At 57.8% G+C, this 57671-nt stretch carries 55 protein-coding genes (2 of these 55 only partly in view); 42 read left to right on the top strand and 13 right to left on the bottom strand.

The window, feature by feature from the left end; genetic code table 11:
• From LC334_RS01915 to LC334_RS01890, 6 genes are all read left to right on the top strand, one after another.
• Nucleotides 1–530, top strand: partial view of a ribokinase gene (locus LC334_RS01915; RefSeq protein ID WP_085798528.1) — the 3' portion only. It extends 337 nt beyond the left edge of the window; only the last 530 of its 867 coding nucleotides appear in the window; the start codon falls outside the window, past its left edge; its stop codon occupies nt 528–530.
• Nucleotides 531–665: 135 nt separating this feature from the next.
• Nucleotides 666–1508 (top strand): 2OG-Fe(II) oxygenase family protein, encoded by an 843-nt coding sequence (locus LC334_RS01910; RefSeq protein ID WP_085798527.1) that lies wholly within the window; start codon nt 666–668, stop codon nt 1506–1508.
• Nucleotides 1509–1561: 53 nt separating this feature from the next.
• Nucleotides 1562–2566 (top strand): BMP family lipoprotein, encoded by a 1005-nt coding sequence (locus LC334_RS01905; protein ID WP_085798526.1) that lies wholly within the window; start codon nt 1562–1564, stop codon nt 2564–2566.
• Nucleotides 2567–2574: 8 nt separating this feature from the next.
• Nucleotides 2575–4146, top strand: coding sequence for an ABC transporter ATP-binding protein (locus LC334_RS01900; RefSeq protein ID WP_085798783.1), 1572 nt, complete (start codon nt 2575–2577; stop codon nt 4144–4146).
• The gene (locus LC334_RS01895; RefSeq protein WP_085798525.1) at nt 4143–5264 is read left to right on the top strand and encodes an ABC transporter permease; all 1122 of its coding nucleotides are present in this window, start codon (nt 4143–4145) and stop codon (nt 5262–5264) included. Before LC334_RS01900 ends, LC334_RS01895 begins: the two co-directional genes overlap by 4 nt.
• Nucleotides 5257–6225, top strand: coding sequence for an ABC transporter permease (locus LC334_RS01890; protein WP_085798524.1), 969 nt, complete (start codon nt 5257–5259; stop codon nt 6223–6225). Before LC334_RS01895 ends, LC334_RS01890 begins: the two co-directional genes overlap by 8 nt.
• Nucleotides 6226–6241: 16 nt before the next feature.
• On the opposite strand, the gene LC334_RS01885 is transcribed toward LC334_RS01890, so the two are convergent.
• The gene (locus LC334_RS01885; RefSeq protein WP_085798523.1) at nt 6242–7162 is read right to left on the bottom strand and encodes a LysR substrate-binding domain-containing protein; all 921 of its coding nucleotides are present in this window, start codon (nt 7160–7162) and stop codon (nt 6242–6244) included.
• Between the two features lie 190 nt (nt 7163–7352).
• On the opposite strand from LC334_RS01885, the gene LC334_RS01880 reads away from it, so the two are divergent.
• From LC334_RS01880 to LC334_RS01860, 5 genes are all read left to right on the top strand, one after another.
• Nucleotides 7353–9803: a GcvT family protein gene (locus LC334_RS01880; RefSeq protein ID WP_085798522.1), complete on the top strand. Its 2451-nt coding sequence runs from the start codon at nt 7353–7355 to the stop codon at nt 9801–9803.
• Between the two features lie 109 nt (nt 9804–9912).
• Entirely contained in the window at nt 9913–10899 is a 987-nt protein-coding gene (gene dusA / locus LC334_RS01875; RefSeq protein WP_085798521.1) for a tRNA dihydrouridine(20/20a) synthase DusA, read from the top strand.
• A gap of 106 nt (nt 10900–11005) precedes the next feature.
• Nucleotides 11006–11830 carry a sulfite exporter TauE/SafE family protein gene (locus LC334_RS01870; protein ID WP_085798520.1) on the top strand — a complete coding sequence of 275 codons (825 nt, stop codon included), beginning with the start codon at nt 11006–11008 and terminating at the stop codon, nt 11828–11830.
• Entirely contained in the window at nt 11824–12612 is a 789-nt protein-coding gene (locus LC334_RS01865; protein ID WP_085798519.1) for a hypothetical protein, read from the top strand. The genes LC334_RS01870 and LC334_RS01865 overlap by 7 nt, the downstream gene beginning before the upstream one ends.
• Nucleotides 12613–12729: 117 nt before the next feature.
• Entirely contained in the window at nt 12730–13269 is a 540-nt protein-coding gene (locus LC334_RS01860; protein ID WP_176237595.1) for a VPLPA-CTERM sorting domain-containing protein, read from the top strand.
• A gap of 10 nt (nt 13270–13279) precedes the next feature.
• Here LC334_RS01860 and LC334_RS01855 read toward each other — a convergent pair whose 3' ends face one another.
• The 3 genes from LC334_RS01855 to ccmI are packed head-to-tail and all read right to left on the bottom strand — an operon-like array spanning nt 13280 to nt 15221.
• Entirely contained in the window at nt 13280–13519 is a 240-nt protein-coding gene (locus tag LC334_RS01855; RefSeq protein WP_085798517.1) for a DUF1289 domain-containing protein, read from the bottom strand.
• Complete coding sequence (gene ruvX / locus LC334_RS01850; RefSeq protein WP_085798516.1) at nt 13516–13992, bottom strand: Holliday junction resolvase RuvX; 477 nt, start codon at nt 13990–13992, stop codon at nt 13516–13518. The genes LC334_RS01855 and ruvX overlap by 4 nt, the downstream gene beginning before the upstream one ends.
• Entirely contained in the window at nt 13989–15221 is a 1233-nt protein-coding gene (gene ccmI / locus LC334_RS01845; protein WP_085798782.1) for a c-type cytochrome biogenesis protein CcmI, read from the bottom strand. The genes ruvX and ccmI overlap by 4 nt, the downstream gene beginning before the upstream one ends.
• 214 nt (nt 15222–15435) lie before the next feature.
• On the opposite strand from ccmI, the gene LC334_RS01840 reads away from it, so the two are divergent.
• From LC334_RS01840 to LC334_RS01820, 5 genes are all read left to right on the top strand, one after another.
• Entirely contained in the window at nt 15436–16680 is a 1245-nt protein-coding gene (locus LC334_RS01840) for a sarcosine oxidase subunit beta family protein (RefSeq protein WP_085798515.1), read from the top strand.
• A gap of 169 nt (nt 16681–16849) precedes the next feature.
• On the top strand, nt 16850–17125 hold the full coding sequence (locus tag LC334_RS01835; RefSeq protein ID WP_085798514.1) for a hypothetical protein: 276 nt from the start codon (nt 16850–16852) through the stop codon (nt 17123–17125).
• 114 nt (nt 17126–17239) lie between these two features.
• The gene (locus tag LC334_RS01830; protein WP_085798513.1) at nt 17240–17569 is read left to right on the top strand and encodes a sarcosine oxidase subunit delta; all 330 of its coding nucleotides are present in this window, start codon (nt 17240–17242) and stop codon (nt 17567–17569) included.
• Complete coding sequence (locus LC334_RS01825; protein ID WP_085798512.1) at nt 17566–20604, top strand: sarcosine oxidase subunit alpha family protein; 3039 nt, start codon at nt 17566–17568, stop codon at nt 20602–20604. The genes LC334_RS01830 and LC334_RS01825 overlap by 4 nt, the downstream gene beginning before the upstream one ends.
• The gene (locus tag LC334_RS01820; protein ID WP_085798511.1) at nt 20597–21166 is read left to right on the top strand and encodes a sarcosine oxidase subunit gamma; all 570 of its coding nucleotides are present in this window, start codon (nt 20597–20599) and stop codon (nt 21164–21166) included. The genes LC334_RS01825 and LC334_RS01820 overlap by 8 nt, the downstream gene beginning before the upstream one ends.
• 16 nt (nt 21167–21182) lie before the next feature.
• On the opposite strand, the gene LC334_RS01815 is transcribed toward LC334_RS01820, so the two are convergent.
• Nucleotides 21183–22103, bottom strand: coding sequence for a LysR family transcriptional regulator (locus tag LC334_RS01815; RefSeq protein ID WP_085798510.1), 921 nt, complete (start codon nt 22101–22103; stop codon nt 21183–21185).
• A gap of 110 nt (nt 22104–22213) precedes the next feature.
• Here LC334_RS01815 and LC334_RS01810 point away from each other — a divergent pair, with 110 nt between their 5' ends.
• From LC334_RS01810 to LC334_RS01800, 3 genes are all read left to right on the top strand, one after another.
• Nucleotides 22214–23449 (top strand): urate hydroxylase PuuD, encoded by a 1236-nt coding sequence (locus LC334_RS01810; protein ID WP_085798509.1) that lies wholly within the window; start codon nt 22214–22216, stop codon nt 23447–23449.
• A 156-nt stretch (nt 23450–23605) separates the two neighbouring features.
• Nucleotides 23606–26623: an aminotransferase class III-fold pyridoxal phosphate-dependent enzyme gene (locus LC334_RS01805; RefSeq protein WP_085798508.1), complete on the top strand. Its 3018-nt coding sequence runs from the start codon at nt 23606–23608 to the stop codon at nt 26621–26623.
• 193 nt (nt 26624–26816) lie between these two features.
• Entirely contained in the window at nt 26817–27272 is a 456-nt protein-coding gene (locus LC334_RS01800) for a copper chaperone PCu(A)C (protein WP_085798507.1), read from the top strand.
• Nucleotides 27273–27759: 487 nt separating this feature from the next.
• Here the strand turns inward: LC334_RS01800 and LC334_RS01795 are convergent, their stop codons facing one another.
• A complete protein-coding gene (locus LC334_RS01795; protein ID WP_139836265.1) occupies nt 27760–28035 on the bottom strand; it encodes a hypothetical protein in 276 nt (91 codons plus the stop codon).
• A gap of 60 nt (nt 28036–28095) precedes the next feature.
• Here LC334_RS01795 and LC334_RS01790 point away from each other — a divergent pair, with 60 nt between their 5' ends.
• The 3 genes from LC334_RS01790 to LC334_RS01780 are packed head-to-tail and all read left to right on the top strand — an operon-like array spanning nt 28096 to nt 29722.
• Complete coding sequence (locus LC334_RS01790; protein WP_139836264.1) at nt 28096–28374, top strand: hypothetical protein; 279 nt, start codon at nt 28096–28098, stop codon at nt 28372–28374.
• Nucleotide 28375: 1 nt separating this feature from the next.
• Nucleotides 28376–29506: a WD40 repeat domain-containing protein gene (locus LC334_RS01785; RefSeq protein WP_085798504.1), complete on the top strand. Its 1131-nt coding sequence runs from the start codon at nt 28376–28378 to the stop codon at nt 29504–29506.
• A gap of 36 nt (nt 29507–29542) precedes the next feature.
• The gene (locus LC334_RS01780) at nt 29543–29722 is read left to right on the top strand and encodes a hypothetical protein (protein ID WP_085798503.1); all 180 of its coding nucleotides are present in this window, start codon (nt 29543–29545) and stop codon (nt 29720–29722) included.
• A 44-nt stretch (nt 29723–29766) separates the two neighbouring features.
• Here the strand turns inward: LC334_RS01780 and LC334_RS01775 are convergent, their stop codons facing one another.
• On the bottom strand, nt 29767–30723 hold the full coding sequence (locus LC334_RS01775; RefSeq protein ID WP_139836263.1) for a hypothetical protein: 957 nt from the start codon (nt 30721–30723) through the stop codon (nt 29767–29769).
• A 137-nt stretch (nt 30724–30860) separates the two neighbouring features.
• Between LC334_RS01775 and rpoN the strand changes: the two genes are divergently transcribed.
• The 10 genes from rpoN to LC334_RS01725 all read left to right on the top strand — a co-directional run bounded on the left by rpoN (nt 30861) and on the right by LC334_RS01725 (nt 42350).
• Entirely contained in the window at nt 30861–32201 is a 1341-nt protein-coding gene (gene rpoN, locus LC334_RS01770; RefSeq protein ID WP_176237594.1) for an RNA polymerase factor sigma-54, read from the top strand.
• An 18-nt stretch (nt 32202–32219) separates the two neighbouring features.
• A complete protein-coding gene (locus LC334_RS01765) occupies nt 32220–32738 on the top strand; it encodes a GNAT family N-acetyltransferase (protein ID WP_085798500.1) in 519 nt (172 codons plus the stop codon).
• Nucleotides 32739–33298: 560 nt separating this feature from the next.
• Nucleotides 33299–34963, top strand: coding sequence for an aromatic/alkene/methane monooxygenase hydroxylase/oxygenase subunit alpha (locus LC334_RS01760; protein ID WP_085798781.1), 1665 nt, complete (start codon nt 33299–33301; stop codon nt 34961–34963).
• Between the two features lie 85 nt (nt 34964–35048).
• The gene (locus LC334_RS01755; protein WP_085798499.1) at nt 35049–36107 is read left to right on the top strand and encodes an NADH:ubiquinone reductase (Na(+)-transporting) subunit F; all 1059 of its coding nucleotides are present in this window, start codon (nt 35049–35051) and stop codon (nt 36105–36107) included.
• Between the two features lie 52 nt (nt 36108–36159).
• Nucleotides 36160–37224, top strand: coding sequence for an aromatic/alkene monooxygenase hydroxylase subunit beta (locus LC334_RS01750; RefSeq protein WP_085798498.1), 1065 nt, complete (start codon nt 36160–36162; stop codon nt 37222–37224).
• Between the two features lie 18 nt (nt 37225–37242).
• A complete protein-coding gene (locus LC334_RS01745) occupies nt 37243–37614 on the top strand; it encodes an MmoB/DmpM family protein (RefSeq protein ID WP_085798497.1) in 372 nt (123 codons plus the stop codon).
• A gap of 89 nt (nt 37615–37703) precedes the next feature.
• Nucleotides 37704–38729: an amidohydrolase family protein gene (locus LC334_RS01740; RefSeq protein ID WP_085798496.1), complete on the top strand. Its 1026-nt coding sequence runs from the start codon at nt 37704–37706 to the stop codon at nt 38727–38729.
• Nucleotides 38730–38733: 4 nt separating this feature from the next.
• Nucleotides 38734–39549, top strand: coding sequence for a metal-sulfur cluster assembly factor (locus LC334_RS01735; protein ID WP_085798495.1), 816 nt, complete (start codon nt 38734–38736; stop codon nt 39547–39549).
• A 74-nt stretch (nt 39550–39623) separates the two neighbouring features.
• A complete protein-coding gene (gene groEL, locus LC334_RS01730) occupies nt 39624–41261 on the top strand; it encodes a molecular chaperone GroEL (RefSeq protein ID WP_085798494.1) in 1638 nt (545 codons plus the stop codon).
• A gap of 45 nt (nt 41262–41306) precedes the next feature.
• Nucleotides 41307–42350, top strand: coding sequence for an NAD(P)-dependent alcohol dehydrogenase (locus LC334_RS01725; RefSeq protein WP_085798493.1), 1044 nt, complete (start codon nt 41307–41309; stop codon nt 42348–42350).
• A gap of 147 nt (nt 42351–42497) precedes the next feature.
• Here the strand turns inward: LC334_RS01725 and LC334_RS01720 are convergent, their stop codons facing one another.
• The 4 genes from LC334_RS01720 to LC334_RS01705 all read right to left on the bottom strand — a co-directional run bounded on the left by LC334_RS01720 (nt 42498) and on the right by LC334_RS01705 (nt 46360).
• Nucleotides 42498–44525: a sigma-54-dependent Fis family transcriptional regulator gene (locus tag LC334_RS01720; protein WP_085798492.1), complete on the bottom strand. Its 2028-nt coding sequence runs from the start codon at nt 44523–44525 to the stop codon at nt 42498–42500.
• 65 nt (nt 44526–44590) lie between these two features.
• Complete coding sequence (locus LC334_RS01715; RefSeq protein WP_085798491.1) at nt 44591–45073, bottom strand: hypothetical protein; 483 nt, start codon at nt 45071–45073, stop codon at nt 44591–44593.
• A gap of 170 nt (nt 45074–45243) precedes the next feature.
• Nucleotides 45244–45492 (bottom strand): hypothetical protein, encoded by a 249-nt coding sequence (locus LC334_RS01710; protein WP_085798490.1) that lies wholly within the window; start codon nt 45490–45492, stop codon nt 45244–45246.
• Nucleotides 45493–45559: 67 nt separating this feature from the next.
• Nucleotides 45560–46360, bottom strand: coding sequence for a helix-turn-helix domain-containing protein (locus tag LC334_RS01705; protein WP_223412843.1), 801 nt, complete (start codon nt 46358–46360; stop codon nt 45560–45562).
• Between the two features lie 150 nt (nt 46361–46510).
• Here LC334_RS01705 and LC334_RS01700 point away from each other — a divergent pair, with 150 nt between their 5' ends.
• The 3 genes from LC334_RS01700 (at nt 46511) to LC334_RS01690 (ending at nt 51211) form a co-directional block, all read left to right on the top strand.
• Complete coding sequence (locus LC334_RS01700) at nt 46511–48103, top strand: ABC transporter substrate-binding protein (protein ID WP_085798488.1); 1593 nt, start codon at nt 46511–46513, stop codon at nt 48101–48103.
• An 87-nt stretch (nt 48104–48190) separates the two neighbouring features.
• Nucleotides 48191–49804: an amidohydrolase gene (locus LC334_RS01695; RefSeq protein WP_085798487.1), complete on the top strand. Its 1614-nt coding sequence runs from the start codon at nt 48191–48193 to the stop codon at nt 49802–49804.
• Between the two features lie 129 nt (nt 49805–49933).
• Nucleotides 49934–51211 (top strand): 4-aminobutyrate--2-oxoglutarate transaminase, encoded by a 1278-nt coding sequence (locus LC334_RS01690; RefSeq protein ID WP_085798486.1) that lies wholly within the window; start codon nt 49934–49936, stop codon nt 51209–51211.
• 68 nt (nt 51212–51279) lie between these two features.
• Here the strand turns inward: LC334_RS01690 and LC334_RS01685 are convergent, their stop codons facing one another.
• The gene (locus LC334_RS01685) at nt 51280–52008 is read right to left on the bottom strand and encodes a vWA domain-containing protein (protein ID WP_223412842.1); all 729 of its coding nucleotides are present in this window, start codon (nt 52006–52008) and stop codon (nt 51280–51282) included.
• Between the two features lie 57 nt (nt 52009–52065).
• On the opposite strand from LC334_RS01685, the gene LC334_RS01680 reads away from it, so the two are divergent.
• On the top strand, nt 52066–52452 hold the full coding sequence (locus tag LC334_RS01680; protein WP_085798485.1) for an ectoine synthase: 387 nt from the start codon (nt 52066–52068) through the stop codon (nt 52450–52452).
• Nucleotides 52453–52570: 118 nt separating this feature from the next.
• Nucleotides 52571–52720, top strand: a complete 150-nt coding sequence (locus LC334_RS01675; protein WP_176237593.1) for a hypothetical protein — start codon at nt 52571–52573, stop codon at nt 52718–52720.
• 88 nt (nt 52721–52808) lie between these two features.
• Here the strand turns inward: LC334_RS01675 and LC334_RS01670 are convergent, their stop codons facing one another.
• Nucleotides 52809–53933: a helix-turn-helix domain-containing protein gene (locus LC334_RS01670; protein WP_085798483.1), complete on the bottom strand. Its 1125-nt coding sequence runs from the start codon at nt 53931–53933 to the stop codon at nt 52809–52811.
• A gap of 183 nt (nt 53934–54116) precedes the next feature.
• Here LC334_RS01670 and LC334_RS01665 point away from each other — a divergent pair, with 183 nt between their 5' ends.
• From LC334_RS01665 to rpsM, 5 genes are all read left to right on the top strand, one after another.
• A complete protein-coding gene (locus LC334_RS01665) occupies nt 54117–54476 on the top strand; it encodes a hypothetical protein (RefSeq protein WP_085798482.1) in 360 nt (119 codons plus the stop codon).
• 230 nt (nt 54477–54706) lie between these two features.
• Nucleotides 54707–55180, top strand: a complete 474-nt coding sequence (gene rplO, locus LC334_RS01660; RefSeq protein ID WP_085798481.1) for a 50S ribosomal protein L15 — start codon at nt 54707–54709, stop codon at nt 55178–55180.
• A 111-nt stretch (nt 55181–55291) separates the two neighbouring features.
• Nucleotides 55292–56656: a preprotein translocase subunit SecY gene (gene secY, locus LC334_RS01655; RefSeq protein ID WP_085798480.1), complete on the top strand. Its 1365-nt coding sequence runs from the start codon at nt 55292–55294 to the stop codon at nt 56654–56656.
• Nucleotides 56653–57300 (top strand): adenylate kinase, encoded by a 648-nt coding sequence (locus LC334_RS01650; protein ID WP_085798479.1) that lies wholly within the window; start codon nt 56653–56655, stop codon nt 57298–57300. The genes secY and LC334_RS01650 overlap by 4 nt, the downstream gene beginning before the upstream one ends.
• Before the next feature lie 195 nt (nt 57301–57495).
• On the top strand, nt 57496–57671 hold the beginning of the coding sequence (gene rpsM, locus LC334_RS01645) for a 30S ribosomal protein S13 (protein WP_085798478.1). Its footprint extends 193 nt past the window's final position; only the first 176 of its 369 coding nucleotides appear in the window; the start codon lies at nt 57496–57498; the stop codon falls past the right edge of the window.

Here is a 57671-nt window from a genome sequence, read left to right as displayed (position 1 = left end):
CGCAAGATCAGATCGACAGGGCATTGGCGCAGGCCAGTGCCGAGGACTGGGTTTTGCTGCAGAATGAAACCAATTTGGTGCCTTATGTCGCGCAGACCGCAAAGGCGCGCGGGCTGAAGGTTGCCTATTCAGCGGCACCCTTTGACGCAGTGGCAGTGCGCGAGGTGCTGGATCATATCGACCTGCTGGCACTGAATGAAGGTGAGGCGGCGGCGCTGGCCAGCGATCTGGGACGGGGAGCTAGCGATCTGGGGCTTGATCACGTCTTGATCACCAAGGGCGCCGACGGGGCCGAACTGCATTCGGCGGATCAGGTGTTCCACCAGGGCAGTTTTGCGGTTGAATCGATCGATACTACGGGGGCGGGGGATACGTTTCTCGGGGCCTTCATGGCGCGCTTCGTGGATGGTGATGTGGCCCACGCGCTGGAATTTGCCGCCGCGGCCTCGGCGCTACAGGTCACTAGGCAAGGGGCGGCAGCGGCCATACCGGACAAGGCCGAGGTTGAGGCATTTCTGCGGGTGCGATGACCGACGCATGCCCCTGCGTAACATCAGGGCTTGAGGGTGGCCAACGCATTTTGGGCTTGAACAGCAGGGCCTGAGGGGTATCGTCCTACGGGTGCGCGGGGCGGGCGATAGGCGCCCGGAGAGAGGATGTCCACGATGTCAGAATTCGAAGTTCTTGCGGTCAGTCCGAAAGATCCGGACGCGGCAGAACGCTTTGCCAAATCCCTGCGGGAAACCGGCTTTGCGGTGATCAAGGATCACGATATCGATATGTCGGAAATTCAGGCGATGTATGACTCGTGGTCGGGATATTTTGCTGGCGATGGCAAGCTGAGCGATGCGACACAGGCGGGCGATCCGGCGGGCTATTTCGGGTATAAATCGGAAAACGCCAAGGGCCGGGCGCAAAAGGACCTCAAGGAATTCTACCATGTCTATCAGGAACGGCATGTGCCGCCTGAATGTGACGCGGTAACCCGTAAGTTTCACGCTAGCCTGATTGGCCTGGGCGAGACGTTGCTTGGTTGGCTGGATCAGGTCTCGCCGCCGGAGGTGACCGGGAAACTGTCGATGCCGTTCACGAAAATGGTCGAAGGTTCGCAGGATCACCTGTTGCGCGTGCTGCACTATCCGCCGCTTCCCGATGACGTGGAGCCCGGCGAAGTACGGGCGGCGGCGCATGGCGATATCAACCTGATCACGCTTCTGGTTACCGGATCGGAACCCGGACTTCAGGCGCAGGACGTGAATGGCGCCTGGCATGATATCCCCTGTGGCACCGGCTATATCAACGTGAATGCAGGCGACATGCTGGAGCAGGCCAGTCGGAAATATTACCCGTCGACTGTGCACCGGGTGATCAACCCGCCGAAACAGAAGAACCAGTCGCGTTATTCGCTGCCGCTGTTTATGCATCCGCGACCGGAGGTTCAACTGGCGCATCAGACGGCAGGAGAATTCTTACAGCAACGCTTGAAGGAGATCGGCCAAGCTGGCTGAACTAAAAGATAAAAGCCTCTTGAAGGGCTGGTTATTCAACAAGGAGTGTAGAGATGAAAATATCCCTGACTGCCATTCTGACCGCTGTCACCGTGTCAGCCGCAACCATCGCCTGGGCAGATGAATTCAAGCCTGCGGTGATTTACGACATGGGCGGCAAATTCGACGAATCCTTCAACGAGGGGGTCTATAACGGCATCAAGCGCTTTACCGAGGAAACCGGTGTCGAGGTGATGGAGTTCGAGGTCACCAACGAAGCCCAGCGTCAGCAGGCGATGGAGCGGATGGTGCAACGTGGCGCCACGGTCGTGCTGGGCGTGGGGTTCGCACAAGCCGACGCCATCAACGCGGTGTCCGAGGCCAACCCGGATGTCAATTTCTCGATCATCGACGTGAACTGGCTGGATCAGCCGAACCTGCGGCAATATGCGTTCAAGGAGCAGGAAGGCTCGTATCTGGTCGGGATTGCCGCTGCGATGGCGTCGGAAACCGGCACGGTCGGTTTTGTTGGCGGGATGGACATTCCCCTGATCCGGGCTTTCGCCTGTGGCTACCAGCAGGGCGTGAAATCGGCCAACGCTGACGTCGCCGTGCTTGAGAACATGACCGGGACGACCCCGGCAGCCTGGAACGACCCGGCCAAAGGGGCCGAACTTACCCAAAGCCAGATCGATCGCGGTGCGGATGTGATCTATCAGGCGGCCGGTGGTACGGGTGTGGGGGTCATTCAGGCGGCGGCTGACGCTGGCAAACTGGCAATCGGTGTCGATTCAAACCAGAACCACATGGCACCCGGTAATGTATTGACCTCAATGCTCAAACGGGTGGATGTAGCCGCTTACGAGACAATGAAAGACGCGATGTCGGGCGAATTTGAAACCGGCGTGCGTAACCTGGGCATTGCCGAAGACGGCGTGAGCTGGGCGCTTGACGAACATAATGCCGATTTGATCTCGGATGAGATGAAAGCCGCGATTGAAGCGGCGGCGGATCAGATCAGGTCGGGCGAGATCGTGGTGCATGATTACCGGTCGGACAGTTCCTGCCCGACGGATTGATCCGGCCCGTGACTGCAACAGAAAAGACAGGGGGCGGTGCATCCGCCTCCTATGCGCTGGAGTTGAAGGGCGTCAACAAATCCTTCGGGCTGATCCGTGCCAATCGCAATATCAATCTGGCCGTACGACCCGGCACTATTCACGGGATCATCGGTGAAAACGGGGCGGGCAAGTCCACGTTGATGAATATCGTCTACGGCATGCATACGCGCGATGACGGTGAGATTTTGATCGATGGCGAGCGCGTGGACATGCGATCCTCGGCGGATGCGATCAGTCATGGGGTCGGCATGGTGCATCAGCATTTCATGCTGGTGCCGACCTTTACGGTCCTCGAAAACGTCATGCTGGGCACCGAGGGGGGCGCCTTGTTGCGTGAAGGGCGCGAGGCAGCGCGGGCGCGGATCGTTGAGCTGTCTGAGCGATATAATCTTGCGATCAGCCCCGATGCGCTGGTCAGTGACCTGAATGTCGGCCAGCGCCAAAGGGTCGAGATCATCAAGGCTCTCAAGGGCGGTGCCAAGATTCTGATCCTTGATGAACCGACGGGCGTGCTGACGCCACAGGAGGCTGAACAGCTATTCGAAGTCCTGAAAGTGCTGCGCGACAGAGGTGTGGCGGTGCTGCTGATCACCCACAAGCTTGCCGAGATCATGGAGATCACCGACGCGGTCGATATCATGCGGCAGGGGGAAATCGTTGGCCACCGCAAGACGGCACAGACCTCTCCGGCGGAACTGGCCGAACTGATGGTCGGTCGCGAGGTCTTGCTTGAAGTCGAGCGCACCGAGGTCTCACCGCCCGGTGATGTCCGCTTCTCGGCCTCGCATCTGGGATATACCAGCAGTCAGGGCGTGGTGGAACTGGACGATATCAGTTTCGAGGTGCGCTCCGGCGAAATCCTGGGTGTGGCAGGCGTTTCAGGCAATGGGCAGACGCAGCTGATGGAGGTGCTGGCAGGGATGCGGCACCTGACTGCCGGTGCAATCAATATTCTGGGCACCGAGGTGACGCCCGCAAGCGAAACCAATCCGCGGATCATTCGCGACGTTGGTGTGCGTCATATCCCCGAAGACCGGCATACACACGGGCTGATCCTGCATTTCGAGGCGCGCGAGAACATGATCCTGGGGCTGCAGGATAGTGATCTAACCGGTACGGGATTGCTGATGGATCAGGACGCGATTGAGGCGAATTGCCGTGCGAAGATGAAGGATTATGACGTGCGACCTTCGGAGCCGCGTCATTTCGCGAAAAACTTCTCCGGCGGCAACCAGCAGAAGATCGTCATCGCACGGGAATTTTCGGCCCATCCGGTGGTTCTGTTGGTTGGCCAGCCGACTCGCGGCGTCGATGTCGGGGCCATCGAGTTTATTCACAAACAGCTTTTGGCGCTCAGAGATGCAGGATGCGCTATCCTGCTGGTCAGCGTGGAGCTTGACGAGATCATGTCACTGTCGGACCGGATCATGGTGCTTTGCGGCGGCAAGAATGTCGGTATCGTTTCGCGCGACGAGGCAGACAGGCAGACGCTGGGCCTGATGATGGCGGGCCAGAAGCGCACAGGGGAAGCTGCATGAGCACGCCGATACCGCCTTTACCGCGTTGGGCCGATCTGTTTCTGCTACCGGTCATCAACCTGATGGCGGCGCTGTTCATTTGCGGATTGATCGTGCTGGCCATCGGCGAAAACCCGATCGAGGCGCTCGGCGTTATGCTGAAAGGGGCCTTCGTGTATTCCGGCGGGCTGGGCTATACGCTTTATTACACGACGAACTTCGTCTTCACCGGCCTTGCCGTGGCGACCGCGTTCCACGCGATGCTCTTTAATATCGGCGGCGAGGGTCAGGCATATCTGGGCGGTTTAGGTGCTGCGCTCGTGGCTTTTGCAATGGGCTGGGCTCCTTCTATCATCGCGTTGCCGCTGGCCATTGCCGGGGCCGCGCTGTTGGGGGCCTGTTGGGGCGTGATCCCCGGTTATCTGCAGGCCAGGCGCGGCAGCCACATCGTCATTACCACGATCATGTTCAACTTTATCGCGGCATCCATCATGGTCTGGCTGCTGACCGGGCCGATGCTGGAACCCGGCCAGCAATCACCGCAATCCGCACCTCTTCCTGCCTCGAGCCACCTGCCAGCGATGCACGAGATATTCGCGGCAATCGGCATCAAGATCTCTAGCACTCCGTTCAACGCCTCTTTCCTGCTGGCGCTTTTGGCGCTGGTCCTCTTCTGGGTGCTGATCTGGCGGACCCGCCTTGGCTATGCAATCCGCGCCGTAGGTCAGAACCCGGAGGCTGCGCATTACGCGGGTATCAACGTACCCCGCACGATTATCATCACCATGGCGATCTCGGGCGGGTTTGCCGGGCTGCTGGCCACCAACGAAATTCTTGGTGTCAGCGACAGGATTATCCTGAACTACACGGCGGGTTACGGTTTTACCGGTATCGCGGTGGCGCTGATGGGGCGTAACCATCCCATCGGCATATTCCTTGCCTCGCTGCTGTTTGGCGCACTCTATCAGGGCGGGGCCGAGCTTGATTTCGAGTTCCAGTCGATCACCCGCGAAATGGTCCTGCTGATCCAGGGCATGATCATCCTGTTTTCCGGGGCATTGGCCTATATGTTCAACCCGCCGCTGGCGCGGCTTATCGCGCGGCTGACTGTGTCGCGAAGGGCCGCTGCCCATGGCTGATTTCATCTACCAGCTTCTTCTGACCTTTGATGCGACGCTCAGAATCGCGACGCCGCTTATCTTCTGCGCAATGGCCGGGATATTTGCGGAACGGTCCGGCGTCATCGACATCTCACTTGAGGGCAAGCTGCTTTCAGGGGCGTTCGTCGCGGCGGCGGTTGCCGCACTCACCGGGTCGGCCTGGCTGGGGCTGGGCTGTGCGATCCTGGCGAGTGTGGCCATGTCGCTGATCCACGGGTTCGCCTGCATCACCCATAAGGGCAACCAGGTGATTTCCGGGGTCGCGATCAATATCCTTGCCTCGGGCTTGACCGTCGTGATCGGCATCACACTCTTTCGTCGCGGCGGGCAGACGCCAACGCTCCCGCGCGAGGCGCGGTTCAAGCCGGTGGAGTGGGTCGGTGTCGACACGCTGGATGCCGTGCCGATCCTGGGCGTCATCTATCGGCAGCTGATTTCGGGCCACAACGTGCTTGTTTATCTGACGTTGCTGGCGGTGCCTCTGACGGCCTTCATCATCTATCGTACCCGTTTCGGCCTGCGGCTGCGGGCGGTGGGCGAGGTGCCCGAGGCGGTGGATAGCGCGGGGGTTTCCGTGACCTGGCTGCGCTACCGCGCGCTGATGATTGGTGGTGTGTTATGCGGTATCGGGGGTGCCTATCTGTCGGTCGCGCAAGGCGGCAACTTCGTGCGCGATATGTCTGCCGGTAAGGGCTATATCGCGCTTGCCGCAGTGATCTTTGGCAATTGGAAACCCTTGGCCGCGTTCCTTGCCTGTCTGATGTTCGGTTTCCTTGAGGCCGCGACATCGCGTTTGCAGGGGGTTGACCTGCCGCTGATCGGTGAGGTGCCGACCCAGTTGATGCTGGCATTGCCTTATGTTCTGACGGTGCTGCTGCTGGCGGGTTTCATCGGCCGGCCCAGCCCGCCTGCCGCTATTGGGCAACCCTATCATAAATAGCACAGTCGCGACCCGCTCAAACAGCGGCGGGGTTGTCGCCGTCCTCCGTGCCAGAGATTTCGTCCAGAATCCAATCCCGGAAGGCGCCCGCCTTTTCGCTGAGGTGCTTCGGGAATAGCAGGTAGTAGTGTCCGCTTAACCTGAAGTCGGGGAATGGCTCGGTCAGACGACCATCGGCAAACTCTTGTTCCAGAAAATACGGAACCGACAGGTCAATGCCCTTGCCCGCAATGGCGGCACCAAGCCGGATTGAACCGTCGTCGAGGAAAGCCGTGCGTTCCGGTTGGAAATCCGATGCGCCTATCTGCATCAGCCAGTCGCGCCAATAGTCCTGATGGGTTTCCCTGAGCAGGGTGAAACCGTTCAAACTATCGGGAAGGTTTGCCATATCGGTGTCGATGTGCAGCGACGGGCTGCAGACGGGCGACAAGGCCGCCGCGAACAGTTGAACACAAGCTGCGTCAGCGGGCGGGTCGGCATACCATTCGATCGATATATCCGCCCGTTCGTCCGAGTTTTCGAATTCCTGCGTAAGATACCGCATCCGCAGGGCGATATCAGGGTGCATTTCCCAGAAGCGATCAAGCCGGGGCGACAGCATTTTCGACGCAAATAGCGGGCGTGCTGCGATTGTCAGCGTTTGTGTGTTGCGCTGGTCCTGTAGCAGATGAACCGCATCCCTGATGCGCATGAAGCCGTCGGATAACCCGGGAAGCAGGGTCGCGCCCCATTCAGTCAGCATCGCCTTGCCGTCGGCGAATTCGATCAGGCTGCGGTCAAAACCATCTTCGAGCTTCCTGATCTGATGGCTTACCGCAGAGGGTGTCACGCAAAGCTCATCCGCTGCCTTGGTGACGCTGCCCAGCCTTGCAGTCGTTTCAAAGGATCGAAGTGCATTGATCGACGGGAGCGGAGAATATGTTTTTCTTTTGCGCATCTTGAGTTTTTCTTGTCTGGCATTCAGATTAATTCATTTGCCGATCATTCCTGACTTAAACAATATTACGTAAAAATGGGATAGCGTGTAAATGAGTCGCATGAGCTCTTAGAGAAAAACTCAAAATTGGGCCCTGCGCCGATCCCGGTACTGGCGCGGCCCGGAACAGCAATGTGTCGAAAGGCTAGCCATGCAAAAAGATCTTCCCCAAACCGCCAAGGTGATTATCGTAGGCGGTGGTATCGTCGGCTGTTCGGTTGCCTATCATCTGGCGCGCTCAGGTTGGAGCGATATCTTGCTACTGGAACGCGACAGGTTGACTTGCGGGTCGACCTGGCACGCTGCGGGGTTGGTCAGCGAAATGCAGGCTGTGCCTGCGATGACCGAGCTGGCTAAATATGGGTTGAACCTGATGGAGCGGCTTGAGGCCGAAACCGGTCAGGCCACGGGCTTCAAGCGCAATGGCTCTATCGCGACAGCTCTGACTGAGGCGCGCATGGAAGAGCTGATGCGCAAACGAGATTCAGCACTGGGGCAGGGGATCGAGGTTCAGGCGCTTTCCCCGGAAGATCTGAACAAGCTCTGGCCGATGCTGAATATCGACGGCATGGTGGGCGCCATTCATTTTCCCAATGACGGGCAGACCAATCCGATCGATACCACGATGGCGCTGGCAAAGACGGCGCGGCAGCATGGTGCCGTGATCCGCGAAGGGGTGACCGTGCGGCAGGTCACGATGGCAGACGGGCGGGCTACCGGGGTTGACACCGATCAGGGTCACATCACGGCTGAGTTCGTTGTCAACTGCACCGGCATCTGGGCGCATAGTTTCGCCGACAGTCACGGGATCAAATTGCCGATACAGGCCAACCAGCATTTCTATGTGGTGACCGACCCGATCGAGGGGCTGTCGCCCGATCTGCCGGTGCTGCGCGTCTATGACGAGGGTGCCTATTACAAGGAAGACGCGGGCAAACTGCTGATCGGCTTTTCCGAGCCGAACGCGAAGGTCTGGAACCCCAAAGGTGGTATCCCGGCGGATTTCTCGTTCGACGAGCTACCCTTTCCCGACGGGCATCTCGATGACCTGCTCGAATATCTGCTGGAACGTGTGCCTGCCATTCAGAATGTTGGCATCCGTACCTTCTTCAACGGCCCTGAAAGTTATACACCCGACGGCAAATATGTGCTGGGCAACCCGGCGGGATGTACCAATTATTTTGTCGCCGGTGGGTTCAACTCGACGGGCATTCAAAGCGGCCCGGGTGCCGGCAAAGCGCTGGCTGACTGGATCATGCAGGGCGCGGCGCCGATGGATCTGGCCGATGTGGATATCAATCGGTTCGATACGTTCCAGTCCAACCATGCCTATCTGGTCGAGCGGGTTCCGGAAACCCTCACGCTCTTTTACCAGATGCATTGGCCGTACAAGCAGCGCCAGCTTGGGCGCGATCTGCGGCGCTCGCCCTTCCATTACCAGCTCAAAGAGCGCGGTGCCGTATTCGGCGAAGGTGCCGGATGGGAACGCCCGATGTGGTTTGCGCCTGACGGAGTTGAGCCGCGATACGAATACGCCTTTGGTCGCGCAGCTTTTGTCGAGCATTGGGAGCGAGAGCATAAGGCGCTGCGCGAAGATCTGGGCCTGATTGACCTCTCCCCGTTCGCCAAATTTCAGATCGAAGGCCCGGACGCGCTAAGCAGCCTGCAATACATTTCGACCAACGATCTGGATGTGCCGCCCGGCGGTGTGGTCTACACACAATGGCTGAATGAACGCGCGGGGATCGAGGCCGACCTGACCATTGCCCGTCTGACCAAGGATCGTTTTCTGATCATGACCAGCGCCGGGACCGCCCATAAGGATTGGCAATGGCTCAACACGCATATTCCCGATACGGCCCGCTTGACGTTGACGGATATTACGGCGGGGCAGGCGGTGCTGGGGCTGATGGGCCCGCGCGCGCGGGATTTCCTTCAGGCGTTCACCAGAACCGACCTGTCCAACGATCCCTTCCCCTTCGGCACGTTTCAGGAGATCGAGATCGGGCGCGTTACTGCGCGCGCGCAACGCATCACCTATCAGGGTGAACTGGGTTGGGAGATATTTGTGTCCAGTGAGTTCGCAGGCGCGCTGTTTGACGACCTTATGTCGGGCAAAAAGGCCCCGCCGCCCGCGCTGGTCGGGTTCCACGCCGCAGAATCGTTGCGGGTCGAAAAAGCATTCCGGCATTGGGGTCACGACATGGCGGCTTTCGACACGCCTATAGAGGCCGGGCTGATGTTCGCCGCAGCACTCGACAAACCTGGAGGATTCATCGGTCGTGATGCCTTGATCGCGCATCGTGAAACCGGGGGCAATCGCCGGATCATGCAATTCCTGCTCGAAGATCCCGAGGCATTCATCTATCACCACGAACCGATCTATCGCGATGGCGAGGTTGTCGGCTGCGTCACCACCGGCAGCTATGGGCACTCCCTTGGCGGCGCGGTGGCGCTGGGCATGGTCCGGGTTCCCGAGGGCGGCACCGCCCGCGACCTGTTAAGCGGATCGTATGAAATTGCCGTAGCGGGCAGGCGTCTCCCGGCCACGGCCAGCCTGCGTCCGATGTATGACCCGAAAAACGACCGTGTGAAAGCCTGAGCACGATCGGGATGGGTACACACCTTGGGTAGTGCAACCCGCGCCGTGTTCGGTATATGTGCACCAAGAGCTGGCATCCAAGAAATGCCGCGCTCAAGGAGAGTACCGAATGCCCACGAACGCAGCCCGAAAGTCGGCTCGGCTGTCTGTTGCGCCGATGATGGACTGGACCGACCGGCACTGCCGGTATTTGCACCGGTTGCTGTCAAAGGAAACCCTGCTTTACACCGAAATGGTGACCGCGCCTGCTCTGGTGCGGGGGCAGGCGCTGCATCTGCTTGCGTTTTCACCTGCTGAACATCCGATTGCGTTGCAACTCGGTGGGTCCGACCCCGAGGAGCTGGCAAAGGCGGCAAAGCTGGGCGCGGCAGAGGGATATGACGAGATCAATCTGAATGTCGGTTGCCCGTCTGATCGGGTGCAATCAGGCACGTTCGGCGCGGTTTTGATGAAAGAGCCGGGCCTTGTCGCTGAATGCTGTGCCGCCATGATCGAGGCTGTAGATATCGAGGTCACGGTCAAATGCCGTATCGGTGTGGATGATCAGGACCCGCAAACCGTGCTACCCGAATTTCTGTCCCGCATCAGCGCCGCTGGCGTCAGCCGGTTCGCCATCCATGCGCGCAAGGCCTGGCTTCAGGGGCTCAGCCCCAAGGAAAACCGCGAGGTGCCGCCGCTGGATTATGGTCTGGCCGTGGCGATGAAGGGGCTGTTTCCCGCGCTGCATCTCAGCATCAATGGCGGTATCAGTTCGCTGGACCAGGCCGAGGCGTTTCTGGACGCGGGCATGGATGGCGTGATGTTTGGCCGCGCCGCCTATCACAATCCTGCCGATGTTCTTTGTGTTGCTGACCGTCGTATTTTCGGGTCGGATGCGCCTGACGCAGCGCCCGAGGCCGCCGTGCAGGCCATGCTGCCCTATATCGAGGCACATCTGACTACTGGTGGCCGCCTGCACCAGATCACGCGGCACATGCTGGGCCTTTTTGCAGGCCGTCCAGGCGCGCGCGCCTGGCGGCGTACCCTGTCCGAAAGTGCCACCCGCAGCGACGCCGGGCCCGAGCTTGTTCTAGAGGCGCTTGCCTGCGTTCAGTGATCTGAGCGCGCAGAACGCACAGAGCTGTGTTCAGATCGAATTTAATTGTCGGCGCGCTTCAAATCCGCTCTATGTGACGATCAGACCGTTGAGGGATGCTGCCACTATGTCCGACCCGTCGCTCCTCTTTGCCATGTTGGGGTTATTACTGATTATCGGTGCCTTTGCGGGCGCACTGGCAGGGCTGTTGGGCGTCGGCGGCGGTATCGTTTTGGTGCCTGCGTTCTTCTATGCGTTTCAGACGCTTGGCTATGATGGTTCGCAACTGATGCAGATCTGTCTCGCGACGTCGCTGGCGACGATCATCGTCACATCAATCCGGTCAGTTATCGGCCATCACAAGAAGGGCGCAGTCGACTGGCACATCCTGAAGACCTGGGCGCCCGGCATTGCGATCGGGGCTGTGGTCGGTGTGACTGCGGCCTCGAACCTCAGCTCGGTCTTCCTGCAGGGGGTCTTTGGGGGGCTTGGCATTGCCATTGGCCTCTACATGGGGTTGGGCCGGTCTGACTGGCGGCTGGGGCAGGCGATGCCTGCAGGTCTGATGCGCGCAACGATGTCGCCCGTTCTGGGGTTTCTGTCGGTGCTCATGGGCATCGGCGGTGGCAGTTTCGGTGTTCCCTTGATGAGCCTTTACAATACGGCAATCCACCGCGCCGTCGCCACCGCTGCGGGCTTTGGTGTGATCATTGCGGTGCCCTCGGTTCTGGGCTTTCTGTTTTTGACTATCGCGGCAGAGCATCGCCCGCCACTGACCATCGGCGCTGTCAACCTGCCGGCGTTTTTCACGGTGATCGCCATGACATTGATCACCACGCCAATGGGCGTGAAACTGGCGCATGCGATGGATCCGAAACCGCTGAAACGCGTTTTTGCGGTCTTTCTCACGCTTGTCGCGCTGAACATGCTGCGAAAGGCACTGGGATGGTAGAGGCGCTGATCGAAAACGGCTGGGTCAGGTTTCCGATCGATACTTCGGTGCTGGACTGGGTTCGCGCCGTAACACCACTTGCCATCCAGCGCATCAATGACCCGGAAGAACAGCGACAGTGGCTACAATGCGAAGGCACGTGGTTTGTGGGCGTTGATACGCTGCCCAACGATGCCGATGGGGCGATCCCCGGGGCAGACCCGCTGGGCGGCGCGGCCTACGAGGCAACCCTTGCACTCTACGGTACCCTGCCGTTGCACCGGGCGCAGATCTCGGTGATCTATCCCGGCTATCCGCGTCCACGCGATGGCGAAAGCGACAGCGCGTTTCGCTACCGGCTCAAGCGCGATGCGGCCCATGTTGATGGTTTGCTGGCCGTTGGTGATGATCGCCGTCGGATGCTGAAAGAGCGCCACGCTTATATTCTGGGCCTGCCCCTGACCACATGCAGCGCCGATGCCAGCCCGCTGGTGGTGTGGGAGGGCAGCCACCGGATCATGCGAGCGGCCTTTGAAGGCGCATTGGGGCACCTGCCCGAAGCCGACTGGGCCGAGGTGGACCTGACTGATATCTACCAGACAGCCCGGCGCGAGGTTTTCGATACCTGCACGCGTGTCGCTGTGCCGGCACGACCGGGTGAGGCCTATCTGGTGCATCGCCACGCCCTGCACGGCGTGGCCCCCTGGGGTGAAGGTGCAGAAGCCCCGCCCGAAGGTCGGATCATCGTCTATTTCCGCCCGGAACTGCCGTCCCGATCAGCCGGTTGGCTGACGCTGCCCTGAGATATCCCCTCTAACGCGCAATAAGCGGTTCGTCTCCTGCATGCGGTGATTTCAGCCCTCCCGATTGTCGGTAGGGTGTAAAATTGCTAAAATTCTTTTTATTTGATGGAGATTATTATGACTGATTTTTGCAGAATCCACTTGTTTTACAGATTTCGCCTTGTGTCTTTGGCCTTGGTAGCTTTGCTGGCAACAAGCATCGGCAGCACCGCTGCGACCTTCAATATTTCGCTCGGCGGGCAGAATACGACGTTCATGGCCCCAATGGGCGGAGGTGTAATTTCAAACCTGAGCGTGACCCTCGGTGGCGTAACTTTCGACACGCCGAATGCAGGCATGCCGCCTCTTTACAGCCCTTTGCTGAATGACATCAGCGCTGCTGGCAGCCTGTTCGGGTATTTTTCAAACTCAACGGCTGCACCCGGATGTCCGGTGGGCAACTGCGTTTTGGAATTCGAAACCGCCTTTGACAACGTGACGCCGCCTGTTTTTGCGACCTATAACAACGTTGTTTTGGGCCCGGTGCTGACATCAGGATTCTACGTCATAACACCAGCCGCCGTGCCGCTTCCCGCCGGGTTACTAATGATCCTGACGGCTCTCTGTGGGCTTGCAGGGCTGCGCTTGCGGCGGCAGAAAGCACCAGCAACGGCCTGAAACGCGCTAACTACTTGCGCTGCAGCCGTGCGGCGCGTCCGCCTCGGCGTTTGCTGAGTTGCGACGCGCGGCCCGGCAGGTCTTCCATGATCTGGGCGCGCTCGTCGGTGCTCATTTTCGACCAGCGGCCAATCTCGTCGATGGAGCGATAGCAGCCGGTGCAGATGCGCGCCTCGGGGTGCACCACGCAAATGCGCACGCAAGGGCTTTCGATCTCATCGCGCGTCCAGACGGGGATGTCGTCGCTCATAGTGCTGCTCTCAGATGGCTTAACCGGTCCAATACTCCCTGCAGGATATAGGACGCGGCGATGTTATCTATGACCTCGGCGCGACGTTTTCGTGTCGCATCCGCCTCTAACAGGGCTTTTTCGGCGGCCACAGTCGACAAGCGTTCGTCCCAGAAGCCTATGGGGAGGTCCGTCAGACGCTCCAGATTGCGGGCGAAGGCACGGGTGGATTGGCAGCGCGGCCCCTCAGAGCCATCCATGTTGCGCGGCAGACCCAGAATGATCCCGCCCACATGACGCTCTGTCGCGATCTCCAGAAGCCGTGCGGCATCAAGCCCAAACTTGCGCCGTCTTATGGTCTCAAACGGGCTGGCGACTGACAACAGCCCATCGGAAATGGCGACGCCGATGGTCTTTTCCCCCAGGTCCAGACCGATCAGCGCCCGACGCACGGGCAGAGTGGCGGCGAATGCTTCGATATCGTCGGTGATCATTCGGCCACCCCGGCCTGAACGGCGCTGTCACGGATCCGGTCAAGCGATCCGGGGGCATCCCAGAACGCCTTTTGTGCATCGTCCCAGACGGCGCGGGCGAGGTCGGTTTCGCCCAACACGCCATAGGCTGTGATCAATCGCGCCCATTCCTCTGGCGCGCCGCCCTCGTTTTCGATACGCGCGGCCAAGCCGCTGACCATGCCGCGGATCATGTCCTGACGTTCCTCAGGGCTCATATCGGCTGCGGCGTCCATATCGTCGGCTGCCGGTCCCCGTGGGGCCAGCGTTTGGGCCTGGGGCAGTTGATAGGTTACACCCGCGCGTTGGGCTAGGTCTTCGATCCGGGCACGGATCGGGCCGACCCAGGGGGCATCCGGGGGGCTGTTGCGCAATAGCCGATCCCACATCCGGAACGCGGCATCGGGTCGGTCCACCTGCATCAGATAAAGACCGAGATAATAGCGTGAGGTTGGGTTTTCAGGGTCAACCTGCAGCGCAACGCGCAAGGCCGCCTCTGCCTCGGTTGAGACATAACCGCCAGCCGCCGCGATCATCAGATCGGCCAAAAGGGCGTGATCATCGGCGTTGGCCTTGGGGCCTTTGACGCGAATGACCTCTTTTTGCGCGGCATAGGCCGCGGCGACATTGCCCAGGGCAGCCTCGTTGCGCACCAACAGGCGCAGCCCGCGCAGGTCATCGGGCCGGTCCCTGACCGTTTCGCGCAGCTTCTCCATCAACGCCAGATAATCCGCTGCGACCTCGGGTGCGGGCGGGCGCGCGGGGGCCTGCGCCTCGGCCTCGGTCTGGCTGAGCCGCTCGGCCCGGGCCTGATCCGAGGCCGCAAGGCGGGTCTCAAGCGGCAGATCGCCATATCCCGGTGCGCCTAACTGGCCATAAAGCGCAAGTGATCCGCCCAACACTATCGCGAGCAGACCAAGGACGACGCTGATGTTGCCACGGTTGCCCTTGCCTGCCCGGGATGTCTCAGCGCGCAGTTCGGCGTCTGCCGCAAGCAGGCGGCGGGATACTTCAGTGCGGGCGCGCTCGGCCTCGGTTTCCGGGATGATCCCACGGGCGAGATCGCGATCCACTTCCTTTAACTGGTCGCGATAGACGTGCAGATCATAGGCCGCCGCGGGCACAGCACCCGCCCGTCCCCGCAGAAGGGCAAGCGCCAGAATGCCGCTCACACCTAATGCCAGTGCTCCGATGATGATCCAGAAACCCATGGCGTCTCCTCTTCCCGCCTTCATGTAACGACGGGGGCATCCGGAAAAAAGGTCAAACCCACCTCATGCGGGTGTGTCGACCAGCGTCCTGATGCCGCAATGTCGCGATTCTGATGGTTTTTGCCGCCGTCAGTGTGCTTTTGCGTCGAGAATAGGCGCATTAAGTCGGCAACTGCTGCGATCTGCGAATCCACCCTAAAACCCGAGAGTGCGCATGAAACGTTATTCCGCCTTTGCCGTCGCCCGTGAAGCCGCCCGTTTCCATATGGGATGGGAACGCGCCTGGGCCTCGCCCGAGCCGAAACCGAAATACGATGTGATCATCATCGGGGCGGGCGGGCATGGTCTGGCCACCGCCTACTATCTAGGCAAGAATTTCGGCATCACCAATGTGGCGGTTCTGGAAAAAGGCTGGCTGGGCGGTGGCAATACCGGTCGCAACACCACGATCATCCGCTCGAACTACCTGCAGGACCCATCCGCCGCGATTTATGAAAAGGCGCGCTCGCTCTACGAGACGATGAGCCAGGATCTGAACTATAACGTGATGTTCAGCCCGCGCGGCGTGATCATGCTGGCCCAGACCGAGCATGAGGTGCGCGGCTATAAACGCACCGCACATGCCAACGCGCTGCAGGGCGTCACCACCGAGTTCATCACCCCGGCGCGGGTGAAGGAAATCGTGCCGATCATCAATCTGGACGGTCCGCGCTATCCGGTGCTGGGCGGTCTCTGGCAGGCGCGTGGCGGTACGGCGCGTCACGATGCGGTGGCCTGGGGCTATGCGCGCGCTTGTTCCGATATGGGTATGCACATCATCCAGAAATGCGAAGTCACCGGCGTGCGCTCTGAAGGCGGCAAGGTGGTCGGCGTGACCACCAGCAAGGGCGATATCGACTGTAACAAGCTGGGCATGGTTGTCGCCGGTAACGCGGGCCATGTCGCGGATATGGCGGGTTTCCGTCTGCCGGTCGAATCCGTGGCGCTGCAGGCGCTGGTGTCAGAGCCAATCAAGCCCTGCATGGATTGCGTGGTCATGGCCAACACGGTGCATGGCTACATGTCGCAATCCGACAAGGGTGAGATGGTCATCGGCGGCGGCACTGACGGGTTCAACAACTACACCCAACGCGGCAGTTTCCATCATATCGAGGAGACCGTGCGCGCGCTGGTGGAAACCTTCCCGATGGTCGCACGCCTCAAGATGCTGCGGCAATGGGGCGGTATCGTCGATGTGACCGGCGACCGCTCTCCAATCATCGGCACCACGCCGGTCGAGGGTATCTTCATCAACTGTGGCTGGGGCACCGGCGGCTTCAAGGCGATCCCGGGCTCGGGCTGGGGCTTTGCCGAGCTGATGGCCAAGGGCTACTCGCCGCTGACCGACGCCTTCGGCCTCAACCGTTTCTACGAAGGCCGGTTCATCGACGAAAGCGTCGCCGCCGGGGTGGCGCATTGATGCACACATTGCACACCATAACGATCCCGGATGACCGGGCGGAAACTGGCCGAGGCTATACCGTGCAATTCGCGGGGTTTGGCCGGTTTGGACCGGGGATTTCCGCTTATTCTTCTCAACCACAGGCTGCGTCCCCATCCTTGTTATTGCAAGGAAAGGAGACCATCCCATGTCAAACTACGACCAGTGGCGCGACACGCATAATTTCTCGCGCGGCACAATGGATACCGGCAGTACCGGGTCGGGGCTTCTCTGGCTTTTCGCGGCAATCGCGGTGCTGGGCGTGCTCGTCCTCGTTGGCTCGCTTGGCGGCGGGCCAACCACGGTTGAACACCCTGGTGGCGCGGGCGCTGATCCGGTCATCGTCCCGGCTGAACCGGATGCGGGCGCTGGCGCCACAAGCTCGACCGGTGCGGAAGCAACCGGCACAGTACCCATCGAATAACACCAAATCTCACGCGAACGCCTTGGGCGGGTGCTATTTAGCGCCCGCCTTTGGCGTGTTGAGCGCCCCTGTTTCGGCGGAACGACCTTTCACTGCAAAATCGTGGAGCACAAAATGCTGATCCTGACCTGCCCCTGTTGCGGCGTCACTGGCGAGGAAACCGAGTTTCACGCCGGCGGCGAGGCGCATATCAAACGTTTCGGTCCCGGCTCGGATGACGAGCAGTTCCACAGCTACATGTTCGCCAAGGAAAACGCCAAGGGCGTGCATTTCGAACGCTGGCGGCACAATAATGGCTGCGGCAAGTGGTTTCATGCCGCGCGTTGCACCACCACGCTCGAGGTGTTCGGCACGTACAGCGCCCAGACCTATGAGCCACCAAAAGAGATCAAGGACAAAATCTCGGCCAGACGGCCGGGCTGGAGCTGGAGAGAGTTCGCATGAGCACACGTCTGGCCGCGGGCGGCCGCCTTCTCAACAAGGACCGCGCGTATAATTTCACCTTCAACGGCAAACGGTTGACGGGCTATCAGGGCGATACGCTCGCCTCGGCCCTTCTGGCCAATGACCAGATGCTGATCGGTCGGTCGTTCAAATATCACCGTCCGCGCGGCGTGGTAGCCTCCGGCGCGGAAGAGCCTAACGGCATCGTCGGCATGGGCGAGGGCGCGAAGTTCGAACCGAACCAGCGCGTCACCACGACCGAGCTGTTTGATGGGCTGACCTGTGCCAGCCAAAACCACTGGCCCAGCCTTGAGTTCGATGTGGGCGCGATCAACACCAAGCTGTCGCGATTCCTGCCTGCGGGCTTCTATTACAAGACCTTCATCAGCCCGCGGCCGTTCTGGAAACATGTGTATGAGCCGATCATCCGCAAATCCGCCGGTCTGGGCAAAGCCCCGAAAGAGCGTGATCAGGATAAATACGAGCATTTCTATGCCTTTAGTGATGTTGTCGTGATTGGCGGCGGTGTTGCCGGTCTTCAGGCGGCATATGCGGCCGGTAAAACCGGTGCCAAGGTTCTGCTGATGGAACAGACCGCCCATTGGGGAGGTCGTGCACCTGTCGACAGCGCTGCCGTTAATGAAGGTAAAGAAAACATTAACGGAAAGCCTGTGGATAAGTTCGTGGACGAAATCGTCGCCGAACTCGAGAAAATGGATAATGTCACCATGCGGACCCGTATGATGGGTGCAGGTGTCTATGACCACGGCTATGTGCTGGGCTATGAGCGCGTGAACGATCACCAGCCGGATGCGGCGGGTCCGCGTCATCGTTTGTGGCGTGTGCGTGCGGGTCACATTATCACGGCAACCGGGGCGATTGAACGTCCGCTCAGTTTTGCCGGCAACGATATACCAGGCGTCTTGCTGGCCTCGGCAGTGCGCGATTATGCAATCAACTATGGCGTGTCGGTTGGGGATCGCACTGTTGTCGTGACCAATAACGACGATGCTTACCGTACGGCAATTACCCTTAAAACGCTGGGTCTCAGCGTGCCGGTGGTCATTGATGCACGGGTTTTGCCCGAAGACAGCGCGCTGATGGCCGAGGCCAAGGCGCAGGGCATCCGGGTGATGATGGGCCATGCGATCGCCTCGGTCAAAGGCGGTAAGCGCGTTACCGGGGTCGAGATCTGCTCTCAGGCAGGGGAAGGCGCGGTGCTTGAGACCATCGACTGCGATGCGGTTGCCATGTCGGGCGGCTGGTCTCCGGTGGTGCACCTGTGGTCCCATTGTGGTGGCAAGCTGGTCTGGAACACTGATTTCGCGATGTTCCAGCCGGATGTGGATAAACCACCTCTGGGTGCGGACGGAAACGGTTTTGTCACTCCTGCGGGTGCGGCCAACGGCGCGCTTGATCTGGGCGGTATCCTGGCAGATGCAGATGCCGCTGGTAAAGCGGCGGCCACGGCCACCGGACATAAGGTGGGCAAAGGCAAGGCACCGACGGCCGAGAGTGTCGAAGAGGCCCCAATGGCACCGGTCTGGCTGATGCCGCAGGGTGCGGGCATCAAGAAGCGGATGAAAGCCTGGCTGGATTACCAGAACGACGTCAAGGTCAGCGATGTGCAGCTGGCCGCGCGCGAAGGGTTTGAAAGCGTCGAGCATGCCAAGCGCTACACGACACTGGGCATGGCGACCGATCAGGGCAAGCTGAGCAACATCAACGGTCTGGCAATCCTGTCGGATGCGTTGAACCAGCCGATTCCGCAGACCGGCACCACCACCTTCCGTCCGCCCTATACGCCGATTTCGCTGGCGGCGATCGCCGGTGAGGCGCGGGATGAACGGTTCCAGCCGATCCGCAAAACGCCGATCTATGGCTGGCACGAAGAAAACGGTGCGTTCTTTGAACCCGTCGGCCAGTGGCGTCGCCCCTATTGCTATCAAAAGCCGGGTGAAAGCGTGCATGACGCGGTCAAGCGCGAGATCAATCAGACCCGCGAAAGGCTTGGTCTGCTTGATGCTTCGACCTTGGGCAAGATCATCGTCAAGGGCCCTGATGCGGGCAAATTCCTCGATATGCTCTACACCAATATGATGTCGACGCTGAAACCGGGTAAGTGCCGCTATGGGCTGATGTGCAACGAAAACGGCTTTCTGTCGGATGACGGCGTTGTTGCGCGCATCGATGAAGATACGTTCCTCTGTCACACCACCACCGGCGGGGCAGAAACGATTCACGGTCACATGGAAGAATGGCTGCAGACTGAATGGTGGGACTGGAAGGTCTACACCGCCAACGTGACCGAGCAATATGCTCAGATCGCCGTGGTTGGCCCGCAGGCGCGCAAGACGCTGGAAAAGCTGACCGATGCCGATCTTAGCAGTGAGGCACTGCCGTTCATGGCATGGGCCGACATCACCCTGGGCGATGGCATTCCGGCGCGGGCTTACCGGATCTCATTCTCGGGTGAGCTCAGCTACGAGATTGCCGTTCCCGCCAGCCGGGGCCGCGAGCTTTGGGATCTGCTGCTGGCTGTCGGCGCCGAGGATGGCATCACGCCATACGGCACCGAAGGTCTGCACGTGATGCGGGCTGAAAAGGGCTTCATCATGATCGGGGACGAGACCGATGGCACGGTCATTCCGCAGGATCTGAACATGCAATGGGCAATTTCCAAGAAGAAAGAAGATTATCTTGGTAAACGCGCGCAGGAACGCAGCCACATGGCCGATCCGAAGCGCTGGAAGCTGGTGGGTCTGCAAACCGTCGACGGCTCGGTCTTGCCCGATGGCGCTTATTGCGTGGCCGAGGGCACGAATGAGAACGGTCAGCGCAATGTTCAGGGCCGCGTCACCTCGACCTATTATTCACCCACGCTCGATAAGGGCATCGCTATGGGGCTTGTGTTGCATGGCCCGGACCGGATGGGCGAAGTGATCGATTTTCCCAAGGTGGACGGCACCATCGTGAAAGCGAAGATCGTCGATCCCATCTTCTACGACAAGGACGGGGAGAAGCAGAATGTCTAAGCCAGTCAGCGCGCTTGAAGGTGCCAGTTATCAGGGCTTTGCCAAGGTCGAGGAGGTTGGTCTGCGCGGCATGATCACCATCCGCGGCGATCTGAAATCGGCAGGCATGAAAAAAGCCGCCGCTGCCGCGACCGGTCTGGACGTGCCCGGCCAGCGGGAGGTCAAGCTTGACGGCGATACCGCGCTGGCGTGGATGTCGTCTGACGAATTGCTCGCGATGGTGCCTTACGCCGAGGTGGACGATAGAATCGCCGCCATTGATAAGGCGTTGAAGGGAAAGCACTATCTGGCCGTCAACGTATCCGATGCCCGCGCGATATTCCGTCTCTCAGGTGGCAATGCGCGCGAAGTGATCGCCAAGCTGTCACCGGTCGATATGTCCAGCGACGCTTTCGGTTTGGGACAGATCAGACGCACGCGTATGGCGCAGGTGCCAGCCGCGTTCTGGGTCGATGAAACCGGCGCGATCATGGTCGTTTGCTTCCGCTCGGTGGCGCAATATGTCTTTGATCTGCTGAAAGGTGCTGCAGAAAATGGCAATCAGGTCGGGTATCTGAACTGACGGGGTTCTGACCCGGTTACGACGAAGTGGGCCGCGCGGGCAGGGATGCCTTGATGTGGTCCACCATGAAGTCGATGAGCAACCGGGTCTTGGGATCCTGCCTGCGACGGTGGGCATAAAGACAGGCCATCTGGATCGGTACGGGCGGTTCGTTTTCCAGCACCGGCACGAGCTTTTTCGCGTCCAGATGGTCAGCAACTTCGAAAAGCGGTTTCAGGATGATGCCGTGCCCATCCAGCGCCCATTGGGTCAGAACGTCGCCATGATCCGATTCGAACGGCCCCGAGACGGCGACGCGCCGAACGCCCTCGGATGATTGCAATGACCATTGAAATTCCGGCGCACCGGCATAGCGCAGGTTCAGGCAGTCATGGGCATCACTTTTCAACTCATCGCTGGATTTGGGACTGCCTTTGCGCTCAATGTAAGAGGGTGCGGCGCAAAGCACGCGGTCGCAATCTGCAATCTTGCGTATACGCAGCGAGGAATCCTCGGGCACGCCCAGGAAGAATGCCGCATCCAACCCTTCGCTTGCCAGATCAAGCTTGCGGTCCGACAGGCGCAGGCGGATGTTGATCAGGGGATAAAGCTGTTTGAATTCCGGTACGGCGGGGGCGATCAGTCTCTGACCCATGCCGAGCGGCGCGGCCACATGCAATGAGCCGCGGGGTGTTTGAGTGACCGAACTTATCTCGGCCTCGGCCTCATCCACCGCTTCCAGTATCTTGCACGCCCCACGATAGAACATCACCCCTTGCTCAGTTGGGTTCAGCATCCGCGTGGTGCGCTGAAAGAGGCGCACATTCAGGTGCTCTTCCAGCGCCGCAATTCGCGCCGAGGCCACTGCCGCCGAAATCCGCTGATCCCGCGCCGCGGCGGACATGTTGCCCAGTTCGTACACCCGTACGAAGGTCTTTACATTATCGAAATAAGCCATGATCCGCAGATTATTAGTTTTGAGTTGAAGGAGCTAGGCTTTTTTCCCGAATTCAGGATAATCGGCAAAGATGCGATACCGGAAGATGACTCGTTTAGCGGAGAGCTGAGATGCACGATTTGGCTATCATGTGGGACTGGATCGGCTTTGCGGTGCGGTGGCTGCATGTCATCACCGCGATCGCCTGGATCGGATCGTCCTTTTATTTCGTCGCCCTTGATCTGGGGTTGCGCAAGGTGCCGCATTTGCCTGCGGGCGCGCATGGTGAGGAATGGCAGGTGCATGGTGGGGGCTTCTATCACATCCAGAAATACCTGGTGGCGCCGGAAAACATGCCCGATCACCTGATCTGGTTCAAATGGGAGAGCTATGCCACTTGGCTGTCCGGTGCGGCGCTGCTGATGATCGTTTACTGGGTCGGTGGCGAGCTTTATCTGATCGATGCCAACAAGGCCGATCTGGCGCTGTGGCAGGGGGTTCTGATTTCTGCCGCGTCGCTGTCAGTGGGGTGGCTGATCTACGATTTCCTGTGCAAATCGGGCCTTGGTGAGAAACCGACCTTGCTGATGCTGCTCTTGTTTGCGCTGCTGGTGGCGATGGGCTGGGGCTATAACCAGATCTTCACCGGGCGCGCGACGCTGCTGCATCTGGGCGCGTTCACCGCCACGATCATGACCGCGAACGTGTTTTTCGTTATCATGCCCAATCAGCGGATCGTGGTGAAGGATTTGCAGGAAGGGCGCACACCGGACCCCAAGTATGGCAAGATCGCCAAGCTGCGCTCGACCCATAACAATTACCTGACGCTGCCGGTGGTGTTCCTGATGCTGTCCAATCACTACCCGCTGGCCTTTGCGACCGAATATAACTGGATCATCGCCGCGCTGGTCTTTCTGATGGGGGTCACGATCCGGCATTTCTTCAACACCATGCATGCCGGCGGGGGCAAGACTTGGTGGACATGGTTGGTGACAGTGCTCTTATTCATCGCGATCATGTGGCTGAGTACCGCGCCGCTGATGCACGACAGCTACGACGCGTCCGAGGCGCGGCCCCTGTCGGCGGCGGAACAGACTTTCGCCAGCGCCGAGGGATTTGATGAGGTGGCCGCCATCATTCCCGGTCGCTGCGCGATGTGTCATGCGCGCGAACCGTTTTATGATGGCATCCACCGGGCGCCAAAAAACGTATTGCTTGAAACTGGCGCGGATATCGCGCGCGCTGCCGACCTGATCTATCTGCATTCCGGCGTCAGTGACGCGATGCCGCCCGCGAATGTGTCTTTCATGGAAGATGACGAACGCCGTGCGGTGATCCGCTGGTATCTGAATGCGACGCGAGGTTAACGGGTATTTGTTGTCGGCAGGGCGATTTTGCAATCGCAACGGCTTGAGCTTACCTGAGAATCATAGGCACACTGCCCGGTGACTTTGCAGCCGGAGTGTCAGGTTCATGTACGTACAGAATTGTCGTCTTCATGCCCATCCGAAGGGACACTGACCATGTCCGAACATTGGCAAAAGATACTGAAGGACATCTGGGGTATTACTGCCGGGATCAGCCCGCTGGACGGCGAATATGATCTGAACTTCATGGTCGAGGGTACGCCCGGCTATGTGCTGAAGGTGATGCGAACAGGCTGTGTAGCGGAATTTGTCGATATGCAATGCCGCGCCATCGCGCATCTTGCGTCCGCCCGGGCCAATATCCCGGTGCCCGGCGTGGTTCAAACCATCGATGGAAGACTTTTCGCGCAAGCACCTGATGAGGCAGGGCAGGTGCGGATTGTCTGGCTGCTGGAAAAAGCTGCCGGCATTCCTTACGCACGGTTTCGGCCACATACCCCCGATCTCGCGCGGCAGCTTGGTCAGCACCTGGGCGCGATGGACAAGGCTCTGGCGAGGTTTGCCCATCCCGGATTGACCCGCGACTTCAAATGGAACCTCACCCAGGGCGGGTGGATCGCGGCTGAACTCGATGTGGTCGTAGATACCGCGCGGCGCGGTTTGCTGACCGATATCGTCAAAGAGTTTACGGCGTTGAAACCGGCATTGAAGGCCTTGCCCCAGACGGCGATCCACAACGATGTGAATGATTACAATATCCTTGTCACGGGTAGGGTCTCCGACGTGCCGCGGATCACCGGCATCATTGATTTCGGCGATATGTGTGCCGGGCCGCGCATTTACGATCTGGCTATTGCCGGGGCCTATTTGGCGCTGGATCATGATGATCCTGAAACCATGCTGGCGGCGCTGGTGGCGGGCTATCATGCGGCCTATCCGCTGGACCCGGCCGAGGTTGATATGATCTGGCCGCTTCTGCGGATGCGGCTGGCGGTCTCTCTGGTGATTTCAACACAGATGGCGGCGCAGAAACCCGATGATCCATACGTTGTGGTCTCGCAGGCGCCGGCTTGGCGGTTTCTGGAAACGCATCAGATCAACCCGGGCACGATTGGCCCCCGCCTGCGCGCCGCTTGCGGATTGTCGGTGACCGATGCCGCGCCGCGGATCATGGCGTGGCTCGATGCCGAACGGGGTAAATTCGCGCCGCTTATTGGCGAGGCGCTGGATGATGCGCCTATGGGTTCGCTTTCGGTCGAGGCAAGTACTACGCCGCAAAATCCGTTTCACATCACCGCCAAAGAGGCCGCTACCGCGGGCGCGGAGTACCATCGCACCGCGCCGGTCTGGCTGGGTTACTATTGCGAGCCGCGTCTGATCTACACCGAAAGCTTCTTTCGGCTTGGCCCATGGAAAGCGAGTGACCGGCGCACAGTGCATATCGCCGTCGACGTTTTCGCCGAGGCGGAAACCCAGCTCTATGCCCCGCTTGCGGGCACGGTCGAATTTGCGGGCTACCGCGATGCCAATCTGGACTATGGCGGGCTGGTCATTCTGCGCCACGAGACGCCACAGGGTGATGGGTTTTACACGATTTACGGCCATCTTGCCAAAGCCTCGGCTGAGGCTTTGCAAGTGGGGCAGGGGGTCGCGAAAGGCGAGGCATTCGCCCGCCTGGGCGTGCCTGCCGAGAACGGGCATTGGAGCCCGCATGTGCATTTCCAGCTGGCGCTGTCACTCGACGGCTATGGCGATAATCTGCCCGGTGTGGCCGCGCCCGATCTGTTGGGTCTCTGGACCGGGCTTTGCCCTAACCCGGCGGCGCTGCTCAATCTGCCCGACGCCAAGACCCGCTATCAGCCAGTCAATCGCGAGGACGTGCTGAAAGAGCGCCGTGAACATTTCGGCGCCAATCTCAGATTGACCTATGATCAACCGGTTATGCTGATGCGCGGTTGGAAGCATCACCTTTTTGATGAATGGGGGCGGCCCTATCTGGACGCCTATAATAACGTCCCCCATGTCGGCCACGCGCATCCACGCATTCAGGCGGTGGCGGCGGATCAGCTGAAGCGGATAAACTCAAACACCCGCTACCTGCATCCCGCCCAGACCGAATTTGCCGAGAAGATCCTGTCGAAGCTGCCGGACCCGCTCTCGGTCTGTTTTTTCGTCAATTCCGGGACCGAGGCGAATGAGCTGGCCCTGCGGCTGGCCCGCGCGCATACCGGCGGCAAGGACATGATCACCCCCGATCACGGCTATCACGGCAATACCACTGGGGTGATCGACATTTCGGCCTACAAGTTCAACGCCAAGGGGGGCGTGGGGCAGCCCGATTGGGTGCAACTCATTGAAGTTGCGGATGATTACCGGGGAAGTTTTGGCCGTGACGATCAGGACCGCGCCGAGAAATTCGCCGCACTCACGGATACCGCACTCGACAATATCACCAAATGTGGCGGCAAGCTTGCCGGGTTCATTGCCGAAACCTATCCCAGCGTCGGCGGCCAGATCATCCCGCCCAAGGGTTATCTTGCGGGCGTCTATCGCCGCATCCGTGCGGCAGGGGGTGTGTGCATCGCGGATGAGGTGCAGACCGGGTTGGGCCGGTTGGGAGAATACTATTTCGGCTTTGAAGAGCAGGGGGTCGTGCCCGATATCGTGGTGATGGGTAAACCCATCGGCAACGGCCATCCGCTGGGCGTGCTGGTTACGACGCACGAGATTGCCGATAGCTTCGCGCAGGGGCCGGAGTATTTCTCGACCTTCGGCGGCTCGACGCTGTCGTGCCGGATCGGCAAGGAGGTGCTGGATATTGTCGATGACGAGGGACTGATGGAGAACGCGCGTATCATGGGCGGCAAACTGCTCGCCGGGTTGCGCGATTGTGAGCGTGAGTTCGATGTCGTCGGCGACGTGCGCGGCATGGGCCTCTTTATCGGGGTGGAACTGATCAGCGATGACAATACCCGAGCGCCGGGCACTGAAATTGCGGCCTACGTCAAGAACCGCATGCGTGATGTGCGTATTCTGCTAGGGAGCGAAGGGCCCCACGACAACGTGCTGAAGATCCGGCCACCGCTCACCATCGACGAGGAAGGGTGTGAGATGATCCTGCACAGCCTGAAACAGGTTTTGCAAGAAGTGACGATCCGTCAGGGGATGGGCTGAGCCGGTCATTGATACAAGTTGTCGCGGCCATGTCGCGGAGGCTTTTCAATCCGGCTAAGGGTCTGTAGTCAAACGGCTATGACCGGTCTGGCATTTTGAGTGCCGGATTGTCACCCAACGCTATACCATCGGTGGCCAGCGGCATTTTTGCAGTCCTTCGCACCTATGATGGTTATCAAAACCGGAGAGACTTATGAAATCGATTCCGACGCTGACCCTAGCCCTTGCTCTTGCACTGCCGACCTGGATTTCAGCCCATGATTTCAAGGTCGCAAATCTTGAAATTCAGCATCCCATCGCCTTTGAAACACCCGTCACGGCCAAGACCGGCGCGGGCTATTTCATTGTCAGCAACACCGGTGATACCGATGACACCTTGCATGAGGTGCGCGCTGATTTTCCCATGGTCATGCTGCACAAATCCGAGGAAAAGGACGGTATCGCCTCAATGATGCATGTTGATCAGATCGCCATTCCCGCCGGTGAAACAGTTGAGCTGGCCCCAGGTGGCTTTCACGTGATGTTCATGGGGCTTGACGGCGACCCTTTCGAGGCCGGGGAAAAAATCAAGGCGATACTCGTTTTCGAACATGCCGGTGAGGTCGAGGTGGAATTCAGCGTCGAGCCCAGACCCGGCGCGACGGAGTAACCTCTCCAAGCGTCAGATAATCTTGACCGTCACGTCTGATGGCTGGCCCAGTTTGGGGGAATTTCGAACGCAGTCGTCGATAAGCTGTGGCGCGAAGGTATCAACAAATCAGCTGTCTGATTCGATTTGTCGCAACGCTTATCGGAACCAGAAAGCCAGCTTTGTAAAACAATGAAACCATCATGTTTTACATCTTCGTAACGTTTGTTTCCAAACGCCGCCTCAGTCCGTGGAAAAGATCATAAAATAGTGCCTTTTTATGCGTTTAGCTTTTTTTGCACGCTATGAAATGTTAATCATTTGTCCCTCTTGCAGCAAGCGTCAAACTGCATACCGAAAGCAGACATAGACGTGAACTCAAATCGGAAAACCGGCTCGACGCCACATCCTAGTGTCTACTCGGATCGCACCCGGCCAGGGGGAGAAAATGAAGAGACCTTGTCAGCGCAGATCTGGTTCGACAGCTTTCGCATGGTTCGGTCGACGATCAGTTGGGTCTGCCGGAGGTTGGGGCATTGGGGAGGTTTTCCCAAATCAGGCCGATGTCATTTCGCAAGCGTGCATGTACGCCGCCCAAAATCTGGTCCCGCACATCATCGGAAAGCCTGGCCAACTCTTCTTGGGCTCGCACAAACGCGGCAGGGCTGGGGTTTTGGGTTGCATCATGAGCTGCGAGCGTCAGAGCACTTTCAGGCTCGGTTATTTTCGAACTGACTTGCGCCAGTGCGGCAAAGAAAATCTGCGTACTGTCCTCTTTCAACATCTGGCGATCCTTCTGACAGCGCAATATCGACCGGCCCTCATTTTCATAGAGGATTGTTGAATGCCCGGTCAATCCACCGATGCCCCCCATTTGTTTGAGAGCCGGATGCAAGTAATCAACGAGCTTTCGCAAGAAAACGCCGAGCTCTTGCGCCTTCTCCAGCGGCGCAGCGGACACGACATCCTGATGATGAAAGATCCGGATTCACAAGAAACAACAGAGATTCAACACGCTACCGACGCGGCATTGGCGGACTGCCAGACACGGATCGACGATCTTGAATCCAAGCTGTCCCGGATCGACGAGCAGATCGAAGCAGCGGCGAAGAAGGAGAAATAGAATGGTCGAGAACAGCGCAGCAGGGCTTTCTTTATTCGATTTGCTTGCCCGCCACTGGAAAGTCGATGGAGAGGCTGCGGAGGCCGTTTTCAATCACGATGATACAGTCGTGATCTTCCGGACGGATACGGGGCAGTTGGCCCTGGCCTCGCTCAAGGATACCGAAAGCCCCAAAATTCGGACGCGTATGGATATCGAAACCGGGAGAACCACGATCCGCCCCCGGGAAAATCCCGTGACCCAGGTTGTGATGTCGCAAGCCAATGCACGCGCTGATCTTCCGGTGGCGCGCTTCGGGTCTCAGGGCTTTGCGATTGTCGGTTTGGATGGTGTGATGAAGCAAATTACCGCCGGAGGAAACGTTGTGGACCGGCTCAAGCCAGAGAGCATTGGCGTGACGTCCATTTGCAGCAACACTGCCGGTGAAACCCTGGCTCTGGCCCGGCAAAACCAGATCACGCTTTATGACACGAGCGATATGCGGGTTGTGGCAAATCTGGTCCTGGATCACCCCGTGACCTGTCAGGCGTTTTCATCAGATAACCGCATTCTCGCGGCATGGGGCGGTAAGAAACTAAGCTTGATTAATCTTCAAGACCCGAGCGCTGGCCCACGCATCACTGAATGCGACGGGGACATCACCGAAATAAGCTGGCAGAAATCAGGACGCCACCTGTCATGTGCGTCGGCCGACAACAGTTTTTACATCGTCAATTGCTCCACCGGGGCGGCCCAACGGGTCGAAGGATTTCCGACATCGGTCCGAAACACTTCCTTTAGCGAGCCAGGCAAGGCCCTCGTTACGTCCGGGGCGTTCCGGCTGGTCGGATGGGACTGCATTGACCTGCCGGAAAACGACCTGCCCGGCACCCCGCTGACGACAGGCAAGCCAGGCTTTGTCGCGATCAACGTTGTCGCCGCACATCCCGAACGCCCCCTGGTGGCGAGCGGTTATGCCAATGGTTTGCTAACCATCGCCAGCATCGGGAGCGAACAGGAAATGATGTTGCATCAGGAAAACGCGACCGAGGTAAGCTGTCTGCGTTGGTCGAAAACCGGCGAGCATCTCGCAATCGGGTATGCGTCCGGAAAAATCGCGATCGTCACTTTCCCAGCACAAATGTTCAAATGACCAGAGCCAAATCAACCGAAAAGAAGGAGAGTCGTGATGGCCGAAAAACTATCAGCCGAAGAAGTGAGCAAAGACAAGTTCTTTGCGCAACTGTCCACAATTTCAGCCGAGATGATCGAAGAACATGGCAAAGATTTCGCGACCGGGGCGCTGATCATGGCCGCGCAGTGGATCGCCCAGGGACGGATGGGCGCGGATGCCCCAACCGAGCATTAAAGCGTTTTACGGATATCTGCTCGGGAAGGTATTTCAGGGCCGCGCTAGTGAACGTGATGCGACAAGGGTGCCTCCGGTACCTCACCGTTTGTGAGCGTCCAGCGCAGCTGATCGACAGTTATTTCGGATATGCGTGCCGTCAGGCGCCCCAGCTCACCATCTGATGCTGATGAGGCATTCTGATTGATCGCTTTCAGATCTTCACCAAAGTTTTTCGTCAAGCCATGGGAATAGGCACACATCTCTTGCAGACGCAGGGTCACATAATAAAGACAATCGCGGGTTTCGCGGAATTGTCCCGGCTGCGTCCCCGGCTGGTGCGACACTGGCACGCGAAACGACGAATGGACCGCGGTGCCAAGGATAGCCTTCACCTTCTTGCGCCAGGCCGCGTATTCCCCGCTTTGGTCAAATTCGAGGCCCGCGCGATAAAGCTGCTCGCTCACGGCTTTGAACGCGCGCCCCCCTGCAATATGGCGACGCCAGAATTCGTTGGCCTCTTCAATCGTCTCGCACTCGGTAAATCGCGCGGCCAGTTTCGGACGCGAAATAAACGCCAACGCCATGTCGATGTCTTCAGAGATGCTGCGCGCGATTTGCATCGATGGCGTTGGCAGCTCATTCAGGAAAAGCAACCTGATGGCATCGAGTTGCTCGATCAATCGGAATGTCAGCGCATGCAAAGCGCGCCATTGCGGGGTTGTCAGCCTGGTGTGGGGCATATCGATTGCCAGCTCGGCGCTGGCATTCAGCGATGCCACCCAGATCGCGGCCTGTTCAAACATGAAAAACTGATCGACCGGACTGCTGCTTGCTTCAGGATTTTGGCATTCGATGCTCCCCGCCCCCCGAAAGCGGCCAATCGTGATGCGCCAGATTTTGTCCAGGTCCAGCCCGCGAGACGACCACATCTGACGGGTCCGGGCCATAAGCTGCGGAGACACGCCCGGATAGTTGGCCTCGAACGGCACAAGGGTCGAAGAGGTGAAACGGATTGGCATCGCAAGATCGGTCCTGTTGGGGTGATCCAAGACTATCAGCGATCGGAGGTCCGGCAATGCCTGAAATACCGGAGAAACCTTATTGCGTGTGCCGATGCTGAAATCCGGCAGTCAAAATCTTGTGCAGGGGAAGCATGATGCGATCAGGTTATGCCTACGCGGCCCGGCAGAGCAGGGTGCTGAATCATACCATGATGCAGGCCGTGAAAATAATGCGGATGAACCGGGCCGACCTACACGAGTTTCTGGCAGAAACTCTTGAACAGAATCCCTTTTTGGAAGTTGATCACGGCACAAGTGGTTCAGATCTTCGTCCGGAAAACGCTGAAATTCCGGAGATTGCCAGCGACACGCGGGTCAGCCTCTATCGTCATCTAGCCGGTCAATTTGCACGGATAATTCACTCGGATGAAGAAACGCAGATTGCCTTGGCCTTCCTTCAGGAAATCGACCCAAGTGGATGGTTGACAGTGCCAATCGAACACATTGCAGAGACTCACCGTTTCGATCTTGCGATGTGCCATAACATACTGGGGCGCTTGCAAACTTTGGAACCTGCGGGCGTCTTCGCGCGCGATCTGAAGGAATGTTTGCGGCTTCAGGCGATGGACCAGGGATTGTTTGATGAGGTCATGGAAGAGCTGATTGCAAATCTTGATCAGTTAGCGGCACGCGGATTGGAAAACTTGGCGCGAAGACTGCAAACCGACGTAGGTGAGTTGGCGCTGCGTCTGGAACAAATTCGACGCATGAACCCCAAGCCCGGCGCTAACTTCGATTTCGACGACATCCAGCACATTGACAGTGATGTGGTGTTGAAGACCACGGATCAGGGTCTGACCTACGAACTGCGCAGATCAAGTTATCCGACGGTTCGTGTCTCACCCGGTGCCGCATTTTGCGAGCCGGCAAAGGGATCAGACCGAGGTGCTTTGAAAGAACTGCTTGCCGAAGCGAGGGCGGTGCAAGGCGCCGTTGAAATGCGAAAATCTACCACGTTGGCAGTTGTTGCGGCAGTTTTTGCACGTCAGCGGAAGTTTCTGCTGAATGGTTATGCCGCCTTATCTCCGATGCGGATGAGTGACATCGCCAGCGACATTGACGTCAGCGAGGCCACCGTAAGCCGTATTGTGTCTGGGTTGACCATTCAGTGTCCGCGCGGACGTGTCATGTTGAAATCCCTTTTTTGCGGTTCGGTTTCATATTGTAGCCAACCCCAAACCAAGCATGTGGTGCTGAAAATCATCAAGAATCTGATCGCCGGTGAGGATAAGTCATCACCGCTCAGCGACCGCTCGATCACGGGTCTGGTACAGGCTTCCGGCCTTGAGATATCGCGTCGCACGGTCTCCAAATACCGCCAGTCGCTCGGGCTGGGGCCGCCCGCCAGTCGCCGAAAACAGGCTGAGTTGTCACAGGCGCTGGGACGCGTGCGGCGCGTCGGTGATCCAAATCATCTGCATGAAAATCCCAAATGAGGACCATGTGCCATCGGAATGATCGGAAAACACGCCACGCTGAGACCCTATGCAACCCCGGATGCCAAAGCTGTCGCCAAAGCCCTTGAGGACGAGGCATTGCTTCGCTGGCTTGCTGCGTTGCCGGTCCCGTTAGATCAGGATGCGTGCGACAAATATCTACAGTTCCTCGGCGATCCTGAGGTTTACGCAAGCGTCATATGTGTCGATGACGTGCCGGTTGGATCGGTCAGTTTAGGGACTGAGTTGTCATTCTGGATTACCTGTGAATTTCACGGGCAGGGCCTGGGTTTATGGGCGGTGCGAGATTTTCTGGAGCAGCTGCCAGCGATAATCGAAACCGTTACCGCCTGCTGTATGCGCGACAACCGCTCTGCGATCGCAATTCTGACGAGGCTGGGTTTCGACTGTGCGGAAAGTCCGTTTCGAAGGTTCTCATTTGCGCATGGGCATGCGGTCGATTTCCTTCGGTATCACTTGCGCCGCCCTGGAATGGCCACCGCCTGCGAAAAAACCGTGGAAGATGAAAGAAAATAGATGCTTCCATCGGCCACCGACAGAATGTCCCGGCATGTAGGATGTTGAAAAGTGTAACGCTGCAAAAGGTGTGCGCCTGTAACAGCACCGGCGATGTAAAATGTGTAAAGAAATGGAACGGTTTTTCGAAGTGGCGAATGACATCAGGCTGATCCACCTCATTCGATACCGCAACCAGATAGCCAGAGAAATTATAAAATAGTTATTATAAACATACATTTATAATGTATTTCCTCATTTTTTCCAGATTTTTTCTAACGATGTCCCGTTTTGGCACGGCACTTGCAGGTACCCCAGTATAACGCCGCGTTTCCGGAAATACGGAAACCACCAAGAACGAAGGAACAGGGAGTAGACGATCGCGACCAGACCGGAGCCGGCAGTAGTGCCACTCTGAGCGCGCGGTTCATCATGCTTTCAAACCTTTGCCGTGACCCGATCGATCAGGACCCGTGACCGTTGCGATATCGCACGGTCTCGGGGCCTCGGTCGAACCAATTGACAGCATCTGCTGTCTCCAACGGACCGATAACCGGTCAAAGCTGAAGGAGTCTCATGGCATGGCGATTACGCTAAACAAAATAACATCCCAACGGGGGATCTCGGTGGGGGAGGCCACCAAGAAGATCTCTGACCTGGGCTGGAATCCGAGCTATGTGCAGGAAGCCAGCACTTTCCCGACCGACTATAAAATTACCAAAGCCCCGCGCGACCCGATGAAACAGGTTCTGCGGTCCTACTTCCCGATGGAAGAAGAGAAGGACAACCGGGTCTATGGCGCATTGGATGCAGCCCTTCGTGGCGACATGTTCCGCAATGTCGAACCGCGATGGATCGAATGGATGAAGCTGTTTCTGGCGATCATTCCCTTCCCCGAGATCTCGGCGGCGCGTTCGATGGCGATGGTGGCCCGTCTGGCCCCCGGTGAAGATCTGCGCACCGGCTTTACGATGCAGATGGTCGATGAGTTCCGCCACTCCACGATTCAGATGAACCTGAAGAAATGGTACATGGAAAACTATATCGATCCGGCCGGGTTCGACATTACCGAAGAAGCCTTTGGTAAATGCTATGCGACCACCATTGGCCGTCAGTTCGGCGAAGGCTTCCTGACCGGCGACACAATGACCGCCGCGTGCATGTATCTGACGGTTGTGGCGGAAACGGCGTTCACCAACACGCTCTTCGTGGCTATGCCATCAGAAGCTGCCCGCAACGGCGACTATGCGTTGCCGACTGTGTTCCTGTCGGTTCAGTCGGACGAAAGCCGTCATATCGGCAACGGGCACTCGCTGCTGATGGCCGCGTTGAAGGAGCCCGAGAACCATCTGTTGCTTGAGCGCGATCTGCGCTACGCCTTCTGGCAGAACCACGCTATCGTCGATGCGGCGATCGGGACGTTCATCGAATACGGCACCACCAACCGCGACAAGGAAAAGGAATCCTACGCGGAAATGTGGCACCGGTGGATTTTCGAAGACTATTACCGCACCTACATGCTGCCGCTCGAAAAATACGGCGTCAAAGTGCATCACGACGATGTGCAGGAAGCCTGGAAGCGGATTACCGAAAAGAACTATGTGCACAAGGTTGCCCAGTTCTTCGCGGTTGGCTGGCCGGTAAACTTCTGGCGGATCGAAGCTCAGACCGAGAAAGACTTTGAATGGTTCGAGCACAAGTATCCGGGATGGTACGCTGAATTCGGCGATTTCTGGAAGTGGTATGCCAAGCTGAGCGTTCCGGGTCAGAAGGTCATCACTTTCAACGAAGAGGTGGGATATGTCTATCCGCATCGCTGCTGGTCGTGTCTGGTGCCGTGCCTGATCCGTGAAGACATGGTTGTCGATGAGATTGACGGCAAGCTGCACACCTTCGCCCATGAGCTGGATCGCTGGACAGCTGTCGAGGCGTTTGCCGACGAATATCAGGGTCGTCCAACACCGGCCATGGGTAAATTCTCGGGCAAGCGTGAATGGGAAACCGTCTATGACGGGTGGGATCTGGCGGATGCCATCACCGACCTCAACTTTGTTCGTGAAGACGGAAAAACCCTGGTGCCGCAACCGCACCTTCGTTTCGACGACAAGGACATGTGGACGCTGGACGATGTGCGTGGCCATACGCTCGGTTCGCCGCTGAACGCCCTGCGCGCGATGTCTGATGCGGAACGTGAGGCCCACGTGGCCGAGTATCGTGCGGGTTTCACCATCAACCCCTGCAACTAAGCTGTTGGCAGGGGCCGGAAACGGCCCCTGCCTCACTGAAATTATGCAATCCCTGGCGGATTGAGAGTCACAGGAGACTCGATAAATGAGTGACGTATACAACGTCAGACTGGAGCCCGTAGGCGTCGAGTTTGAGGTGGAAGAAGATGAAACCATCCTCGACGCTGCATTCCGGCAAGGCATAGCGCTGCCGCATGGCTGCAAGGAAGGGCAATGTTCGGCCTGTAAATGCGTCCGGCTTGATGGCGAAACGGAGATGCTGAAATACTCCACATTTGCGCTCAACGACTTTGAGAAAGATAGCGGGCACATCCTGATGTGCCGCACACTTGCCTACAGTGATGTTGAGATCGAGCTTCTGAACTATGACGAAGAGGTTTTGTCGAAATCCATTCCGGTCAAATCGTTCGACGGTCGAATTGTCGATTTCCAAAAGCTAACCCATGACATTCGCGGTGTTGAAATTGAAATTGATACACCGCTCAAATTTTGGGCGGGTCAATATGTCGACATCACGGTTACCCCCGAAGAAGGGGAGGAGATTACACGCTCGTTCTCCATGGCAAATTCGCCGGGCGAAGCCCAAAAACTCTCGTTCATCATCAAAAAATACCCCGACGGACGGTTCTCGAACGAACTCGACGCAGGCGGCATCAAAAAAGGCGCCACGGTCAAACTCACAGGACCCTACGGAATGTGCTTCAGACGAGAAGACAGACAAGGACCGGTGATCCTGGTCGGCGCCGGTTCGGGCATGTCGCCGGTTTGGTCGATCCTGCATGATCAACTCGCAAGCAATGAGGATCGCCCGATCCTGTTTTTCTACGGTGCGCGCACGCAGGATGATCTCTTTAAACTTGAGGAGATTGACGAACTCATCAAGGCGCATCCCTCGATTGAATTCATCCCGGTGCTGAGCCACGCAGATGATGATGAAAGCTGGCATGGGGAGCGCGGCTTTGTGCATGAATGCGTGGACCACCGCCTCAAAGTAATGGACCTCGATGGTCAGGGCGATGTTTACGCTTGCGGCCCGCCTCCGATGATCGACGCGCTGACGCCCGTGCTTTTCATGAATGACTTCGAAATGGAGCGCATTTTCTTCGACAAATTCACACCGACTTCCGGTTCATCGGCCCACTGATGTTTGGGCTGATCGCTAGTCATGTGAATGAAACCAACCAAGGGAGGCTACAATGGTAGCTACATCAAGTTCTGTCGGTTCCGGAGCAGCGGGTGCTGCGACATTCGTCGGATCGAACAGCCGCAAATACAACTACTATGAACCAAGGGGCAAGCGCGCGACGCATTACGAAGACGTGACTGTAGACGTGCAACCCGATCCCGAGCGCTACCTGATACAGAACTGGATCATCGAGTTCGATGGCGGCAAAGGCGGTGGCGCTTACCAGAAGGATTTCACCGCAGCGCTCAGTTCCAACTGGCATGCCTTCCGTGCACCGGATCAGGAATGGGAACGTACCCATTACCAGCGTCAATCCAAGATCTGTACGATGGTTCAGACCGTGATTGCAAACGCGCGCAAAGCGGGTGCGCACGCGGCCTTTGACAAGACCTGGAACCGTATTTTGCAGGCTCATCTTGGTGCCTGGAAACATGCTGAATTCGGCCTTGGCACATCGCTTATGCAAGCACAGCGTTACGGCTATACCCAGATGATCAACAACGCGACGTTGACCAACTCTTCCTACAAGCTGCGCCTGGCGCAGGACATCACGCTCTACCTTGCCGAAATAGGCATGGATATCGACGGCTGGGACGATGAGCTAGGCAAGAAAACCTGGCTGGAAGATGCAACGTGGCAACCGACCCGCGAAGCGATCGAAACGATCATGGGGTCGGAGGACTATCTTGAGCAATACTTTGCTATCAATCTGGTCTTTGAACCGCTGGTGGGTGAATTGTTCCGCTCGGGCTTTCTTATGCAGGCCGCGGCGGCAAACAACGATTTTGTCACGCCACCGGTGATTTCGGCTGCCGAGGCGGATTACGAGAGGAATTTGGCGAACACCATCGACCTGATGTACCTGCTGGCCAATGACGAAGAGCACGGTGCGCATAACAAGGCGCTGTTCCAGTCATGGGTCAAGAAGCATGGTGATCTGGCTGACAAGGCCGCTCTGGCGCTGCAGCCGATCTGGTCGCAACCGCATTCCAAGCCTGTCTCATTCGAAGATGTCAAAGCCGTCTCGAACGAGCGCGTTGGTCAAATTCTGACCGAACTCGGCCTGAGCCGCTAATTCAAGGGAGCAAGGTAAATGTCAAATGTAGCGCGTGACGCGACAAACACGAACATCTTCAAGTCGATGAAGGATATCAAGTTCGAACAGACCATTTCGCACCAATGCGGCGTGACCATGAACGACTCGGTCGAGGCGCGGGCGATTGCTGAATTCATGAATGAAGACCCCAAGGTGACGATCACCCATAATCCGGCAACGATCCGCATCGACGGGGAAGGCAAGCTGGTCTTCAAAATGGATGAAATCAGCGATTACCTGGGTCGCGAGATGACGGCTGAAACCTTCGAAGTGAACACGTCGACCCATTACGGGCGGATGGTCCGGGTTGATGACAACACGGTCGTTCTCTTCGGCAACATGGATGATGTGCTCGAATACGTCGAGTAACGGTCCGTTGTCGCGCTCCCGGGTCGAGCCCCAGAGCGCGACAGTCCTTTCAACGCCCCAATTCCCTAAACGATCTTTGGAGGAGAAAAATGTTCAAGACGAAATCCGGCAAGGAAATCTTTATCGTCGATGGCCACACCCATTTCTGGGACGGAAGCCCTGAAAACCAGAGCAATGTTCACGGCAAGCAGTTCATTGATTGCTTCTACGCCTACCACACAAACCTGAGCCCGCCCGAACAGCTGTGGGAAAAAGCCCGCTTTGAGAAATATTCCGAGGACGATGTCTATCGTGATCTTTTCATCGACGGGCCCGACGATGTGGCGATAATCCAGTCGACATATCTCAGGGACTTCTACAAGAACGGCTTTTCCAGCATCGAACGCAGTACATCAATGGCGTCGCGTCATCCTGAACGCTTTATCGTGAATGGATCGTTCGATCCGCGCGATGGCGAGAAGGCGCTGGAATACATCCACTACATGAAGGAAAACTTCGATATCCAGGGCGTGAAAATGTACACCGCCGAATGGAACGGAGAAAGCAAAGGTTGGGCGCTGAACGATCCGGCGGCTTACAAGTGTTTTGAACTTTGTGACAAGCTGGGTATCAAAAACATTCATGTTCACAAGGGTCCGACGATCATCCCGCTGAACAAGGATGCGTTTGACGTCCATGACGTGGACCATGCCGCCACCGATTTCCAGAACCTCAACTGGATCATTGAACATTGCGGATTGCCGCGGCTGGATGATTTCTGCTGGATTGCCACGCAGGAAACAAATGTCTACGCGGGTCTTGCTGTCGCCATGCCGTTCATTTTCTCCCGTCCGCGCTATTTCGGCGAGGTGATGGCCGAGCTTCTCTGGTGGATTGGTGAAGACAAGATCCTGTTCGGGTCAGATTATGCGATCTGGACACCGCAATGGCTGGTCGAGCAGTTCTGGGAGTATCAGATTCCCGAGGATATTTCGGCCGAACGCAGCGGTGTGCAACTGACCGATGAGATCAAGGAGAAAATCCTCGGTCTGAATGCTGCAATCCTTTACGACATTGATGTCGAGGCCAAGAAAAAGCAGCTGAGCGGCGCCCCGGTTCAGATCGCAGCGGAGTAATCCGATGTTTCTGAAGTTTCAGGAAACCGAGTTGGTGGCCGAGATCTGGGATTGCCTGGAGCATGTCACAGATCCCGAGCTTGATGAACCCGTCACGGATATGGGCTTCGTCGAGAAGATCTCGGTCGACCAGCAAGATAACAGGGTGGAAGTCGAGTTTCGGCTTCCTACCTACTGGTGCTCGCCGAACTTTGCGTTCCTCATGGCTTTCGACATCCACAATGCCGTCTCAAGGCTACCTTGGGTAACGGGTGTCGGCGTGACGTTGAATGATCATTGCTTTGCTGATCGTGTAAACGAGGGCGTGAATGGCGGTCGAAATTTTGCAAGCGTGTTCTCGGAATTTTGTGAAGGTGAAAACCTGGATGCGGTCCGCCTGAAATTCCTTGAAAAGGCATATATGCGGCGTCAGGAAGTGATGCTTCTGGCGTTGAAGGCCAAAGGGTACCCGGCGGCAGAAATTATCGGCATGACGCTGGAAGGCTTTGATGCGGTCAAATTCTGTGACCCAGTTAGTGCCAAGGAGAAGCCGCGATACCGGTCACTATTGATGTCGCGTGGATTGGCCGAAAGCCCCTCCGATCCGGCATTTCCCACCTGGAAAGGCGAACGGCTCACCGAAGGAGAGCTGGGCGATTACATGGCCCGTCTGCGTGGTGTCCGGATCAACATGGAATTCAACGGCGCGCTTTGCAGAGGGCTGCAATCGACGCGTTACAAGGAGGTTGAAATTGGCAAGGACGGGCCGGGATTGATCGACTTTATCCAGAATCGCGTTCCCCCTCGGGATGTCGACCGGAACCCTCTAGCAACCACTTAGCCGAAGCGAAAAAGCGTATCAGACACAGCAACTCAAATTGACCGGGCCCGAGCGCCTGTCAGGGAGATTATACCATGGCCAAACTTCTCATTCACAACGGAACCGCAAGACAAGCGCTGGCACAAGGCGTATCGAAACTGGCGGCAGCGGTGGAGCCTACCCTTGGCCCCAAAGGCCTGAATGCAATGATAGATAGGCCCGTCGGTACGCCGCTCGTTACCCGCGACGGGGTGACGATTGCATCTGAAATCGAACTGAGGGACCGTTTTGAAAACATGGGGGCGCAAGTCGTTCGTGAAGTTTCCATGCAGACCAATGAAGTCGCCGGAGACGGAACGACCACCGCAATCGTGCTGGCCAATGCCCTTGTTCAGCAAGGCGTGAAAATCACCGAACAGGGCGTCAAACCGGTCGATCTGTGCAAGGGTATCGAAATTGCCGTCGAACGGATCATCGAGGGGCTGGATGAGACCGCACGATCCTGTGACGACAACCCGGATTACCTCGCGGCGGTCGCGCGCGTATCTGCGACGGATCCGGAATTGGGCTCACTGGTGGCCGAAGCCTATAAGCGTGTGGGCAAAGAGGGCGTGATCAGTGCTGATTTTTCCGTCACGATCGACACAACACTTGAAGTCGTCGAAGGCATGTCGTTCGACCGTGGCTATATTTCGCATCACATGGTGACTGATCAGGAAAACATGGAAGCGGTATTGGATAATCCGTTGGTCCTGATGACGGACCAGAAAATTCTGCATCCCGACCTCCTGCAACACGCGCGTGGTATTGCCGATGAGAAGAACCGCCCATTGCTGATAATCGCCGAGGAAATAGCACCCGAAGTCGTGATTAGCCTGATGGATGGTGGCGGTGCCGGGAAGTACCTGATTGTTCACCCGCCGGAATATGGTCACTGGCGGGCGGCGATGATGGATGATCTAGCCATTCTGACCGGTGGCGAAGTTCTGGCTCGGGATCTGGGCAAGAAAATCGAAAACGTGACGCCGGACCAATTAGGCGGCGCGCAAAAGGTTAAGGTCAGTTCGTCCCAGACCAGCATTATCGGCGGCGAAGGTGATCCGGCAAACATCAAGGCGCGCCGCGAACAGGTGCAACGACAGCACGATGTTGCCCCACCCAATATCGAACAGGATAAGTTGCGTGAACGGGTATCGAAATTGTCGGGCGGAACCGCAGTGATCTACGCGGGTGGCTTCACGCCGGTGGAGCAAAAGCGCAAAATCCAGCTAATCGAAGACTCTCTATGCGCAGTTCAGGCCGCCGCAGAGGATGGCGTCGTCGCCGGTGGCGGCACCGCGCTGGCTCAGATCGGATCGGTGCTGGATGATCTGGCATTGGCGAACGAAGGTGATGTCAGCAAAGGGGTTGACCTTGTGCGGTCGGTGCTGACCCGTCCGGTCGAGCGGATTGCCAGCAATGCCGGTGCTGATCCCTGCGCCGTTGTAGCCTCGGTGATCTCAGCACAGGCCGGGCACGGATATGATGCCAATAGTGGTGAATTTCGCGACATGTTCCAATCAGGGATCATAGACCCTGCGCGGGTGACAGCCAGCGCGTTGGTGAACGCAACCTCGGTCGCAACACTTATCCTGACAACGGAAACTCTGGTGGGTGACCTGGAGGAAGGTGAGGCCGACCCCACTGCGGGAGCGGCACTCGGCGGCGGCGCCGAGCTTCTCGGTCGGGCCTGATCCGATCTTCAGCATAACAGGAACAGGAATGGAAGGAGGCTTCACATGAAAGCGGCAAGGCTATACGAATACGATCCCGCAATGAACGTCCAGCTCAAGATCGAAGACGTCTCGGAACCCACGGTCAATGCAGCGGATGAGGTGATCGTGAAAGTGGGTGCGGCGGGGCTGTGCCGGACGGATCTGCACATCATTGAAGGTGTCTGGAAGGACATAATGGACATCGAGGGTAGCCTTTTGCCCTATGTCATGGGTCATGAAAATGCCGGTTGGGTTGAGGATGTCGGCAGTAATGTCACCTCCGTCAAGCCCGGCGATGCCGTCATCTGCCACCCTCACCGCAGCTGTGGCATCTGCCTCAATTGCAGATATGGGCATGATATGTACTGTGATCACGGCTTGTTCCCGGGCCTTGGCCTTGACGGCGGATTTGCAGAGTATTTCATCACCAATGAAAGCTCGTTGATCAAACTGAACACCAATGTCACACCACTTGATGTGGCGCCGATGGCCGATGCAGGCATTACCGCCTACCGTGCAGCGAAACGCGCGGCTGCGCTTGTTTATCCCGGGGCCTATGTCACGGTTCTGGGCGTTGGCGGCCTGGGCCACATCGCCCTTCAATGCCTTAAAAACCTGTGTGGTGCGCGCGTTATCGCAGTGGATCAGGAGCCTGGCGCGCAGGCTCTGGCCAAGGAACTGGGAGCGGATATTGTCCTGGATGGCGGGCCGGACCTGATCGAGCAGGTCAAGGACGTCACCGGTGGCGGCAGCCATGTGGTCATCGACTTTGTTGGTGAATTGGGTGTCGAAAACATCTGTTGGAAGCTTCTGCGGCAGGGCGGTGAGTTGATTGTTGTCGGTTACGGCGGAACGATCGAAGTGCCGACCGTGGAACTGGTGGTCAATGAGATCAAAATCGGCGGCAGCCTGGTCGGTGACTATACCGAGCTTGTCGAGCTGATGGAACTGAATGCGGATGGCTTGGTGAAAATGCATTACACTGAGTATTCACTTGCGAACATCAACACCGCCATCGATGACTTCAAGAATCGCCGCTTTACCGGCCGCGGTGTCATCGTCCCCTAAGATGATCCGATGGCGTTGATCTGGCCGGACCTCTTCCTGCCGGCCAGATCATTTTTTTGATCTCTGAAATCTGAAACCCGGTCGCACGTTGAACAGCGAAGCTGCCCCATGATCGAACCTTCGCGTGCCAGCGACAACCGTGGCGGCCTATTTGCCGCGGTTCAGACCGTATTGCCGGATTTTACGATACAGCGTGGGGCGGGAAATCCCCAATTGTGACGCGGCTTTGGTCAGGTTGCCATGTTGCTGATCTATCGTGCGTTGGATCGCCAGTGACTCGACCCCGTTCAGATCGAGGTTCGCATTAGTCCGAGGCCGGACATCCCCCGACAGGAAAACGCTGCTTTCGGGCTGAGAAATTTCATCAGGCAGATCCGCCAGAGTAACGGTATCGCCATTGTGCAGCAGGCAAATACGCTCGATGGTATTTCGAAGTTCCCTGACATTGCCCGGCCACGAATATTCCCGAAACGCTTTGGCGACATCCAGATCGAACACCAGTGGCGCGCGGCTGAATTTTTCAGACAACGTCAAATTGAAATGATCCGTCAGGATGTCGATATCCCGGCCACGTTCACGCAGCGGCGGCACATCGATCACGATTGTTCCAATGCGGTAGAACAGGTCACGACGAAATTGACCGGCTTCGATATCCTGGCGCAGGTTCCGGTTGGTCATGGCAATCAATTGCACATTAATCGGGCGGCGCTTGTCGCAGCCGATCCGGTAAACCGCGCGCTGTTCCAGCGTGCGCAACAGATAGGTCTGCAACTCGGGCGGCATATCGCCAATTTCATCCAGACACAGAACGCCACCATTGGCCTGCTCAAATTTACCAGCTTTCCCCTCGCGCAGTGCCCCGGTGAAGGCGCCGGCAACGTGACCAAAGAGTTCTCCGCCAACCAGTTCTCCGGAAATTGCCGCGCAGTTTACAGCGACATAAGGCGGGTTTTCCTTGGCATGATGGCTGTGGATCAGCCGTGCGAACAATTCTTTGCCGACACCAGTTTCGCCCTGCACCAGAACCGTCACATTGGCCAATGCGGCCCGGCGCGCAAATTCGATCGCTTCCAGCATTTTGGGACATTCACCAAGAATGGAAATTTCATCCTCCTGAACGCCAACACGCGGTTTGATTGCAATGCCCTTGGGCTTGGTGGGGCGCACCGGCGGGGCGGATTTGTTCGGCAATATCAGGGCGGCTCCCTGAACTTCGTCGCCGGATTTCAGTATATCAATCGCCTTGGCGGTTAGGTTTGCAGGAAGAGCGGCAGCAAGTTCGCCATCAGTCATATTGGGATTGAAGTTCAGTAATTGCCTGCCAATAGGCAAACTGTTCTTGCTATGGTCCGGCGCCCTATCGGTATTCCGGCTGAACACGATCCGTCCGGACCCGTTCAAAATCACGATTGCCTCATCGGCATCGCGTGTTTTGGGCAAGTCTATGTAGGCTTCCAACAGTTTTGTGCGTTCTTCACGCTGCTGTTCGGCCAGAGCGATTTCGATTTCCCGGGCGGCGGCAACGACAAGTGCCACGTTGTGCGGTTGGAAAATGTCAGGTGGCCCTGAAAGATCAACAACCCCGATGATCGATCTGTCCAACGGATCGAATACGGGAACGCCGGCACATGTCCAGGATTGTATACCCTGGCAGAAATGTTCGCTTGCATGCACATAGGTCGGCTTGCCGGTCCGCAATGCGGTGCCAATCCCGTTTGTCCCGATGACATCTTCGTTCCAGACCCCGCCAAGCTCCAGCTGGATTTCCCGTCCGGCATCCAGCGTCTTGGGATCGCCCGTGGCGTCGATGATTGTGCCGGTATGATCTGTCAGGATAAGAATTGCACCGGATTCTGCCAAGTGCGGTGCCAATCGAAGAAAGGCAGCACGCGCGGCCAGGCAGAGCGAGCGGTTTTTGCGGCGCAATACGAAAACATCTTCCTTGTCCACTTTTTCCGGCGTGGCGACGGCTAGTGCACTAATCCCTGAATCGGTGCAGCGCGCCCAGGATTCAAGGATTTCCGAGCGAACTGCTCGCTCTATTTCCTGGTTTGCATGTCCACGCTCGACAAACTTTTCCCAGGCTTTTGTGGTTATGCGTTGAGATTGTCGAACCTCGGGAGTGGCTACATCCGTCTTCGATCGCCGCTTGGTGTCAAAGTAGGTTGTTCGCATATGTCACCTTCTGTTGGGTGGCCATGGCTTCGCCCATCGCAAGACAGCAAAACGGTGGCCCCTATTCAAAGATCAAGACGCTTCGTGATCACGTCAACAAACTTCTTTTTGATGTCGTCGTTTTCGATGATGACCCCGTTGAGGTCGCAAAGAAGTTCTTCGGTTTCTTCATCTAACGGTGAGATAAAACCGTTCTCTTTAGTGGCGAGCGCAAAGAAGTTCTGGCCATTTTTCGTTCGCATCTGCCCAAGAAATCGCATCTGCTTACTGGTAGTGTTATCCACCACGATCACCCGGCCATTCAGACTGACGCGCACGACAGGATCCGGTGCCGACGGAGCAGGGGCGCTCCCCATGATATGAATGCGCAACCCATCGGGCTTTGGACTTTCTTTGGCCTTCGCATTGGCTGCGCGGGATCGCGAAAACTGACCTCCGCTGATCTGATCGGCCAGCTTGTGAATCGTCGTTTTGTTTTCCTCAATTATCCGCTTGCACGCGACATCCTCACGCCTCGGGCCATCACTCTTCGAAAAAATATCAACCATGGTTGCCTCTCAGAAATTGACAGCTACAATTCGTTGCATCGCAGGCACTTCGGGATGAGGTGAGATTCCAAAAAGCGCTAATTCAGGCGGATTTCTAAGTCCGGTATTTTTTCACCCTGTCCGCAGGTTAACCTAACGTTAACCTATATATCATGTCTAGGAATTTCGGCTCAAACATCAATAAAATATACCTCTAGCGCCCAATAACCTTGGCAGAATTTCACCAAAAACACGCGCTCAATGCAGGGTAATTGATGATATTTTATGACAGCTTCTCCAACAGCCCGCTGACGACGAATGCAGATCACAAAATTGGCCCCAGGTGTTCTCCGGCATTCAGAACCTATCAGACGACGATCGCTGACGTCGCAAATGATGGCGGCAGCCAGGGCGTTCAATGCATGCATGGTCGGCGCCATTTGCCCAAAAAGTCTCTGAATCTATTCGAAGGGCCGCGCACTCCGACAATCTACACCCGCTCGCAGCTCAGGTCAGAAAACTCGTGGGCTGCGCGGGTAGGGGTCTGTCGCCCTTGCCCTCCAGATAGTTACGAATTGTCGGGTCGATGTGATGGCTGCGGGTGGCAAACGCACCGCAAGTCTTCAATGCGTCGCGGGCGCTGATTCGCTCATCTACCCGTTTCCAGATCGAGCGCGAGGCATATGGGCTGACATGCGGGCTCCAGGCGACGCCGATCGTCATACCGCGCAGGTACTTGACCTGTTGGCGATGTGACGGCGTCAGGATGGTCTCGACTATGCTGCCCTCGCGCACCATCTCATGCTCGACCGCATAGATACGATTGCCACGTTGCGCCACCATGCCTTCGTAGCGCGAATTCTGGTTGATGTTGCCGTCTTCTGACCGGACCCGCTCCAGCGAGCGGGTCATGACATACCCGTCTTTTTCATAAAGCCAGATCAGGCTGCGCAGGATCATTCCGTCCCAACTGGGTGTCTGGAAATGCGCGTGATAGAAACCCAGATAGCGTCGCAGCACCTTTGCCTGATCGCGAAACGCCCCAGTCATCAGGTCGGCAGGCCCGCTGGCGGTGCGTTTCTGGTTCAGGATATGGCGGCGGGTGAAGTCTCCGTGGTCGGCAAAAAGATCGGCCTCGGCAAGGTTGAAATACCGCGCAATGCGCCGCAGATTATGGGCCGAGGGCATGCCGCCGCCATTCAGGTAACGGTTGAATTGCTGGCGATTGATACCGATCTCGCGGCACACCTGCGCGATGGAGCCGTGCTCGGCGCAAATGCTGCGCAGGTTTACCGAAAAATTTTCCACTATAACTGGCGTTTCCTTCGTGATTATAAGCGGAATAGCGTCAGAATGCTTACATAAGCATACAGGTGCTAAGTTTCCAGAATCAATCCCTTGCCTGATTGTTCCCCCATATCACGGCTGTCCCCGTGAGGATTTTCGGGAGGAAAAGACATGGACGCACAGGACAAACACGCAAAATGGCTGATTGGTGAGATGGAAATGGGCCGCATGTCGCGGCGCGAATTCCTTGGTCGCAGCACGGCGATTGGGTTGGCGATGGGGGTCGGTACGGGCCTCTTTGATGCAGCCCACGCAGCAACCCCAAAAAAGGGCGGGCATATGCGGCTGGCGATGGGGCATGGCGCGACTTCGGACACGCTTGACCCGGCGACAATCGCCAATGGTTTGCAGTGGGTAGTCTCTTATGGCGTCGCCAACACGCTGACCGAACTGGATGCACAGGGCAATCTGGTCGGCGCTTTGGCAACTGAGTGGAGTTCGTCGCCTGATGCCAAGGTCTGGACCTTCAAGCTGCGTGATGGGGTGGAGTTCCACAACGGCAAGACAATGACCACCGAGGATGTGATTGCCTCGCTCAACTATCACCGTGGAGAAGAGTCAACCTCGGTCGGCAAGCCGGTGATGGATGCAGTCACCGAAATCAAGGCTGACGGCAACACGATCGTCGTGACGCTGGCTTCCGGCAATGCCGATTTCCCTTTCAACTTCAACGAGGTGACCTTCGGAATTTATCCCGCCAAGGATAATGGCATCGACTGGCAGGCGGGCGGTTCTGGCGGTTACATCCTCAAGAACGAACAACCCGGCCAACGCTATGAGTTCGAACGTAATCCGAACTACTGGAAGGATGGCGCGGCCCATGCCGACACAATTGACCTACAGTCGATTACCGATCCTGCGGCACGTCAGAACGCGCTGATCACCGGTGAAGTTGACTGTATCGACCGGGTTGAGCTGAAGACGCTGTCGCTGATGGAGCGCAACCCCAATATCGTGATCGAAGAAGGCGCAGGCCCGTTGCACTATACTTTCCCGATGCTGACGAAGGTCGCACCTTTCGACAACGTCCATCTGCGTAAGGCGCTGAAATACTCGATCAACCGTCAGGATATCGTCGACAAGATCCTGTTTGGCCACGGTGTGGTGGGCAATGACCATCCGATCGGGCCGTCTTATCGCTATCACGCGGAGGATATTGAGCAACTTAGCTATGACCCGGACAAAGCCCGGCATCACTATGAGAAATCCGGCCTCGGTGATATTGAAATTAACCTCAGCGCCTCGGACGCGGCCTATAGCGGCGCGCTGGATGCCGCTGTCCTCTTCCAGGCCTCGGCCAAGGCGGCGGGCATCAATATCAATGTCGTGCGTGAACCCAATGATGGCTACTGGTCGGATGTCTGGATGAACAAACCGTGGAGTGCCAGCTACTGGGGTGGCTATTCAACTGAGGATACCATGCTGACTACCGGATTTGCACCGGGGGCTGCATGGAACGACACCCAATGGGATCATCCGCGCTTCAATGAGTTGTTGGTGAGTGCGCGCGCTGAGCTGGATGAAGGCCTGCGCGCCGAGATGTACCGCGAAATTCAGGTCATCCTGCGCGACGAGGGTGGAAACATCGTGCCGATGTTCGCCAACGAGGTGCACGCCCGCAACGATAAGATTGCGCATGGCGATCTCAGCTGGGTCCGCGGCTTCGACGGCCGCCGGATATTGGAGCGTTGGTGGATGGTGTGATCACCTCTCCCGGATCACACAAGGCCTTCCGCGTCCTGACCGGCGCGGAAGGTTTTCCGAGGTAAAGCCGACAACAGGGTACGCAAGATGGGTCAGACGCTCTATTTCAATGGCACGATCCTGACGATGGATGATGATCATCCCGAGGTGGGCGCGGTGTTGACCGAAGGTGAGCGTATCGTGGCCGTTGGCGACGAGGCCAGGCTGCGTTCCAACATGGTGGCGGCGATAGAAGTTGATCTGCAAGGTCAAACCATGATCCCTGCCTTCATCGACCCGCACGGGCATTTTCCTGATCCCGGCTTTATCCAGCTTTTCCGCGTTGATCTGTCTGCACCGCCTCGGGGTGACTGTACGGATATGGCGACCGCTTTGGCTCGGCTCAGCGAAAAGGCGGCTGAGACGTCAAAGGGCAACTGGGTGATGGGTGTGCTCTTTGACAATACTGCCATTGCCGAGCGTCGCATGCCCACCCGCGAGGAGCTTGATAGCGTCTCCACCGATCATCCGGTCTGGGTGATACATGCCTCAGGGCACAACGGGTCGGCCAATTCCTGTGCATTGGAAAAACATGGCGTCGACCGGCACACCCCTGATCCCCCCGGCGGGCGTTTTGGCCGTGATCCCGAAACCGGCGCGCTGACCGGCCTGATTGAAGGTATTTCCGCCATGGGCGAGATGAGCGCTACGGATTTCCTGATTGACCGCAGCCGTTTTTGGCAGGGTTTTGAGGCCTGCCGCGATGAATATCTGTCATATGGGGTGACATTCGCGCAAAACGCCTGGGCCTCACGTGACATGCTGGAGCACTTTGCCAGCCTGCCGTCGGGCGATGATCCGGGTATCGACATACTGCTCTTGCCGATCGGAGAGTTGGAACCCGACCTTAGTCAAGGCCCGAACCCGCTTGGCTGGCCCGAGACGCCGTATTTTACGCTCGGTCCGCGTAAACTTTTCACCGATGGCGCATTCCAGCTTCAGACAGCCTATCTGACCTCGCCCTATCACAAGCCGTCCAACCCGGATGCGCCCTGCGGTATGTCCTATACCGACGTTGAAGAACTTAATGCGCAGGTGCGGAAACTACATGGGCTGGGGTTTCAGATCCACTGCCACTGTAACGGCGATGCGGGCACCGACATGCTGCTCGATGCAATTGAGGCGGCACAGGTAAACACCCCGCGCGACGATCACCGCCACACGGTCATCCATGGTCAGGTGCTGCGCGACGATCAACTGGCCCGCATGGCGCGGCTGGGCGTGACGGTCAGCTTCTTCTCGGCGCATATCCATTTCTGGGGTGACCGGCACTATGACACGTTTCTGGGACCAGATCGCGCGGCGCGGATTTCGCCCGCCGCCTCGGCCGAAAAGGCAGGTCTGCGCTACACGATCCACAACGATGCCTCGGTGACGCCTACGCGGCCCCTGCATCTGGCCCATTGCGCGGTGAATCGACGCACTGCCAGTGGTCGTTTGCTGGGCGGAGATGAGAGGATTTCCGCCATATCGGCCCTGCGCGCCCAGACAATCGACGCCGCCTGGCAGGTTTTTCAGGAAGATCAGCGCGGTTCGATCGCCTCCGGAAAGCTGGCTGATTTCGCCGTGCTCAGCGGCAACCCCTTGGTGGAGCCTGAGAAAATCGAGCAGCTTCAAGTCCGTCAGACCATCCGTCGCGGGGCCTGCGTTTATCGCGCCTGAAGTGGTGCTTCGTGATTTGATCAAATTCCGGATGAATCCGGTTGTGAACCCAGATAATCTTGATAAACCTCTGCCTGATCCGGCGCGCCATCCCCTTTCTTACGGCCCGGAAAACAAGAGGACTTGACCATGCTGAATACAGAAATGAGCAGCAGACGCGACACCGCGATCGCCCGGGGTGTCGGGATGATGACCCAGGTTTATGCCGAAAAGGCCCGCAATGCCGAGGTCTGGGATATCGAAGGCAACCGCTATATCGACTTCGCAGCCGGGATCGCGGTGGTGAATACCGGCCACTGTCACCCCAAGGTGATGGCGGCGGTGGAAAAGCAGCTGGGGTCGTTTACCCATACTTGCCATCAGGTGATGCCCTATGCCAATTACATCCAATTGGCCGAACGCCTGAACGAAAAAGTGCCGGGTGATTTCGAGAAAAAGACCATTTTTGTAACCACCGGTGCCGAAGCGGTTGAAAACGCGATCAAAGTCGCGCGCGCCGCAACCGGCCGCCCGGCGATCATCGCCTTCGGCGGCGGATTTCATGGCCGGACCTTCATGGGCATGAGCCTGACCGGTAAGGTCGTTCCCTACAAGAAAGGTTTCGGTGCGATGATGCCGGATGTCTACCACGTGCCGTTCCCGGTCGAGCTGCACGGTGCCAGCGCCGATGATGCGATGGGCGCATTGATGGGCCTGTTCAAAGCCGATCTGGACCCGGGCCGCGTGGCCGCGATCATCATCGAACCGGTGCAGGGCGAGGGTGGCTTCTATCCGGCGCCTGCCGAACTGATGCGCGGCATTCGCGAGCTTTGCGACGAGCACGGCATGGTGATGGTCGCAGATGAGGTGCAAACCGGATTTGCCCGCACCGGCCATATGTTCGCGATGGAAGGCTATGACGTGGCCGCCGACATCACTACGATGGCCAAGGGGCTGGCCGGTGGCCTGCCGCTTGCGGCTGTGACCGGTCGTGCCGACCTGATGGATGCCGCTGATCCCGGGGGTCTGGGCGGCACCTATGCGGGCAACCCGCTGGGTGTGGCAGCATCGCATGCGGTGTTGGATGTGATCGAAGAAGAAGACCTCTGCGCCCGCGCCAACGAATTGGGTTCGCGCCTCAAGCAGCGCCTTGAATCGATCCGCCAAAATACGCCGCAACTGGTTGATATCCGCGGTCCAGGCTTCATGGTCGCGGCGGAATTCAACACAGCGGACGGCAGCGCCCCGGATGCGGATTTCGCCAATCGCGTCCGTGCCGAGGCGCTTAGCCGCAATCTGGTCCTGTTGACCTGTGGTGTCTACGGCAATGTGGTCCGTTTCCTCGCGCCGATCACCATCGAGGATGAGGTCTTTGCCGAGGGTCTGGATATTCTCGAAGCCTCAATCGAGGCCGCCAAAGCAGCTTAGACGCTACGCGATACGAAGTAGCACAGCGCCGGGTTTTCCGGCGCTGTTTTTGTTCCCGGTAACACTCTTTAGCCAAGTCGTTGCTTGCGGCGGGGTCCGTGACCGATAAGTGCGCAGCCCAAGGTTTCGCGCAACGCCTCGGCCAGTTCGTCCACTGTCTGGGTCGAAACATAGGTGCCGCCGGTGCCGTCGCTGAGGCATTTGGCGACCGATGCGCCACCGGAATAGACGCCGGCTTCGGGGCTGTCCCAGGCGAAGGGGTCGGCAACCACGCGAAAGCCGATGACATGGATCGTAAGATCCCGGGCTGCCAAGGCCAGTTCCTTGCCAGTCTGGCAGGGGCGGCCACCACAGGTTTCATTCCCGTCGGTGACCAGCACCACGATGGCGGGGCGGGCGCGATAGTCAAGCACCTCTGCCGCAGCGCGGACCGAGGCGGTCAGGGGTGTCAACCCGTTGGGATCGACGTGTTCGATGGCAGCGATCACCGGCTCGGCAGCATCGGCAACCGGCGCAAAGTGCAGGTTGATGCCGTCACATGATCCTTCCGGCCCCGGGCCATAAACCAGAAGGCCGACCCGCCGTACCGGTGCGATTTGTGGCATCGCCCGGCGCAGAGCCGTGCGCGCCTCTTCAATCCGGGTTGGCGCATTCGCATCAAACCCCACCTCGGCCATCGAGGCGGAGCCGTCGAAGACCAGCATCGCATCCGCTGCACAGCCCGAGGCCGCCCGAACCGGCGGGGGCGGCGCGACAGATACGCAAAGCAATGCCGCGCCCACAAGGGTCAATCCCATTCTCATGCGCCAAGTCTGGCACTAGAGTGGCCTTCAGATCAATGAAAGGACCGTGCGATGCTTGTCAAAACCCTGTCAGACACACTGGATACCGCCGCCCACGTTAAAGGTGAGGCGTTCGAAAGTCGCCGTATCCTGCTTGCGGCAGATGGGTTGGGTTATTCGTTTCATGACACGGTGGTGAAGCGGGGCAGCACCCAGCGGCTGGAATATAAGAACCATATCGAGGCCAATTACTGCATCGAAGGCGAGGGTGAGGTCGAAGAGGTGGCGACAGGTCGTGTTTGGCCTCTGCGTCCCGGCACGATGTATGTGCTGGACCGGCATGACGCCCATATCATCCGCGCCACGGTGAGCGATCTGCGCCTGATCTGCATTTTCACGCCTGCGCTCAGCGGCGAGGAGCTGCACGATGCCGATGGTAGCTACGCCGCCTCGAAATAGGCGTGTCGATCCATGCGTCTGGTGCAAGGCGGCATTGCGAGCCCTGAAGCTGTTTTTGAACGCGCGCGGTACCTATCTGGGTGCGGATGGCCCAAGGCCGCAATCAGGAAAGCCGCACATGAATAAGTCGACCAAACCGATGTTTTTCATCGAGGCACTTACCACGCCTACGCATCAAATCCTGCAACAGATGAATGCGCCCGCCGCGCAGCCTGTTTCGCATAGAGCCGGAGATCTGCACGAGCAGTGCGGCGACAAAACCGATTAATGCCAGTCGGCCCGGTCTGACCCGGATCGAAATCGCGCCCGTCAGCGGACAGGGGCGCTTTTGATGAGCTGATCACCCAGAGAAATGATCAGGGCAGGGCCGGGTCGTGCTGTTTCCTGACGAATTCCGAGGGCGTCTGGCCGGTATATTTCCGAAACGCCTTGTTGAAGCTGACCTTGTTGTTGAAACCCGCGTCATAGGCCAGCCGGGTCAGGTTTACTTTGCCGTGCAGGGTCAGCTGATCCGCGGCATAGCGCGCGCGGTAGCCGTTCACATAATCGTAAAAATTCTTGTGGCGGTGCTGATTGATGACCTGTGACAGGTTCTGGGTGCTGAGGCCCATCACCTCGGCCAGTTCGGTCAGCGATAGCGCGTTGCGCAGAAAGAGCTTCTGTTCGGTCATATCCTGATCAAGCTTATCAGCCAGCTCACGACCTAGCTGCTGATCTATCGCCGAGCCGAAATACTTGATTTTGGTTTCGGTGATCTGGTGTGGGTCTGGCAGGCTGGTGCCCGCGATGATCTCGGGCTGGCGCAGGGATAGATAACCGATGGCAAAGATTGCCCCGGCCTCGGCCAGAAGAATGACGTTGTAGAAAAACGGCATGCTGGCGCTGAAGAACGTGGCAGGGATGTTCAGCGACATGTCTCCCATCAAAACCACAGAGAAAACGATGACAACGGTTTTCAGCCAGTTGAGGTTGATGGCATCGATCGTCGAAAAGCTGTCTTTCACCGCATTACGGTAAGTTCGCAGCAGTTGCAGCGACAGTAGGGCATAGGTCGCTGTCTGCGGGTAGATAAAGATCACAACCGCGTTGTACGCCAAGGTGCCAGTGGCTGCGCCGGGCCCGGTATCGGCCAGAAGGTGGATCGGTATCTGTGTAACAGCAGCCAGCAGTGCCGGAAGCGAGTGCAGCAAAACCAGCTTTGCGTTTGCTGGCTTTTGTTTGGTCATCTGGCCGACATAGAGATAGAGGAAGGGCGCCCACAGAAGCGGCGTCACCCAGAGATAATAGTCGATGATCAGCGCCGCCCGGCCTGCGTCGGAACGATACACAAAAACATTCCACATCGTGATCGTCAAAAGGCCAACCAACACAGCCAGCAGGATATTCGCGCGACGGTTGGAATACCCGTTGAACAGAAGCAGCAGCACAAGTGCGACACCGTGCAGGGCCGCCCCCAAAAAAACGGTTTCGACATTGATCATAGTGGTCTCGCAGGTCCTTGTGGCGTGGCAATTCAATTCCTTTGAATTGCCTACCAGTTCTTCCAGCGAAATTGTTAACTTCTATCCAGATTAATGATTTTCTCGGCGAAACTGTCTCTGCCTTGATCTGTCATGACGGCGCAGGCCGGATCATGAGATGAAAAAAACAAGGAGACTTAACGCATGAAAATCCTATCCGCGAAAGCCATCGTGACCGCCGCCACCATTGGCATGATACCTCAAATGTCAGTTGCCGGCGACATGGCGACCGGGGCTGAGATCAAGGCCTACCTCAGTGGGAACACGTTGCAGGGCAGTACAGGCACCGACCCCTTTGCGGAATACTACGATGCGGATGGCACCATACGCGGGGATGGCTATAGCGCGAAGTGGAAGGTCGAAGGCGATACAGGCTGTATGGATTATGGCAATGGTTTTGGTTGCTGGACGGCGATAATTCACGAGGAAGGTGCGATCTGGATCAAAGAGGGCGAGGCCGATGCAGCCAGCATGTTACTTCAGGGCAATCCCAATAATTACTGAGTTTCGATAAGCGCTGGCGTGGGGCAAATGCAGTTTGCTGCGTTGCTCCCCGCTGATCACAGAGAACGATGGTGCCGTTTTGACGCAGCATTCAATCACGGGCCTTGATCGCCGGTGCCAACGGGTCTATACGCGCTCGGTGGCCGAAAGGGCTGCCGACTCAACAACCAAGAAATGCCGTGGTTGACCCATAACGCTTCGGGGGTCACATCCGGCTTAGGAGAAGCGAAATGAAACTGAATGAACTGCGTGACAATCCAGGCGCAACCAAGAAACGCAAGCGCGTTGGCCGTGGCCCGGGTTCGGGCATGGGTAAAACCGCTGGTCGTGGTATCAAAGGTCAGAAATCCCGTTCGGGTGTTGCAATCGCCGGGTATGAAGGCGGGCAGATGCCCCTCTACCAACGGCTGCCGAAACGTGGTTTTTCGAAGCCCAACCGCAAGCAATATGCCGTTGTGAACCTGGGCCTGATCCAGAAATTCGTAGACGCCAAGAAACTGGACGCCAAAAAAGCCATCACCGAGGATGTCCTGGTTGAAACCGGCATCGTTCGCCGCAAGCTTGACGGTGTGCGCATTCTGGCCAAAGGCGAAATCAGCGCCAAAGTGACACTTGAAGTGACCGGTGCATCTAAATCTGCCGTGGAAGCGGTGGAAAAAGCCGGTGGGTCACTGACGATCACTTCCGCGCAGGCGGCCGAATAAGAGGTTGTGACAGGCGCGCCTGCGCCTTACATACACCCTTAGTTTTCCTATTAACGCCGCCCGAGCTGGAAAACAGCTTGTGGCGGCGTTGACTTTAGAGAGAGACCGCTGATGGTATCTGCAGCAGAGCAAATGGCCGCCAACACAAGCTGGAGAGCGCTTGGCAAGGCCACCGATCTTCGCAATCGCATCCTGTTCACGCTGGGCCTTCTGATCGTTTACCGCCTGGGCACCTATATCCCGGTGCCGGGTATCGACGGGGCCGAGTTGCGTGCCTTTATGGAAGAGGCGGCGCAAGGGATCGGCGGTATCCTGTCGATGTTTACCGGCGGCGCACTGGGGCGGATGGGGATTTTTGCGCTTGGTATCATGCCCTATATCAGTGCCTCGATCATCGTGCAGCTTTTGACGGCGATGGTGCCGCAGCTGGAACAGCTGAAGAAAGAGGGCGAGCAGGGCCGCAAGAAGATCAACCAGTACACCCGTTACGGTACGGTGGGGCTGGCGACGCTGCAATCCTACGGCATGGCGGTCAGTCTGCAATCGGGCGGTCTGGCGACCGATCCGGGCACGTTCTTTATCGTATCCTGCATGATTACACTGGTGGGCGGCACCATGTTCCTGATGTGGCTGGGTGAGCAGATCACAGCGCGCGGCGTCGGCAACGGTATTTCGCTGATCATTTTCGTGGGCATCATCGCCGAGCTTCCCGCTGCTTTGGCGCAGTTCTTTGCCAGCGGTCGTAGTGGCGCGATCAGCCCGGCCGTGATCATTGGTGTCATCTTCATGGTGATCGCAACCATCGCCTTCGTGGTGTTCATGGAACGCTCGTTGCGCAAGATTCACATCCAGTATCCGCGCCGTCAGGTCGGGATGAAGGTCTATGACGGCGGGTCAAGCCATCTGCCCGTCAAGGTCAACCCGTCAGGGGTGATCCCGGCGATCTTCGCCAGTTCGCTGCTGCTGCTGCCGGTTACGGTCAGCACGTTTTCGGGTAACCAGACCAGCCCGCTGATGTCGACCATCCTGGCTTATTTTGGCCCCGGGCAGCCGCTTTATCTGGCCTTCTTCACGCTGATGATCGTGTTCTTCGCCTATTTCTACACCTATAACGTGGCCTTCAAGCCCGATGATGTCGCCGACAATCTGAAGAACCAGAATGGTTTCGTGCCTGGTGTGCGCCCCGGCAAGAAGACGGCTGAGTATCTTGAATATGTGGTGACACGAGTGCTGGTTCTGGGCTCGGCCTATCTGGCGCTTGTTTGCCTGCTGCCCGAGATCCTGCGCAGCCAGTTGCAGATCCCTTTCTATTTCGGCGGCACGTCCGTGCTGATCGTGGTGTCGGTGACGATGGACACCATCCAACAGGTGCAATCGCACTTGCTTGCCCACCAATATGAAGGTCTTATTGAAAAATCACAGCTCAGCGGCAAGGGTCGCAAGCGTTCGCGCAGAAAGGGGACAACTCGCCGATGAACATCATTCTTCTTGGACCGCCGGGTGCCGGTAAAGGCACACAAGCTCACCTGCTCGTTGCGGGGCGCAACATGATCCAGCTTTCAACAGGCGATATGCTGCGCGAAGCTAAGGACAGCGGTACCGAGATGGGCAAGATCGTGGCTGACGTGATGGCGCGCGGCGATCTTGTGACGGATGAAATCGTGATTGGCCTGATCCGCGAAAAGCTGCAGGGCGACAAAAAGGGCGGGTTCATCTTTGACGGCTTCCCGCGGACGCTGGCGCAAGCCGATGCGCTGGCGAAGCTGCTTGAGGATACCGGTGAGACGCTGGACAAGGTCGTCGCGATGGAAGTGAATGATGATGCGCTGGTGGCGCGCATTACCGCACGTTCGACCTGCTCGGGCTGTGGCGAGGTCTACAATGACATCACCAAGCCGATCCCCGCAGACGGCAAATGCACCAAGTGCGGTCAGGCCAAGGAATTCACCCGCCGGGCGGATGACAATGAGGAAAGCCTCAAGAACCGGCTGATGGAATACTACAAGAAAACCTCGATGCTGATTGGCTATTACCATGCCAAGGGCAAGCTTTCGTGGGTCAACGGTCTGGGTGAAATCGACGCGGTTCAGGCCGAAATCGCGACTGCGCTGGACAATTGATTGCCTGGGGCTTGACGCCCCCTGAAAATCCCCATAACCAGCACCATCTCTCACGAGAATTGATTCTGTTTCGGGTCGCGCCCGAGGGGAATTGACCATAGAAATTCAGCTGCGGCCCGGGCGAAAACGTCTCGGGCCTGCGTTGTGAAAAAAGGGTCTGGCGTTACGGACCCGCAACGAAAAGGAAAATAACACGTGGCACGTATTGCCGGCGTAAACATCCCGACCTCTAAGCGGGTCCCGATCGCCCTGACATATATCACCGGAATTGGCCACTCGACCGCCAAAGCCATCTGCGAAGCCGTGAATATCGACGCCAGCCGTCGTGTGAACGAACTGAGCGATGCCGAAGTTCTGGCCGTTCGCGAACA

This window comes from Roseovarius aestuarii (assembly GCF_019966515.1).
Taxonomy (GTDB): Bacteria; Pseudomonadota; Alphaproteobacteria; order Rhodobacterales; family Rhodobacteraceae; genus Roseovarius; species Roseovarius aestuarii.
This window is presented reverse-complemented; position numbering and strand designations above follow the sequence as displayed.

Excerpts from the sequence above, each read along its gene's own strand:
- LC334_RS01910 (WP_085798527.1), top strand. The coding sequence starts at position 666 with ATGTCAGAATTCGAAGTTCTTGCGGTCAGTCCGAAAGATCCGGACGCG.
- LC334_RS01905 (WP_085798526.1), top strand. The coding sequence starts at position 1,562 with ATGAAAATATCCCTGACTGCCATTCTGACCGCTGTCACCGTGTCAGCC.
- LC334_RS01895 (WP_085798525.1), top strand. The coding sequence starts at position 4,143 with ATGAGCACGCCGATACCGCCTTTACCGCGTTGGGCCGATCTGTTTCTG.
- LC334_RS01890 (WP_085798524.1), top strand. The coding sequence starts at position 5,257 with ATGGCTGATTTCATCTACCAGCTTCTTCTGACCTTTGATGCGACGCTC.
- LC334_RS01885 (WP_085798523.1), bottom strand. The coding sequence starts at position 7,162 with ATGCGCAAAAGAAAAACATATTCTCCGCTCCCGTCGATCAATGCACTT.
- LC334_RS01880 (WP_085798522.1), top strand. The coding sequence starts at position 7,353 with ATGCAAAAAGATCTTCCCCAAACCGCCAAGGTGATTATCGTAGGCGGT.
- dusA (WP_085798521.1), top strand. The coding sequence starts at position 9,913 with ATGCCCACGAACGCAGCCCGAAAGTCGGCTCGGCTGTCTGTTGCGCCG.
- LC334_RS01870 (WP_085798520.1), top strand. The coding sequence starts at position 11,006 with ATGTCCGACCCGTCGCTCCTCTTTGCCATGTTGGGGTTATTACTGATT.
- LC334_RS01865 (WP_085798519.1), top strand. The coding sequence starts at position 11,824 with ATGGTAGAGGCGCTGATCGAAAACGGCTGGGTCAGGTTTCCGATCGAT.
- LC334_RS01860 (WP_176237595.1), top strand. The coding sequence starts at position 12,730 with ATGACTGATTTTTGCAGAATCCACTTGTTTTACAGATTTCGCCTTGTG.
- LC334_RS01855 (WP_085798517.1), bottom strand. The coding sequence starts at position 13,519 with ATGAGCGACGACATCCCCGTCTGGACGCGCGATGAGATCGAAAGCCCT.
- ruvX (WP_085798516.1), bottom strand. The coding sequence starts at position 13,992 with ATGATCACCGACGATATCGAAGCATTCGCCGCCACTCTGCCCGTGCGT.
- ccmI (WP_085798782.1), bottom strand. The coding sequence starts at position 15,221 with ATGGGTTTCTGGATCATCATCGGAGCACTGGCATTAGGTGTGAGCGGC.
- LC334_RS01840 (WP_085798515.1), top strand. The coding sequence starts at position 15,436 with ATGAAACGTTATTCCGCCTTTGCCGTCGCCCGTGAAGCCGCCCGTTTC.
- LC334_RS01835 (WP_085798514.1), top strand. The coding sequence starts at position 16,850 with ATGTCAAACTACGACCAGTGGCGCGACACGCATAATTTCTCGCGCGGC.
- LC334_RS01830 (WP_085798513.1), top strand. The coding sequence starts at position 17,240 with ATGCTGATCCTGACCTGCCCCTGTTGCGGCGTCACTGGCGAGGAAACC.
- LC334_RS01825 (WP_085798512.1), top strand. The coding sequence starts at position 17,566 with ATGAGCACACGTCTGGCCGCGGGCGGCCGCCTTCTCAACAAGGACCGC.
- LC334_RS01820 (WP_085798511.1), top strand. The coding sequence starts at position 20,597 with ATGTCTAAGCCAGTCAGCGCGCTTGAAGGTGCCAGTTATCAGGGCTTT.
- LC334_RS01815 (WP_085798510.1), bottom strand. The coding sequence starts at position 22,103 with ATGGCTTATTTCGATAATGTAAAGACCTTCGTACGGGTGTACGAACTG.
- LC334_RS01810 (WP_085798509.1), top strand. The coding sequence starts at position 22,214 with ATGCACGATTTGGCTATCATGTGGGACTGGATCGGCTTTGCGGTGCGG.
- LC334_RS01805 (WP_085798508.1), top strand. The coding sequence starts at position 23,606 with ATGTCCGAACATTGGCAAAAGATACTGAAGGACATCTGGGGTATTACT.
- LC334_RS01800 (WP_085798507.1), top strand. The coding sequence starts at position 26,817 with ATGAAATCGATTCCGACGCTGACCCTAGCCCTTGCTCTTGCACTGCCG.
- LC334_RS01795 (WP_139836265.1), bottom strand. The coding sequence starts at position 28,035 with ATGTTGAAAGAGGACAGTACGCAGATTTTCTTTGCCGCACTGGCGCAA.
- LC334_RS01790 (WP_139836264.1), top strand. The coding sequence starts at position 28,096 with ATGCCCGGTCAATCCACCGATGCCCCCCATTTGTTTGAGAGCCGGATG.
- LC334_RS01785 (WP_085798504.1), top strand. The coding sequence starts at position 28,376 with ATGGTCGAGAACAGCGCAGCAGGGCTTTCTTTATTCGATTTGCTTGCC.
- LC334_RS01780 (WP_085798503.1), top strand. The coding sequence starts at position 29,543 with ATGGCCGAAAAACTATCAGCCGAAGAAGTGAGCAAAGACAAGTTCTTT.
- LC334_RS01775 (WP_139836263.1), bottom strand. The coding sequence starts at position 30,723 with ATGCCAATCCGTTTCACCTCTTCGACCCTTGTGCCGTTCGAGGCCAAC.
- rpoN (WP_176237594.1), top strand. The coding sequence starts at position 30,861 with ATGCGATCAGGTTATGCCTACGCGGCCCGGCAGAGCAGGGTGCTGAAT.
- LC334_RS01765 (WP_085798500.1), top strand. The coding sequence starts at position 32,220 with ATGATCGGAAAACACGCCACGCTGAGACCCTATGCAACCCCGGATGCC.
- LC334_RS01760 (WP_085798781.1), top strand. The coding sequence starts at position 33,299 with ATGGCGATTACGCTAAACAAAATAACATCCCAACGGGGGATCTCGGTG.
- LC334_RS01755 (WP_085798499.1), top strand. The coding sequence starts at position 35,049 with ATGAGTGACGTATACAACGTCAGACTGGAGCCCGTAGGCGTCGAGTTT.
- LC334_RS01750 (WP_085798498.1), top strand. The coding sequence starts at position 36,160 with ATGGTAGCTACATCAAGTTCTGTCGGTTCCGGAGCAGCGGGTGCTGCG.
- LC334_RS01745 (WP_085798497.1), top strand. The coding sequence starts at position 37,243 with ATGTCAAATGTAGCGCGTGACGCGACAAACACGAACATCTTCAAGTCG.
- LC334_RS01740 (WP_085798496.1), top strand. The coding sequence starts at position 37,704 with ATGTTCAAGACGAAATCCGGCAAGGAAATCTTTATCGTCGATGGCCAC.
- LC334_RS01735 (WP_085798495.1), top strand. The coding sequence starts at position 38,734 with ATGTTTCTGAAGTTTCAGGAAACCGAGTTGGTGGCCGAGATCTGGGAT.
- groEL (WP_085798494.1), top strand. The coding sequence starts at position 39,624 with ATGGCCAAACTTCTCATTCACAACGGAACCGCAAGACAAGCGCTGGCA.
- LC334_RS01725 (WP_085798493.1), top strand. The coding sequence starts at position 41,307 with ATGAAAGCGGCAAGGCTATACGAATACGATCCCGCAATGAACGTCCAG.
- LC334_RS01720 (WP_085798492.1), bottom strand. The coding sequence starts at position 44,525 with ATGCGAACAACCTACTTTGACACCAAGCGGCGATCGAAGACGGATGTA.
- LC334_RS01715 (WP_085798491.1), bottom strand. The coding sequence starts at position 45,073 with ATGGTTGATATTTTTTCGAAGAGTGATGGCCCGAGGCGTGAGGATGTC.
- LC334_RS01710 (WP_085798490.1), bottom strand. The coding sequence starts at position 45,492 with ATGGCGCCGACCATGCATGCATTGAACGCCCTGGCTGCCGCCATCATT.
- LC334_RS01700 (WP_085798488.1), top strand. The coding sequence starts at position 46,511 with ATGGACGCACAGGACAAACACGCAAAATGGCTGATTGGTGAGATGGAA.
- LC334_RS01695 (WP_085798487.1), top strand. The coding sequence starts at position 48,191 with ATGGGTCAGACGCTCTATTTCAATGGCACGATCCTGACGATGGATGAT.
- LC334_RS01690 (WP_085798486.1), top strand. The coding sequence starts at position 49,934 with ATGCTGAATACAGAAATGAGCAGCAGACGCGACACCGCGATCGCCCGG.
- LC334_RS01685 (WP_223412842.1), bottom strand. The coding sequence starts at position 52,008 with ATGGGATTGACCCTTGTGGGCGCGGCATTGCTTTGCGTATCTGTCGCG.
- LC334_RS01680 (WP_085798485.1), top strand. The coding sequence starts at position 52,066 with ATGCTTGTCAAAACCCTGTCAGACACACTGGATACCGCCGCCCACGTT.
- LC334_RS01675 (WP_176237593.1), top strand. The coding sequence starts at position 52,571 with ATGAATAAGTCGACCAAACCGATGTTTTTCATCGAGGCACTTACCACG.
- LC334_RS01670 (WP_085798483.1), bottom strand. The coding sequence starts at position 53,933 with ATGATCAATGTCGAAACCGTTTTTTTGGGGGCGGCCCTGCACGGTGTC.
- LC334_RS01665 (WP_085798482.1), top strand. The coding sequence starts at position 54,117 with ATGAAAATCCTATCCGCGAAAGCCATCGTGACCGCCGCCACCATTGGC.
- rplO (WP_085798481.1), top strand. The coding sequence starts at position 54,707 with ATGAAACTGAATGAACTGCGTGACAATCCAGGCGCAACCAAGAAACGC.
- secY (WP_085798480.1), top strand. The coding sequence starts at position 55,292 with ATGGTATCTGCAGCAGAGCAAATGGCCGCCAACACAAGCTGGAGAGCG.
- LC334_RS01650 (WP_085798479.1), top strand. The coding sequence starts at position 56,653 with ATGAACATCATTCTTCTTGGACCGCCGGGTGCCGGTAAAGGCACACAA.